The sequence below is a fragment of the Streptomyces sp. BBFR2 genome (genome assembly GCF_044497305.1).
Lineage (GTDB): Bacteria > Actinomycetota > Actinomycetes > Streptomycetales > Streptomycetaceae > Streptomyces.
The window spans coordinates 400,423-457,051 of sequence record NZ_CP172415.1; the positions used below are offsets into that span (position 1 = coordinate 400,423).

At 74.2% G+C, this 56,629-nt stretch carries 45 protein-coding genes (2 of these 45 running past the window's edge); 24 read left to right on the forward strand and 21 right to left on the reverse strand.

Going from position 1 to position 56,629, the window contains the following annotated elements:
- Positions 1–531: the 3' portion of a TetR/AcrR family transcriptional regulator gene (locus tag ACGH2B_RS01445; protein WP_399082747.1), read on the forward strand. The gene continues 105 nt to the left of window position 1, outside the view; the window shows 531 of its 636 coding nt (coding positions 106–636); its start codon lies beyond the left edge, outside the window; it ends in the stop codon at positions 529–531.
- 339 nt (positions 532–870) lie between these two features.
- Here the strand turns inward: ACGH2B_RS01445 and ACGH2B_RS01450 are convergent, their stop codons facing one another.
- From ACGH2B_RS01450 to ACGH2B_RS01460, 3 genes are all read right to left on the reverse strand, one after another.
- Positions 871–2,175, reverse strand: coding sequence for an MFS transporter (locus tag ACGH2B_RS01450; protein WP_399082750.1), 1,305 nt, complete (start codon positions 2,173–2,175; stop codon positions 871–873).
- Positions 2,176–2,342: 167 nt separating this feature from the next.
- On the reverse strand, positions 2,343–2,729 hold the full coding sequence (locus ACGH2B_RS01455; RefSeq protein ID WP_399082753.1) for a hypothetical protein: 387 nt from the start codon (positions 2,727–2,729) through the stop codon (positions 2,343–2,345).
- Positions 2,730–2,851: 122 nt separating this feature from the next.
- The gene (locus tag ACGH2B_RS01460; RefSeq protein WP_399082756.1) at positions 2,852–4,717 is read right to left on the reverse strand and encodes an ABC transporter ATP-binding protein; all 1,866 of its coding nucleotides are present in this window, start codon (positions 4,715–4,717) and stop codon (positions 2,852–2,854) included.
- 99 nt (positions 4,718–4,816) lie between these two features.
- Here ACGH2B_RS01460 and ACGH2B_RS01465 point away from each other — a divergent pair, with 99 nt between their 5' ends.
- A complete protein-coding gene (locus ACGH2B_RS01465; protein ID WP_399082759.1) occupies positions 4,817–5,311 on the forward strand; it encodes a MarR family winged helix-turn-helix transcriptional regulator in 495 nt (164 codons plus the stop codon).
- Positions 5,312–5,480: 169 nt separating this feature from the next.
- Positions 5,481–8,417, forward strand: a complete 2,937-nt coding sequence (locus tag ACGH2B_RS01470) for an FAD-binding and (Fe-S)-binding domain-containing protein (protein ID WP_399082762.1) — start codon at positions 5,481–5,483, stop codon at positions 8,415–8,417.
- Positions 8,418–8,460: 43 nt separating this feature from the next.
- On the opposite strand, the gene ACGH2B_RS01475 is transcribed toward ACGH2B_RS01470, so the two are convergent.
- Positions 8,461–9,861: an alpha-amylase family protein gene (locus ACGH2B_RS01475; protein ID WP_399082765.1), complete on the reverse strand. Its 1,401-nt coding sequence runs from the start codon at positions 9,859–9,861 to the stop codon at positions 8,461–8,463.
- 393 nt (positions 9,862–10,254) lie between these two features.
- On the opposite strand from ACGH2B_RS01475, the gene ACGH2B_RS01480 reads away from it, so the two are divergent.
- Positions 10,255–11,736 (forward strand): Gfo/Idh/MocA family protein, encoded by a 1,482-nt coding sequence (locus ACGH2B_RS01480; protein WP_399082768.1) that lies wholly within the window; start codon positions 10,255–10,257, stop codon positions 11,734–11,736.
- A gap of 234 nt (positions 11,737–11,970) precedes the next feature.
- On the opposite strand, the gene ACGH2B_RS01485 is transcribed toward ACGH2B_RS01480, so the two are convergent.
- A complete protein-coding gene (locus tag ACGH2B_RS01485; RefSeq protein WP_399082771.1) occupies positions 11,971–12,732 on the reverse strand; it encodes a L,D-transpeptidase family protein in 762 nt (253 codons plus the stop codon).
- A 502-nt stretch (positions 12,733–13,234) separates the two neighbouring features.
- On the opposite strand from ACGH2B_RS01485, the gene ACGH2B_RS01490 reads away from it, so the two are divergent.
- Positions 13,235–15,103 carry an ABC transporter transmembrane domain-containing protein gene (locus tag ACGH2B_RS01490; protein WP_399082774.1) on the forward strand — a complete coding sequence of 623 codons (1,869 nt, stop codon included), beginning with the start codon at positions 13,235–13,237 and terminating at the stop codon, positions 15,101–15,103.
- On the forward strand, positions 15,100–16,881 hold the full coding sequence (locus ACGH2B_RS01495) for an ABC transporter ATP-binding protein (RefSeq protein WP_399082777.1): 1,782 nt from the start codon (positions 15,100–15,102) through the stop codon (positions 16,879–16,881). Before ACGH2B_RS01490 ends, ACGH2B_RS01495 begins: the two co-directional genes overlap by 4 nt.
- A gap of 251 nt (positions 16,882–17,132) precedes the next feature.
- On the opposite strand, the gene ACGH2B_RS01500 is transcribed toward ACGH2B_RS01495, so the two are convergent.
- The gene (locus tag ACGH2B_RS01500) at positions 17,133–17,924 is read right to left on the reverse strand and encodes a metal-dependent hydrolase (RefSeq protein WP_399082780.1); all 792 of its coding nucleotides are present in this window, start codon (positions 17,922–17,924) and stop codon (positions 17,133–17,135) included.
- A 133-nt stretch (positions 17,925–18,057) separates the two neighbouring features.
- Here ACGH2B_RS01500 and ACGH2B_RS01505 point away from each other — a divergent pair, with 133 nt between their 5' ends.
- Both ACGH2B_RS01505 and ACGH2B_RS01510 read left to right on the forward strand, forming a co-directional pair.
- Positions 18,058–20,571 carry a DEAD/DEAH box helicase gene (locus ACGH2B_RS01505; protein ID WP_399082783.1) on the forward strand — a complete coding sequence of 838 codons (2,514 nt, stop codon included), beginning with the start codon at positions 18,058–18,060 and terminating at the stop codon, positions 20,569–20,571.
- Between the two features lie 37 nt (positions 20,572–20,608).
- Positions 20,609–21,469, forward strand: coding sequence for an acyl-CoA thioesterase (locus tag ACGH2B_RS01510; protein WP_399082785.1), 861 nt, complete (start codon positions 20,609–20,611; stop codon positions 21,467–21,469).
- On the opposite strand, the gene ACGH2B_RS01515 is transcribed toward ACGH2B_RS01510, so the two are convergent.
- Positions 21,406–22,341: a DUF6397 family protein gene (locus tag ACGH2B_RS01515; protein ID WP_399082788.1), complete on the reverse strand. Its 936-nt coding sequence runs from the start codon at positions 22,339–22,341 to the stop codon at positions 21,406–21,408. The genes ACGH2B_RS01510 and ACGH2B_RS01515 overlap by 64 nt on opposite strands.
- Before the next feature lie 67 nt (positions 22,342–22,408).
- Entirely contained in the window at positions 22,409–22,828 is a 420-nt protein-coding gene (locus tag ACGH2B_RS01520) for a roadblock/LC7 domain-containing protein (RefSeq protein WP_399082791.1), read from the reverse strand.
- A gap of 154 nt (positions 22,829–22,982) precedes the next feature.
- Between ACGH2B_RS01520 and ACGH2B_RS01525 the strand changes: the two genes are divergently transcribed.
- Both ACGH2B_RS01525 and ACGH2B_RS01530 read left to right on the forward strand, forming a co-directional pair.
- On the forward strand, positions 22,983–23,411 hold the full coding sequence (locus ACGH2B_RS01525) for a PPOX class F420-dependent oxidoreductase (RefSeq protein ID WP_399082794.1): 429 nt from the start codon (positions 22,983–22,985) through the stop codon (positions 23,409–23,411).
- A gap of 167 nt (positions 23,412–23,578) precedes the next feature.
- A complete protein-coding gene (locus tag ACGH2B_RS01530; protein WP_399082796.1) occupies positions 23,579–24,190 on the forward strand; it encodes a class I SAM-dependent methyltransferase in 612 nt (203 codons plus the stop codon).
- Positions 24,191–24,194: 4 nt separating this feature from the next.
- Here ACGH2B_RS01530 and ACGH2B_RS01535 read toward each other — a convergent pair whose 3' ends face one another.
- A complete protein-coding gene (locus tag ACGH2B_RS01535; protein ID WP_399082799.1) occupies positions 24,195–25,124 on the reverse strand; it encodes an oxygenase MpaB family protein in 930 nt (309 codons plus the stop codon).
- A 173-nt stretch (positions 25,125–25,297) separates the two neighbouring features.
- On the opposite strand from ACGH2B_RS01535, the gene ACGH2B_RS01540 reads away from it, so the two are divergent.
- Positions 25,298–26,110 (forward strand): hypothetical protein, encoded by an 813-nt coding sequence (locus ACGH2B_RS01540; protein ID WP_399082802.1) that lies wholly within the window; start codon positions 25,298–25,300, stop codon positions 26,108–26,110.
- 559 nt (positions 26,111–26,669) lie between these two features.
- Here the strand turns inward: ACGH2B_RS01540 and ACGH2B_RS01545 are convergent.
- Together ACGH2B_RS01545 and ACGH2B_RS01550 are read right to left on the reverse strand one after the other, a co-directional pair.
- Positions 26,670–26,798 carry a hypothetical protein gene (locus tag ACGH2B_RS01545; protein WP_399096615.1) on the reverse strand — a complete coding sequence of 43 codons (129 nt, stop codon included), beginning with the start codon at positions 26,796–26,798 and terminating at the stop codon, positions 26,670–26,672.
- 303 nt (positions 26,799–27,101) lie between these two features.
- Positions 27,102–27,284, reverse strand: coding sequence for a hypothetical protein (locus tag ACGH2B_RS01550; RefSeq protein WP_399082805.1), 183 nt, complete (start codon positions 27,282–27,284; stop codon positions 27,102–27,104).
- 756 nt (positions 27,285–28,040) lie between these two features.
- On the opposite strand from ACGH2B_RS01550, the gene ACGH2B_RS01555 reads away from it, so the two are divergent.
- From ACGH2B_RS01555 to mmuM, 4 genes are all read left to right on the forward strand, one after another.
- On the forward strand, positions 28,041–28,481 hold the full coding sequence (locus tag ACGH2B_RS01555; RefSeq protein ID WP_399082808.1) for a DUF3592 domain-containing protein: 441 nt from the start codon (positions 28,041–28,043) through the stop codon (positions 28,479–28,481).
- 299 nt (positions 28,482–28,780) lie between these two features.
- Complete coding sequence (locus ACGH2B_RS01560) at positions 28,781–31,756, forward strand: glycoside hydrolase family 2 TIM barrel-domain containing protein (protein ID WP_399082811.1); 2,976 nt, start codon at positions 28,781–28,783, stop codon at positions 31,754–31,756.
- A 12-nt stretch (positions 31,757–31,768) separates the two neighbouring features.
- Positions 31,769–31,999 carry a hypothetical protein gene (locus ACGH2B_RS01565; protein WP_399082814.1) on the forward strand — a complete coding sequence of 77 codons (231 nt, stop codon included), beginning with the start codon at positions 31,769–31,771 and terminating at the stop codon, positions 31,997–31,999.
- Positions 32,000–32,099: 100 nt separating this feature from the next.
- Positions 32,100–33,020 carry a homocysteine S-methyltransferase gene (gene mmuM / locus ACGH2B_RS01570; RefSeq protein WP_399082817.1) on the forward strand — a complete coding sequence of 307 codons (921 nt, stop codon included), beginning with the start codon at positions 32,100–32,102 and terminating at the stop codon, positions 33,018–33,020.
- 165 nt (positions 33,021–33,185) lie between these two features.
- On the opposite strand, the gene ACGH2B_RS01575 is transcribed toward mmuM, so the two are convergent.
- Positions 33,186–34,028, reverse strand: coding sequence for a hypothetical protein (locus ACGH2B_RS01575; protein WP_399082820.1), 843 nt, complete (start codon positions 34,026–34,028; stop codon positions 33,186–33,188).
- 533 nt (positions 34,029–34,561) lie between these two features.
- Between ACGH2B_RS01575 and xylB the strand changes: the two genes are divergently transcribed.
- The 3 genes from xylB to ACGH2B_RS01590 all read left to right on the forward strand — a co-directional run bounded on the left by xylB (position 34,562) and on the right by ACGH2B_RS01590 (position 38,211).
- Positions 34,562–35,989, forward strand: a complete 1,428-nt coding sequence (gene xylB, locus ACGH2B_RS01580) for a xylulokinase (RefSeq protein WP_399082822.1) — start codon at positions 34,562–34,564, stop codon at positions 35,987–35,989.
- Positions 35,990–36,258: 269 nt separating this feature from the next.
- Positions 36,259–36,876, forward strand: coding sequence for an N-acetylmuramoyl-L-alanine amidase (locus ACGH2B_RS01585; protein ID WP_399082824.1), 618 nt, complete (start codon positions 36,259–36,261; stop codon positions 36,874–36,876).
- A 111-nt stretch (positions 36,877–36,987) separates the two neighbouring features.
- Complete coding sequence (locus ACGH2B_RS01590; protein WP_399082827.1) at positions 36,988–38,211, forward strand: phosphodiester glycosidase family protein; 1,224 nt, start codon at positions 36,988–36,990, stop codon at positions 38,209–38,211.
- Between the two features lie 31 nt (positions 38,212–38,242).
- Here ACGH2B_RS01590 and ACGH2B_RS01595 read toward each other — a convergent pair whose 3' ends face one another.
- A complete protein-coding gene (locus ACGH2B_RS01595; protein ID WP_399082830.1) occupies positions 38,243–38,437 on the reverse strand; it encodes a hypothetical protein in 195 nt (64 codons plus the stop codon).
- 379 nt (positions 38,438–38,816) lie between these two features.
- On the opposite strand from ACGH2B_RS01595, the gene lysX reads away from it, so the two are divergent.
- The 3 genes from lysX to ACGH2B_RS01610 all read left to right on the forward strand — a co-directional run bounded on the left by lysX (position 38,817) and on the right by ACGH2B_RS01610 (position 43,887).
- Positions 38,817–42,131, forward strand: coding sequence for a bifunctional lysylphosphatidylglycerol synthetase/lysine--tRNA ligase LysX (lysX, locus tag ACGH2B_RS01600; protein WP_399082833.1), 3,315 nt, complete (start codon positions 38,817–38,819; stop codon positions 42,129–42,131).
- A 108-nt stretch (positions 42,132–42,239) separates the two neighbouring features.
- Positions 42,240–43,040: an aminotransferase class IV gene (locus ACGH2B_RS01605; protein WP_399082836.1), complete on the forward strand. Its 801-nt coding sequence runs from the start codon at positions 42,240–42,242 to the stop codon at positions 43,038–43,040.
- A gap of 142 nt (positions 43,041–43,182) precedes the next feature.
- A complete protein-coding gene (locus tag ACGH2B_RS01610) occupies positions 43,183–43,887 on the forward strand; it encodes an alpha/beta fold hydrolase (RefSeq protein WP_399082839.1) in 705 nt (234 codons plus the stop codon).
- 219 nt (positions 43,888–44,106) lie between these two features.
- Here the strand turns inward: ACGH2B_RS01610 and ACGH2B_RS01615 are convergent, their stop codons facing one another.
- The 5 genes from ACGH2B_RS01615 to ACGH2B_RS01635 all read right to left on the reverse strand — a co-directional run bounded on the left by ACGH2B_RS01615 (position 44,107) and on the right by ACGH2B_RS01635 (position 49,437).
- Positions 44,107–44,802 carry an ABC transporter ATP-binding protein gene (locus tag ACGH2B_RS01615; protein WP_399082842.1) on the reverse strand — a complete coding sequence of 232 codons (696 nt, stop codon included), beginning with the start codon at positions 44,800–44,802 and terminating at the stop codon, positions 44,107–44,109.
- Complete coding sequence (locus ACGH2B_RS01620; protein WP_399096618.1) at positions 44,786–45,847, reverse strand: oligopeptide/dipeptide ABC transporter ATP-binding protein; 1,062 nt, start codon at positions 45,845–45,847, stop codon at positions 44,786–44,788. The genes ACGH2B_RS01615 and ACGH2B_RS01620 overlap by 17 nt, the downstream gene beginning before the upstream one ends.
- A 68-nt stretch (positions 45,848–45,915) precedes the next feature.
- Positions 45,916–46,854 (reverse strand): ABC transporter permease, encoded by a 939-nt coding sequence (locus ACGH2B_RS01625; protein WP_399082845.1) that lies wholly within the window; start codon positions 46,852–46,854, stop codon positions 45,916–45,918.
- Positions 46,847–47,812 (reverse strand): ABC transporter permease, encoded by a 966-nt coding sequence (locus ACGH2B_RS01630; protein WP_399096621.1) that lies wholly within the window; start codon positions 47,810–47,812, stop codon positions 46,847–46,849. The genes ACGH2B_RS01625 and ACGH2B_RS01630 overlap by 8 nt, the downstream gene beginning before the upstream one ends.
- 29 nt (positions 47,813–47,841) lie before the next feature.
- Positions 47,842–49,437, reverse strand: a complete 1,596-nt coding sequence (locus ACGH2B_RS01635) for an ABC transporter substrate-binding protein (RefSeq protein ID WP_399082848.1) — start codon at positions 49,435–49,437, stop codon at positions 47,842–47,844.
- A gap of 497 nt (positions 49,438–49,934) precedes the next feature.
- Here ACGH2B_RS01635 and ACGH2B_RS01640 point away from each other — a divergent pair, with 497 nt between their 5' ends.
- The gene (locus ACGH2B_RS01640; RefSeq protein WP_399082851.1) at positions 49,935–51,200 is read left to right on the forward strand and encodes a hypothetical protein; all 1,266 of its coding nucleotides are present in this window, start codon (positions 49,935–49,937) and stop codon (positions 51,198–51,200) included.
- A gap of 202 nt (positions 51,201–51,402) precedes the next feature.
- Positions 51,403–51,849, forward strand: a complete 447-nt coding sequence (locus tag ACGH2B_RS01645; RefSeq protein WP_399082854.1) for a hypothetical protein — start codon at positions 51,403–51,405, stop codon at positions 51,847–51,849.
- Between the two features lie 66 nt (positions 51,850–51,915).
- Here ACGH2B_RS01645 and ACGH2B_RS01650 read toward each other — a convergent pair whose 3' ends face one another.
- Positions 51,916–53,136, reverse strand: coding sequence for a S1 family peptidase (locus ACGH2B_RS01650; protein ID WP_399082856.1), 1,221 nt, complete (start codon positions 53,134–53,136; stop codon positions 51,916–51,918).
- Positions 53,137–53,230: 94 nt separating this feature from the next.
- Here ACGH2B_RS01650 and ACGH2B_RS01655 point away from each other — a divergent pair, with 94 nt between their 5' ends.
- The gene (locus ACGH2B_RS01655; RefSeq protein WP_399082859.1) at positions 53,231–53,776 is read left to right on the forward strand and encodes a cell wall hydrolase; all 546 of its coding nucleotides are present in this window, start codon (positions 53,231–53,233) and stop codon (positions 53,774–53,776) included.
- 278 nt (positions 53,777–54,054) lie between these two features.
- Here the strand turns inward: ACGH2B_RS01655 and ACGH2B_RS01660 are convergent, their stop codons facing one another.
- Complete coding sequence (locus tag ACGH2B_RS01660; RefSeq protein WP_399082862.1) at positions 54,055–55,404, reverse strand: hypothetical protein; 1,350 nt, start codon at positions 55,402–55,404, stop codon at positions 54,055–54,057.
- Between the two features lie 148 nt (positions 55,405–55,552).
- A protein-coding gene (locus tag ACGH2B_RS01665) for an acyl-CoA dehydrogenase family protein (protein ID WP_399082865.1) crosses the window boundary here: on the reverse strand, positions 55,553–56,629 show its 3' portion. Its footprint extends 69 nt past the window's final position; only the last 1,077 of its 1,146 coding nucleotides appear in the window; its start codon lies beyond the right edge, outside the window; the stop codon is at positions 55,553–55,555.

Genomic DNA, 56,629 nt, shown 5'->3' on the forward strand with positions numbered 1-56,629 from the left:
CGGGACGCCTTCGCGACGACGCCGGACCACGTCCGCCTCGACGCGATCGCCCGCGCCGCCGGTGTCGGGATCGGCACGCTCTACCGGCACTTCCCGACCCGGGAGGCGCTCGTGGAGGCGCTCTACGCCGCGGAGCTCGACGAAGTCGTCGCCGACTCGCCGAAGTTGCTCGACGAACTGGAGCCCGCGGCGGCCCTGCGCGCGTGGATGACCCGGTACGCGGCGTTCTTCAGGATCAAGCGCGGCATGTCGCAGACGCTGCGCGCCGGCTGGGCGTCGGGCACCATCGCCACGCCCGCGACGCGGGAACGCATCACGGAGACCCTCGCCCTGATGCTGCGCAGCGGCGCCGAGACCGGCTCGCTGCGCGCTGACGTCGCCCCCGAGGACGTCACGGTGATGCTTCTGGGCGTGTTCCTGTCGACGACGGCGACGGAGACCACGCAGCACGTCGACCGACTCCTCGACCTGCTCGTCGACGCGCTGCGCCCTACGGCCCCGCCGGACCGCCGCACGCGCCCACAGCGGTGAACTCCCGTGCCGGGCCCGTCTCGTGGAGCCGGGCGAAGGGTGTGTACGGAATGCCGTACTCCTGGGCTGCTTCAGCTTCCGCGACCGGGCCGCTGCGGCCGGTCTCCCTCAGACCTCACCTGACCAGCACTTTCCTCGGACCGTTAGGGGCAGCGACAGCAGACTCGCCGCCGCGCGGCGGAACGGATCACCGGAGCGCGGCGATCGGCGCACCCCCGTCGGGCCCGCCCGGGGGGCTCCCCGGAGACCGTGACAGTGTCCGGGTCGACACCGAAGGCCGCGATGCGCTCGCGCACCCGGCGGAAAGCGCCGCCCGGGCCGGTCGGGTGTCCCGCCTCCTCACCGGTCCAGCGGGCGGTGGGCCGTCTCGGGCAGCCGGAGGTAGACGACGGAGGAGACCAGGCACAGCGCGGCCACGTACACGGGGAAGAGGCCGGCCTGCCCCAGGTCCTTGAACAGGGTGCCGACGTAGGGCGCCGTACCGCCGAAGAGGGCGACGGTGAGGGAGTAGGGGAAGCCGATGCCCGCGGCGCGCACCCGTGCCGGGAACGTCTCCGCGTTCACGGCCGCCGAAATGGCCGTGAAGCCGCTCAGCAGGATCATGCCCGCGCACTGCACGAGCAGCAGCGTGACGAAGGAGCCGTCGAGCGCGCGCAGCAGCGGCACGCACAGCGCGGCGAAGCCGATCCCGAACATCAGCAGCAACGGCTTGCGCCCGAAGCGGTCGGACACCATGCCCGCGACGGGCTGGAGCACGGCGAAGAACATCAGCGAAAGGGTGCCCGCCAGCAGCGCGTCCGCCTTCGTCACCCCGGCGTTGAGTTCGGCGTACGTCGGCAGGTACGACGTCCACGTGTAGTACGCGAGCGTGCCGCCCGCCGTGATCCCGCAGATCAGCAGGGACTCCCGCGGGTGGCGGCGCAGCGCCTCGAAGAGGCCGGGGCGGGGCGCCTTCGCCTGTTCCTCGCTGCGCGTCTCGTGCGAGCCGCGCCGGACCCAGAAGCCCACGAGGCTCAGGAGCGCGCCCACCACGAACGGGACCCGCCAGCCCCAACTGCCCATGGTGGCGGGCGCGAGGTTCGCGACGAGGAGCGCCGCGACGCCGGACGCGACGAGTTGCCCGAGGGTCGTCGACACGTACTGGAAGCTGGAGAAGAGCCCTCGCCGGCCGGGCCCGGCGGACTCCACGAGGAACGTGGTCGACGCGGCGAACTCACCGCCCACCGAGAGCCCTTGCAGCAGCCGGGCCAGGACGAGGACGACCGGCGCGAGAACCCCGGCGGCGTCGTACGTCGGCGTCAGCCCCACCAGCAGGCTGCTCCCGCCCATCAGAAGAATGGTCACCGTCAGCGCCGCGCGGCGCCCCCGCCGGTCGGCGACCGCGCCCATCAGCAGCCCGCCGACGGGCCGCATGAAGAACCCCACCGCGAAGACCGCGAACGTCGAGAGCAGCGGCACCAGCGAATTCGCCGCGTCCTTGGGGAAAATCTGCGCGGCGATGTAGGTGGCGAGGAAGGAATATGTGTACCAGTCGTACCACTCGACGGCGTTGCCGACGGAGGCGGCGGCCAGTTGGCGCACCGGTGACGGGCGTCGGCCGGTCGTCCCCTTCGTCAGGGGTTCGGGGTGTTCCGCGCTCGGCATGGTCCTCCGCTCGGTCCTGCGTCCGTTCCGTGGTGGTGGCCTGCCGCCGCTCGCGGTGCGGGCCGGTCCGTCCCGCGATCATGTACCGGCCGGGCGGCCGTCCGCCAGAGTCTGCGGAGGCCGAAAGGAAACGGCAATGAACGCGGGGGCGGCGGGCCCGGTGGCGGTCACCTGCCGGAAGGTGCTCCGGCCTTCCGGGCGGTGTGCAGGGCCAGGCCGATGAGCGGGAGTTGGGCGGGGACGCGGCCGTAGGCGAGGGCCCTCAGCGGGGCCGGGCGGTGTCGCCAGTCGCGGGCCATCTTGACGTTGGCGGGCAGGACGGCGACGAAGAGGCCGGCGGCGGCCAGGGCGCCGGCGCGGCGGGTGCGGGGCAGCGCCACGGCCGCGGCGACGGCGAGTTCGGCGGCGCCGGAGGCGTACGTCCAGGTGCGGGCGGAGCCGGGCAGCCGGCGCGGTACGAGGGCGTCGAACGGGCGGGGCAGCGCGAAGTGGGCGGCGCCCGCACCGGCGAGGAGGCCGGCCAGCAGACGGGTGGAGGAGACGGTGACGGCCACGGGTGCTCCCTGGGAGGCGGGCCGGGGCCGGCGGAGCCCTGCCGGGCGCACCGGACGGGCGCGTGCCGGGTGGGGGTGCGGCGGCCGCCCCGACCGTTGAACCGGCCGCCGCGCGCCTGACCCTACCCGCGGGTCACTTCCTGCGGCACCGGGTGACCGGTGAGGCGTGGATCACCCGGGGCGCCGTCGGGTGCGGGGCGGGTGTCGCGGCGCAGCAGCGCGGCGTAGCGGCCGTCGGCGGCGAGGAGTCCGTCGTGGGTGCCGCGTTCGGCGATCTCACCGCGGTCGAGGACGACGATCTGGTCCGCGTCGCGGACGGTGGAGAGCCGGTGGGCGATGGTGACCGTGGTGCGGCCCGCGCTGAGGGCGTCGATGGCCTGCTGGACGGCGTGTTCGGTGCGGGTGTCGAGGGCGCTGGTCGCCTCGTCGAGGACGAGGACCGGTGGGTCGCGCAGGATGGTGCGGGCCAGCGCCAGCCGCTGCTTCTCGCCGCCGGAGAAGCGGTAGCCGCGTTCGCCGACGAGGGTGTCGTAGCCGTCGGGCAGGGCGGCTATGTGGTCGTGGATCTGGGCGGCGCGGGCGGCGCGTTCGATCTCCTCGTCGCTCGCGTCGGGCTTGGCGAACCGCAGGTTCTCGGCGACCGAGGCGTGGAAGAGGTAGGTCTCCTGGGAGACGACGCCGACCGCGCGGGCGAGGGTGTCGAAGTCCAGGTCGCGGACGTCGGTGCCGTCGAGGGTGACCCGGCCCGCGCTCACGTCGTACAGCCGCGGGACGAGGTAGCTCAGGGTGCTCTTGCCGCTGCCGGTGGCGCCGACGACGGCGAGGCTGCTGCCCGCCGGGACGGTCAGGTCGATACCTCTCAAGGTGGGCGCGGCGGCGGTGTCGTAGGCGAAGGAGACGTTCTCGAAGCGGAGGTCGCCGCGGGGGCGGGCGAGGCGGACGGGGCGCTCCGGTTCGGCCAGCGGGACGGGCAGGTCGAGGTATTCGAAGATCCGCTGGAAGAGCGCGAGGGAGGTCTGCATCTGCACGCCGGTGGAGAGCAGCGAGACGGTGGGGCGCAGCAGGCCCTGCTGGAGGGTGACGAAGGCGACGAGGGTGCCCAGCGAGAAGGCGGGGCCGCCGAGTTGCAGGACGAGTCCGGCGGACCAGTAGATCAGTGCGGGCATGGCGGCCATGACGATGCCGATGGTGGCCATCCGCCAGCGTCCGGCCATGCTGGAGCGGACCTCCAGGTCGACCAGGCGCTCGGATTCGTCGGCGAAGTCGCGGGTGAGGGCGTCGGCGCGGCCCATGGTGCGGCCGAGCAGGATGCCGCTGACCGAGAGGGATTCGGTGACCATCGCGGACATCGCGGCCATCTGCTTCTGGCGCTGCGAGGTGATCCGTTTACGTTCGTTGCCGACCCGGCGGCTGATCCAGACGAAGAGCGGGAGGAGCAGCAGGGAGACGCAGGTCAGCCGCCAGTCGAGGGCGAGCATCGCGACGACGGTGGCGACCACCGAGGTGAGGTTGGAGACCAGCGAGGTGGCGGTGGAGGTGACGGTGGCCTGCATACCGCCGATGTCGTTGGCGATCCGGGACTGCACCTCGCCGGTGCGGGTGCGGGTGAAGAACGCCAGCGGCATCCGCTGGAGCTTGGCATAGACCGAGGTGCGCAGATCGTGCATGACGCGCTGGCCGACGGTGGTGGACAGCAGGGTCTGCAGGACGCCGAAGACGCTGTTGGTCACGGCGGTGAGGATCATGCCGAGGGCGAGCAGGGTGAGCAGGCCGGTGCGGCGGCCGGGGATGGCCACGTCGAGGATCTCGCGCAGCAGGAACGGTCCGGCGACCGAGACCAGGGAGGAGGCGGCGACCAGCAGGCCGACGGTGGTCAGCCGGGCGCGGTAGGGGCGGAAGAGGGCGAGGATCCGCCGGATCTGGACCGGCTGGTCCGGGGTGTCCGGATCCTTCGGCGGCGGGGTCCACTCGGGTTCGTCGCGGCGCATGGGCTCCTTCGGAGAGATCGGATGCGGTCGTGGATTTCACGGAGCCTAGCTCATTGTTACCTAAGCTCACAATGAACTCCCTCCTGATAGCCTCTGGGCATGCCCTCTCCCGACCCGACCCCCGAGCCGGAACCGGCCCCGGCGCACGATCCGGCACCCGGCGGCGCCAACGTCGCCGAGCAACTGGTCCGGCTGACCCGCCGGATGCACCGCGCCCAGACGCGCCGCATGGCCCAGCTCGACCTCGCCTTCACCCCCGCCCAGTCGCGGCTGCTGCGGGTCGTGGCCCACTACGGCGACACCCCGCCGCGGATGGCCGACCTCGCCGCCCGCCTGGAGGTGGTGCCCCGCGCGGTGACGACGCTGGTCGACGCCCTGGAGGCGCAGGGTGCGGTCCGCCGGGTGCCCGATCCGGCCAACCGCCGGGTGATCCGCGTCGAACTGACCGCCACCGGGCGCGCCACCCTCGACGCGCTGCGCAGCGCGCGCCGCAGCGCCGCGGAGGACATCCTGGCGCCGCTCAGCGCCGAGCAGCGCACCGTACTCGGCGGACTGCTGGCCACCTTGGTCGACAAGGAGGGGCCGCGCCGCTAGCGGGACGCGCGGCGTCCGGTGTCTGACCCCGCCAGGCGGCGGTTTGCCCTGATACTGGGCGTATCGGGGTGATCCCGACGATGCCACGAGGGTACGTACCGGGCGTCGCGTGCCGGGCGGGACGTCGCGGCCGCGCCCCGGGCGGGCACGAGCCGACCGGAGGAGTCCCATGCCCCTGCTGGAGCCGAGACCGGAGGCCCTGCGGCCCGAACCGACCGGCGGCGCCGCCCCGGACCGGGTCCCCCCGGAGCGCGCGGGCGGCACCCCCGAACCGCTGCGCGGCGACCTGATCGCGCTCCTGGGCGCGGGCAAGGTGCTGCACACCGTCTCCGACCTCGTCCGCTACGCCTCCGATGCCAGCCCCTACCGCTTCGTCCCGCAGGTCGTCGTCCTCGCCGAGGACATCGACGACATCTCCGCCGTCTTCTCCTACGCCCACGGCAAAGGCCGCCACGTCGTCCTCCGGGCGGCCGGGACCTCGCTCAACGGGCAGGCGCAGGGCGAGGACATCCTCGTCGACGTGCGGCGGCACTGGCGGGGCGTGGAGGTGCTGGACGGCGGGGCCCGCGCCCGGATCCGGCCCGGGACGACGGTGCTGCGGGCCAACGCGGCGCTCGCCCGCCACGGCCGGGTGCTGGGGCCCGACCCGGCCAGCGCCGTCGCCTGCACACTCGGCGGGGTGGTCGCCAACAACGCGTCGGGGATGACCGCCGGGACCACCCGCAACTCCTACCGGACGCTCGCGTCGGTGACGCTCGTCCTGCCGTCCGGCACGCTCGTCGACACCGGTGAGGCGGACGCCGACGAGCGGCTGGCGCACGCCGAGCCCGAGCTGTGCGCCGGGCTGCTGCGGATCAAGGCGACGATCGAGGCGGACGCGGAGCTGGTGGCCCGCATCCGCGCCAAGTACACGCTGAAGAACACCAACGGCTACCGCCTCGACGCGTTCCTGGACGGCGCGACGCCCGCCGGGATCCTGCGGGGGCTGGCCGTCGGCTCCGAGGGCACGCTCGCCTTCGTCGCGGAGACCGTCTTCGACACGCTGCCGCTGGAGCCGTACCCGGTGACCGCGCTGCTGTTCTTCCCCACACTGCGCGCCGCGGCCGCCGCCGTGCCCGGCTTCAACGACGCGGGCGCGCGGGCGGTGGAGCTGATGGACGGCAACACGCTGCGGGCGTCGGTGAGCGTGGCCGGGGTGCCGGCCGACTGGGCGCGGCTGCCGAAGGAGACCACCGCGCTGCTGGTGGAGTTCCGGGAGTGCGACGAGGACGCGGCCGCGGCGCGGCTGGAGGCGGCCGGGCGCCTGCTGGACGGCCTGGAACTGGTCGCGCCGGTCGCCTCCGTCACCAACGCCTTCACCCGCGACCTCGCGGAGATCGGCGGCTACTGGAAGGCCCGTAAGGCATTCGTGACGGCGGTCGGCGGCTCCCGGCCGTCCGGCACCACGCTGATCACCGAGGACTTCGCGGTGCCGCCGCAGCGGCTCGCCGACGCCTGCACCGCGCTGCTGGAACTCCAGGCCCGGCACGGCTTCGACGCGGCGGTCGCCGGGCACGCCGCCCACGGCAACCTCCACTTCCTGCTCGCCTTCGACGCGGCCCGCCCCGACGACGTGGCCCGCTACGCGGCCTTCATGGAGGATTTCTGCACGCTGGTCACCGACCGGTTCGACGGCTCCCTGAAGGCCGAGCACGCCACCGGACGGAACATCGCGCCGTTCCTGGAACGCGAATGGGGGCCGCGCGCCACGGAGTTGATGTGGCGGATCAAACGCACCCTCGACCCGCACGGCATCCTCGCCCCGCGCGTCCTCCTCGACCGCGACCCCAAGGCCCATCTGCGCGGCCTCAAGACCATCCCCACCGTCGAGGCGATCGCCGACCCCTGCATCGAGTGCGGCTTCTGCGAACCGACCTGCCCCAGCGAGGACCTGACGACCACGCCCCGGCAACGCATCGTGCTCCGGCGCGAGATGCTGCGGCAGCCGCCCGCCGCCCGCGTCACCGACGCGCTGCTCGACGCGTACGGCTACGACGCCGTCGACACCTGCGCGGGCGACTCGACCTGCAAACTGGCCTGCCCGGTGGGGATCGACACCGGCGCGCTGATGAAGGACTTCCGCCACCGGCGGCACTCGCCGCGCGAGGAGCGGGTGGCGGCGCTCGTGGCCCGGCACTTCGGGCGCGTCGAGCGGGCCGCGCGGCTGGCCGTCGCCGCCGCCGGCCACCTCGACGACCGGCTGCTGGAACGCGTCACCGGCGCCGCCCGCAAGGCCGTCCGGCCCGATCTCGTACCGGGCTGGCTGCCGCAGATCCCCGGCGCCGCCGCCCGGGAACTGCCCGCCACCGAGCGGACGGCGGCGAAGGCGGTCTACTACCCGGCGTGCGTCAACCGCATCTTCGGCGGACCGGCGGGCGATACGGGGCCGTCGCTGCCGGAGGCGGTGGTCACGCTCGCGCGGCGGGCCGGTACGCCGGTGTGGATCCCGCCGGGTGTGACCGGTACGTGCTGCGCCACGATCTGGCACTCCAAGGGCTACGACCGGGGCAACGTCGTGATGGCCAACCGCATCGTCGAGGCGGCCTGGGGCTGGACGGCCGGCGGACGGCTGCCGCTGATCGTCGACGCGTCGTCCTGCACGCTCGGCATCGCCCGGGAGGTCGTGCCGTATCTGACGCCCGCCAACCGCGCGCTGCACGCGGAGCTGACCGTCACCGACTCGGTGGTGTGGGCCGCCCGCGAGCTGCTGCCGCGCCTGGAGGTCCACCGCCGCACCGGCTCCGCGGTGCTCCACCCGACCTGCTCCATGCAGCACCTGGGCGACGAGGCGGAGCTGCGGCGGGTGGCCGAGGCGTGCGCCGAGGAGGTGGTGGTCCCGGACGACGCGGGGTGCTGCGCGTTCGCCGGGGACCGCGGGATGCTGCACCGGGAGCTGACGGAGTCGGCGACCGCACCGGAAGCCGCCGAGGTCGCCGCCCGGGAGTGGGACGCGTATCTGTCCGCGAACCGGATGTGCGAGGTCGGCATGGACCACGCGCTCGGTACGCCGCGCTACCGCTCGGTGCTGACGGAGCTGGAGCGGGCGACGCGGCCGGACGGCGGCTGAGACGGGGGACGCGCCCGATGGGGCGGCGCGTCCCCCGCGCGGATCAGCCCTTGGCGCCGGTGTGCAGCGCCACCGCGCTCCGCGCCGGAAGGGTCAGCTCCGCGGTGCCGTCGTCGCCGACGGTGACGGTGTGGCCCGCGCAGTCCCCGGGTTCGGCCGCGGCCACGTTGCAGTACGTACCGGCGGGCAGTCCGGTGGTGAAGGTGCGGGAGAGGTCACCGTCGCCGTCGTTGAGGGCCACGAAGCCGGAGTCGCCGCGGCTGAAGGAGAGCGCGCTGCCGCCGTTGTCCCACCAGTTGGCGAGTTCCGCCGAGCCGACGGTGTTGCGGAAGCCGACCATCCCGGTGACGGCGGTGGCGGCGTGCTCGTTCGTCCAGCCGTCGCCGCCGGAGGGCGGGCCCGCGTCCTTGTCGTCCCAGGTGTAGCCGGAGTAGACGTTCGGCGAACCGTACGGCGAGGCGAGCAGGAAGACGTTGGCGAGTGTGTAGCGGTCGCCGTCCTTGTAGGTGAGCGTGGAGCCGTTGCGCTCGGTGTCCCAGTTGTCGACGAAGGTACGGGCCTTGTCACCGGGGAGCTTGCCGTCCGCGACGGACTTCAACTGCGCGATGTCTCCCCCCTGGAAGGCGCTCTTGAGGTGGGTGCCGTAGCGGAACTCGTCGACGTCCCCGATGCCGGTGTACTCCTCGGGCTTGACGGCCTCGCCGCCACCGGCGATGACCTCGCTGACCCAGTACCCGGGGTCCTGGCTCATCTTCCCCTTGACGGCGGCGATGTCGTCGGCGGCCATGTGCTTGGCGGCGTCGATCCGGAAGCCGTCGGCGCCCAGGGTCCGCAGATCGTCGAGGTACGCGGCGATCTTGCCGCGGACCACGTCGCTGCCGGTGTCGAGGTCGGCGAGGCCCACCAGTTCGCAGTTCTGCACGTCGTCGCGGTTGCCGTAGTCGGAGATGTTCTTGCGGCAGCCGTGGAAGTCCTGGTCCTGGTAGGCGCCCGGGTAGGCGTACTTGGTGTACTGCGTGCCGCCGGTGCCGGTGCCGGAGCCGGAGGACATGTGGTTGATGACGGCGTCCGCGATGACCTTGACGCCGGCCGCGTGGCACGCCTTCGTCATCGCCGCGAAGGCGTCGCGGTCACCGAGCCGCCCGGCGATCTTGTAGCTGACGGGCTGGTAGGAGGTCCACCACTGGTCGCCCTTGATGTGCTCGGAGGCGGGTGAGACCTCGACGTAGCCGTAGCCCGCCGGGCCGAGTTGGTCGGTGCACGCCTTGGCGACCTCCGCGAACGGGCGCTCGAAGAGGGTGGCGGTGACCGTCTTCTCCCCGGCCGCGGCCGGGTGCTGCTGGGCCGGGGTGGCCTGGGACGGCCAGGGCATGAACGCGGTGAGGCCGGCGGCGGCCAGCACACCGGCCAGCGTTCCGCCCAGCACGCGGGAACGTTGCTGCATCTTGCGGCTCCTTCGTCGAACGGGCGCGGACGTGCCGCGCCCGGGAACAAGCAGCCACGCGCCAGGCCGCCATGGGGGGATTCCGCGTCGGAGCCTGCCGCCCTTCCGTGGACACGTCAAGGTTCACCGCAAGTTTTTTCAGATGTTTACGCAAGAGATTGCGGGGCGGGCGGGACGTGTGAGAGGGGGCGCCGGGCGGAGCGCGTGCCGGCCCGCCGCCCGGACGGTCCACCCCGGGCCGGGCCCCGTACCGCCGCCCGTGGGCACCGACGAGAAGTCCAAGTACCCGAACACTCCGTCCAACCGGCCCCCTTGTGCCGCCGGCCGCCCAACCGCCAGGGTCCTGGGCGAGGTTCACGTAGGTACCCCGCCATCCGCTCTCCTGGAGGACCGATGAACGAGGCCCACTCGCAGAACCAGGCGTCACCCTCCGGCGGCAGCCCCGCCGCGGACTCCCCCGCCGACGACTCCCGCCCCAGCCGCCGTTCGGTCCTGTGGACCGCGGGCGCCGCGGGCGCCGGACTCGGTCTCGGCGGGCTCACGGCGGGCCGGGCGACGGCCGCGTCCCCCGCCGGCAGCCCCGCCGCGGCACCCGCCGCGGCACCCGGCGCGGCAGCCCCGGCGGCCAAGGGCAGGACCATGATCGGGGTGCCGTTCGCACCGCGCCGCACCGTCCGCGTCGGCATCATCGGGCTCGGCAACCGCGGCGGCAGCATGATCGACCTCTTCCTGGCGGTCCCCGGCGTCCGCGTCGTCGCCCTCTGCGACCCGGTCAAGGAGAAGACCGCCCGCGCCGCCAAGAAGGTCACCGACGCCGGGCAGCCCGCGCCCGCCGTCTACGTCAACGGCGAGGAGGACTTCGTCCACCTCTGCGCCCGCAGCGACATCGACTTCGTCTACGCGGCCACCCCGTGGGACCGCCACTTCGACATGGCCGCGACCGCACTGCGCCACGGCAAACACGTCGGCGTGGAGTGCCCGCTCGCCCTCCGCATCGACCAGTTGTGGGAACTGGTCGACCTCTCCGAACGCACCCGCAGACACTGCTTCCAGATGGAGAACTGCTGTTACGGCAGGAACGAGCTGCGGGTGCTGCGCATGGCGCACGCCGGACTCTTCGGCGATCTGCTGCACGGCGCCGGCGCCTACAACCACGATCTGCGCGGCCTGATGTTCGACCCGGAGTACTACGAGGGGCCCTGGCGCCGCCTGTGGCACACCCGGCTCCGCGGCGACCTCTACCCCAACCACGGCTTCGGCCCCGTCGCCAACTACATGGACGTCAACCGCGGTGACCGCGCGGTCCGCATCGCCAGCTTCGGCACACCCGCACTGGGTCTGGCCGCGTACCGCAAGGAGCACATGCCGCCCGGCGACCCGAGCTGGAAGGAGTCGTACATCGAGAGCGACCGGACGATCAGCCTCGTACAGACCGCCAAGGGCCGCGTCATCCGCCTCGAACACGACGTCTCCACCCCGCACCCCTACAGCCGGATCAACAGCCTCGGCGGCACCAAGGGCGTCTTCGAGGACTACCCGGAACGCATCTACATCGAGCCCGACCACAGCAACGACGAGTGGGGCGACTTCGGGAAGTACGCGGAGTGGGACCACTGGCTCTGGAAGGAGCACGCCAACCCGCCCGGCGGCCACGGCGGTATGGACTACATGCTGGTCTTCCGCCTGATGCAGTGCATGCGTCTCGGCCTCGTACCCGACTTCGACGTCTACGACGCGGCGACCTGGACCGCACCCGTCCCGCTGAGCGACGCCTCCATCAGGGCGGGCGGCGCACCTCAGGAGATCCCCGACTTCACCCGCGGCCACTGGAAGAAGGCACGGCCCGGGATGGACTCGGAGAAGCCCGCGGAGTAGCGCAAAGCCGGGCGGCCTTCACGGTCTTCGCGGGCCGGGCCGTGGCGTCCGCTGCCCTCCATCGCGGGGCGGAACCCCCTGCCCGCCGGGCCGGGTGCCGGTGGAGGAAGCGACACCACCGCGCGCGCCGACCGGACGCCACGGCCCCGCGAGGACCGGGAGGACGGGAGGACCGCGGGGGCACTCCCTGACGGTCGGCGGCGGGACCTGACCGTCGCCGACCGGGCCCGCACCTCACCCCGCGAGGTGGGCCCGGTCGCCCATCACCACGACCGGGCGGCGGGCCGGGTCGAGGGCGCGGAGCAGCGCGGCCATGCCCTCCTTGGTGATGCTGACGCACCCCGAGGTGCCGCTGCCGTGGTCGAGATGCAGCCATATCCCGCCGCCCTTGGCCTGCCCCTCGGGCCGCTCCGGGTCCAGCGGCGACCGGCCCGGGACGCGGTTGTAGTTCACGGCGACGACGTAGTCGAAGTCGTGCCGGGTGTTCTTCGACCAGTACGCGGGCGGGGTGAACGCCGCCGTGTGCGTGTACGGCAGCCGGGCCCCGGGGTCGGCGAGCACCCCGCCCGCGTCGGTCAGCGTGAACACCCCGACCGGGCTGCGCCTGTCGCCCTCGTGATGGCCCGTCGTCCAGCCGCGCCGCCCGTTGTGCGCCGCCCAGCTCCCCTTCTTCTCCCAGCCCTCGGCGCCCTTGTCGTAGAGCACGAGCGTGGCGTCGGGGGAATCCGCGCCACGGCCGTAGACGGCGACGACCTGCCGCGAGGCGGCGGGGATACGGGCGCGCAGCTCCGGACCGACACCGGGGACGCGGGTGAGCGGGGCGGCGCGGGCGGCGTCCGCGCCGCCGCTGCCGGCGCCGTGCCTGCCGGGGGCCCGGCCACCGGCGTGGTCGTCACCACGGCCGGTGCCCTGACCGGCAAAGCCGCAGCCCACCAGCAGCACCAGCCCTGCCGCGGCCGACGCCACGGCCCGCATCACACCACCCGCAAGTCGCATGTCCCCATGCTCCCACCCACCACCGACAACGCCTCAGCCGCGGTCCGGCCGCGCCCCCGTCACGGACCGTCGCCCGGCGCGGAGCTGTCCTGGATCGCCCGCGCCGCGGAAAAACCGTTTGAAATCGGCCGGGCGCCACGCCAGCCTGCCTGAGCGTGTCCGCGACGCCGCGTCATCCGCCCGCCCGGCGGGAGCCGCGGCGTCCGGCGCGCGCACTCGCCCGGTGACGGCCCGGCCGGCACCGGACGGGACCGCCCGGCGGCGAGCGCGGGCACCCGGCACCGGGCACCACGGGCGCACCGCACCCGCGCCGCTCCCCGCTCCCGCCGCCGACCGCCACGGACCCCCGACCGCGCCCGCCCCACCGCCGGGGCCGTATCCGCCTCCGACTCCGACCGTACGAAGAGCGGGTACCGCTCCGTCCCCGCCCGACAGGGCCGTATCCGGCCCGCCGCCGCCCGCGCGCCGTACCCGGCGCCCCGCCTCAACGCCTCTGGACACCATGCAGATTCGCGACCTTCCCTACGCCGACCCCGGCGAACCCGACGCCCGCAGCGGCGGCGCACTCCTCCGCTGGCTCTACCGCACCCAACTGGGCGGCCAGCTCAAGGCCCTCTTCTGGGGGCTGGTGCACACCGGTGCGCAGGCCACCTTCCCGGTGCCCGTCGGCCTCGCCGTCCAGGCGGTCATCGACCGCTCCGGCTCCCGACTCGCCCTGGCCGGCGGGCTGCTGGCCGTGCTGGGTGTGCTCGTCGCCCTCGGCGACACGATGCTGCACCGGGCGGCGGTGACCAACTGGATCACCGCGGTCGCCCGGATGCAGCAACTCCTCGCCCGCAGGGCCACCGCCATGGGCGCCGTCCTCACCCGCCGGGTCGCCTCCGGCGAGATCACGGCCGTGGGTACGGGTGACCTGGAAAAAATTGGCTGGCTCGTCGAGGGCGTCTCCCGGTTCGGCGCCGCCGCCGTCACCTCGGTCGGCGTCTGCGTGGCCCTGGTGTTCTACCAGCCGGCCCTCGGCACCGTCGTCGCCGTCGGCGCCCCCGTCATCGCGCTGGCGGTACTGCCGCTGCTGCCGCCCGCCACCCGGCGCGCCGACGCCCAGCGCGACAAGGCCGGACGCGCCACCGAACTCGCCTCCGACACCGTCGCCGGGCTGCGCGTCCTGCGCGGTATCGGCGGCGAGGACCTCTTCCTCGACCGCTACCGCGCCGCCTCCCAGGAACAGCGCCGGGCCGCGGTCCGCAGCGCCCGCATGTGGTCGCTGATCTCCGCCGTCCAGGTCGCCCTCCCGGGACTGCTGCTCGTCGCGGTGGTCTGGTACGGCGTCCACCTCGCCCTCCAGGGACGGATCGCGGTCGGCGAACTGGTCACCGTCTACAGCGCCGTCACCTTCCTCCTCTTCCCGCTGCGCCACTTCGAGGAGACGGCCATGGCGTACTCCTTCGCCCGCCCCTCCGCCGACCGCGCCGCCCGGGTGCTGGCCCTGACCCGCCCCACCGGAGGACGCATCGCCCCTGACGCCCCGCTCACCGGAGATCTGCACGACCCGGTGACCGGACTGACCGCCATCGCGGGCCGGTTGACCGCCGTGGTCTGCGGCGACCCCGACGCCGCCGGGCGCCTCGCCGACCGTCTCGGCGGCCACGCACCCGACGACGAAACCCCGGACGGCGGCTCCGGCGGAACCGGCACCGCTCCCCCGGCACCCGGCGATGCCCGACCCTCCGTCCTCCTGGGCGGCATCCCGCTCGATGACGTCCCGCGCGATACGGCGCGCGCCGCCGTACTCGTCCAGGACAAGGACCCCACACTCCTCTCGGGCACCCTCGGCGACCTTCTCGACGTCCCCGCCTCGGGCCGTGTCGAGGCGGCCGAGGCGCTCCACGCGGCCCAATGCGGCGATGTGCTGGCCGCGTTGGCCCAGGCGTCGGCGGACGCCTCCGGCGACCCGGAAACGACCCGTATCACCGAACGCGGCCGGTCCCTCTCCGGCGGCCAGCGCCAGCGTCTGGCCCTCGCCAGGTCCCTCGTCGCCGACCCCGAGGTCCTGGTCCTGGACGAGCCGACCAGCGCCGTCGACGCGCACACCGAGGCACGTATCGCCGACGGGCTGCGTGCCCTGCGCACCGGCCGCACCACCGTCGTCCTCACCTCCAGCCCGCTGCTCCTGGACCGGGCGGACCAGGTGGTCCTCCTCCGCGGCGACTCGCTCGTCGCCGCCGCCCCGCACCGCGAACTGCTCCGCACCTGCCCCGCGTACCGCGCCGTCGTCACCCGTGACACCGCGCCGCCCGGCCTCCCGGACGACGGCCGGCCCCGGCCCGCGGACACCACCGCCCGTACCGCACCGATCGAGGAGACCGCATGATCGGCCTGGCCCCGCCGGAGCACGATCCCAACGCCCCGCAGACCGCCCCGACCCTGCCGGTCGGATCCCCGGCGACGGTGCGGTCCTACGTCGCCGGGCTGCTGCGGCGGCACCGCGGCGCGTTCGCCCTGCTCATCGGCGTGAACACCGCGGCGGTCGTCGCGTCGATGACCGGCCCCTACCTCCTCGGCGGACTCGTCGAGGACCTCGCCCGCGGCGCCACCTCGATCCCGCTGGGCGTCACCGTCGCGCTCTTCCTCACCGCGCTGCTGGCGCAGACGGTCTTCGTCCGCATCGTCCGGCTGCGCGGGGCCGTACTCGGCGAAGAGATGCTGGCGGACCTGCGGGAGGACTTCCTCGTACGGTCGGTGGCGCTGCCGCCGGGTGTCCTGGAGAAGGCGGGCACCGGCGACCTGCTGTCCCGTATCACCACGGACATCGACCGGCTCTCCGAGGCCATGCGGGAAGCCGTGCCCCAACTCGCCATCGGGGTGGTCTGGATCGCCCTGCTGCTGGGCGGGCTGGTCGTCACCGCGCCGCCGCTCGCCGTGTCCGTCGTCCTCGCGCTCCCGCTGCTGATCATCGGCTGCCGCTGGTACTACGCCCGGGCGCCCCGCGCCTACCGGTCCGAGGCCGCCGGATACGCGGCGGTGGCCGCCGCGCTCACCGAGACCGTCGACGCGGGCCGCACCGTCGAGGCACACCGCCTGGGCCGGCGGCGGGTGGCTTTCTCCGACCGGCGGGTGCGCGAGTGGACCCGCTGGGAGCGGTACACGCTCTACCTCCGGTCGGTCTTCTTCCCGGTCATCAACGTGACGTACGTGCTGCTCCACGGGACGGTGCTGATCCTCGGCGGCGTCTTCGTCCTCCAGGGCTGGATCACCCCCGGGCAGCTCACGACCGGCGCGCTCCTCGCGCAGATGATGACCGAGCCGGTCGACATGATCCTGCGCTGGTACGACGAACTCCAGGTGGCCCAGGTGTCCATCGCCCGGCTCGTCGGAGTACGGGAGATCGCGCCGGACGCCACCGACCCGGCGCTCACCCCCGACGGGCGGGACGTCCACGCCGACGAGGTGCGCTTCGGCTACCGGCCGGGCGTGGACGTGCTGCACGAGGTGTCGCTGCGGGTACGGCCCGGCAGCAGGCTCGCGCTGGTGGGCCCGTCCGGGGCCGGGAAATCGACGCTCGGCCGTCTGCTGGCCGGGATCTACGGACCGCGCACCGGCTCGGTGACGCTCGGCGGCGCGGAGCTGTCCGCGATGCCCGCCGAACGGGTCCGCTCCCATGTGGCGCTGGTCAACCAGGAGCATCACGTCTTCGTGGGGTCGCTCCGTGACAATCTGCTGCTGGCCCGCACCGGTGCCGCCGAGGACGAGCTGTGGGCGTCGCTGACGGCGGTCGACGCCGACGGCTGGGCGCGGGCGCTGCCCGGCGGGCTGGACACCGAGGTCGGCTCGGGCGGGCACACGCTCACGCCCGCGCAGGCGCAGCAGATCGCGCTGGCCCGGCTGGTGCTCGCCGATCCGCACACGCTCGTCCTCGACGAGGCGACGTCGCTGCTGGACCCACGCGCGGCCCGGGCCCTGGAACGGTCGCTGGGGCAGGTGCTGGACGGCCGGACGGTGATCGCCATCGCCCACCGGCTGCACACCGCCCATGACGCGGATCTGATCGCGGTGGTCGAGGGCGGCCGGATCAGTGAACTCGGCAGCCACCAGGAGCTGGTCGCCGCCGACGGCGCGTACGCGGCGCTGTGGCGTTCCTGGCACGGCTGAGGCACGGACCGGCCATCCGCCGGGCGGAGCGGGATGACCGCCGATCCGCCCGGCGCGTGCGGCGGCCGGACGGCGTCGGGCCGGACGATCCACCGGAGCGGGGAGCGGGCCCGGCCGGTACCGGCGCGAGCGCCGGGTGACACGCTCGCGACGGGCATCGGCCGGGCGGGACCCGGCGGACGGCGGGACCGGCGCGCCCCCGGTGGAACCGGATCGTGCCGCCGGGAGCCGCGCCGTCCGCCCGCGGCGGGTCAGACGTAGCCGAGCGCCCCGAGCGCGCCGATGCCGCCGAGGAGCATGAACGCGGGCATGAGGATCTTCAGCTCGACCCAGCTTCCGGCGCGGAACCGCATGGCCTGCGGCGGGCCGATCGGGTACCAGCGCTTGCGGCCTATCGGGATGGGCCACAGGACCGGGCAGCCCGAGACCGTCAGGGCGTCGCCGATGTCGTGCACCAGCGCGCCGAGGACGATCGGCAGGCCCAGCCAGAGGTACTCCTGCCCGGGCTCGGTGAACAGCCACCCGGCGCCGTTGCCCGGCTGGTCGAGGATGCCCGCCAGGATCCACGCCATGGTGGCACCCAGCAGCCACACCAGGATGTCGCTGGAGACCCGGGCGGCGCGCCACAGCAGCCCCTCGATGGCCAGCACCATGTGGACGAAGAGGATGCCCAGCACCGCCCACCGGCCGCCCTGGACGGCGAGGAGCGACATCCCGCCGCCGACGAGAACGGCCCAGAGCCAGGTGTGGGTGAGCGTGCGGTGACCGCCCGCCCGATGGGAGTCGCCGCGCATCTTCGTCGCCTTGTAGACGGCGTGCGAGAGCTTGTCGACCACGTCGCAGACCATCCGCGACAGCGGCCCGAAGGCGCGCGAGATGGTGGCGGACTTGTGGTCCAGGTCGGGGGCGAGCGCCGCACCGGCGCAGATCAGGGTGCCGCAGACGAGCACGGGCCAGGGCATCGGATACCCGGCGGCTCCGGCAGCGGCTCCCACCCCCAGCCAGGCCGCGGCCCCGGACAGCGAATGCGCCGGTCCCATCATGGTCGTTCCCCACCCCTTGAATTACGGTGTCCGGTCTCTGTGACGCCTGGTCGGCGACACAGCGTAGCGTCAGATGATCTCCATATGAGCGGCCGGTTCCCGGATACCGGCCGGGGCCAGGCAGTATGGGGGCGTGACCCTCATCGATCATTTGCCGAAAGACGCCGACCCCGATGCCCTTTTCGAAGCCTTTTCGAGCTGGGCGGAGCAGCAGGGCATCACGCTCTACCCTGCCCAGGAGGAGGCGCTGATCGAAGTGGTCTCGGGCGCGAACCTCATTCTGTCGACCCCGACCGGCTCCGGTAAGAGCCTGGTGGCGGCCGGCGCCCACTTCACCGCGCTCGCCCACGACCAGGTCACCTTCTACACGGCGCCGATCAAGGCGCTGGTGTCGGAGAAGTTCTTCGATCTGTGCAAGCTGTTCGGCACGGAGAACGTCGGCATGCTCACGGGCGACGCGTCCGTGAATGCGGACGCCCCGGTGATCTGCTGCACCGCCGAGGTGCTCGCCTCCATCGCCCTGCGGGACGGCAAGGACGCCGACATCGGCCAGGTCGTGATGGACGAGTTCCACTTCTACGCGGAGCCGGACCGCGGCTGGGCCTGGCAGATTCCGTTGCTGGAGCTGCCGCAGGCACAGTTCATCCTGATGTCCGCGACGCTCGGCGACATGTCGCGGTTCGAGGAGGACCTGACCCGGCGCACCGGCAAGCCGACGTCGGTGGTGCGGTCGGCGACCCGGCCCGTTCCGCTGTCGTACGAGTACCGGGCGACGCCGATGACGGAGACGCTGACCGAACTGCTGGAGACCCACCAGTCGCCGGTCTACATCGTGCACTTCACGCAGGCGGCGGCCGTGGAGCGGGCGCAGGCGCTGATGAGCATCAACATGTGCACCCGTGCCGAGAAGGACGAGATCGCCAAGCTCATCGGGAACTTCCGCTTCACCACGAAGTTCGGGCGGAACCTGTCGCGTTACGTCCGGCATGGCATCGGCGTGCACCATGCGGGGATGCTGCCCAAGTACCGGCGGCTCGTCGAGAAGCTGGCGCAGGCCGGTCTGCTGAAGGTGATCTGCGGGACGGACACGCTGGGCGTGGGCGTCAACGTGCCCATCCGTACGGTGCTGTTCACCGCGCTGACCAAGTACGACGGCACCCGGGTGCGGACGCTGCGGGCCCGGGAGTTCCACCAGATCGCGGGGCGGGCCGGCCGGGCCGGTTTCGACACCGCGGGATTCGTCGTGGCGCAGGCCCCCGATCACGTCGTCGAGAACGAGAAGGCGCTGGCGAAGGCGGGCGACGATCCGAAGAAGCGCCGCAAGGTCGTGCGGAAGAAGGCGCCCGAGGGATTCGTCAACTGGGGTGAGAACACCTTCGAGAAGCTGATCGCCTCCGATCCCGAGCCGCTGACCTCGCGTTTCCGGGTGACGCACACGATGCTGCTGTCCGTGATCGCCCGGCCGGGCAACGCGTTCGAGGCGATGCGTCGGCTGCTGGAGGACAACCACGAGCCGCGCCGCAATCAGCTCCGGCACATCCGGCGGGCCATCGCGATCTACCGGTCGTTGCTGGACGGCGGCATCGTCGAGCGGCTGGCCGAGCCGGACGCGGAGGGCCGCATCGTCCGGCTGACCGTCGACCTCCAGCAGGACTTCGCGCTGAACCAGCCGCTGTCGACGTTCGCGCTCGCGGCGTTCGATCTGCTGGACCCGGAGTCGCCGTCGTACGCGCTGGACATGGTGTCGGTCGTGGAGTCCACGCTGGACGATCCGCGGCAGATCCTCGCGGCCCAGCAGAACAAGGCGCGCGGCGAGGCGGTCGCGCAGATGAAGGCCGACGGCGTCGAGTACGAGGACCGCATGGAGCGGCTCATGGACGTCGAGTACCCCAAGCCCCTGGCGGATCTGCTCTTCCACGCGTACGGGCTCTACCGCCACAGCCACCCATGGGTCGGCGACCATCCGCTGTCGCCCAAGTCGGTCATCCGCGACATGTACGAACGCGCCATGACCTTCACGGAGTTCACGTCCTTCTACGAGCTGGCGCGTACCGAGGGCATCGTGCTGCGGTACCTGGCGAGTGCGTACAAGGCGCTGGATCACACCGTCCCCGACGATCTCAAGTCCGAGGACTTCGAAGACATCATCGCCTGGCTGGGCGAGATGGTGCGGCAGGTCGACTCCAGCCTGCTGGACGAGTGGGAGCAACTGGCCAATCCGGAGACGGAGACGGCGGAGGAGGCCGCGGAGCGCGCCGATCAGGTCCGGCCAGTCACGGCGAACGCGCGGGCGTTCCGTGTGCTGGTCCGCAACGCGATGTTCCGGCGGGTGGAGCTCGCGGCGCTGGACAAGGTCGAGGAGCTGGGTGAGCTGGACGCGGACTCCGGCTGGGACGCCGATGCCTGGGGCGAGGCGATGGACGCCTACTGGGACGAGTACGAGGAGCTGGGCACCGGCCCGGACGCGCGCGGCCCGAAGTTGCTGCGGATCGAGGAGGACGCGGAGCACGGCATGTGGCGGGTGCGGCAGACCTTCGCCGACCCGAACGGCGATCATGACTGGGGTATCTCCGCAGAGGTCGATCTCGCCGCCTCCGACGAGGAGGGACGCGCGGTGGTGCGGGTCACGGAGGTGGGTCAACTGTGAGCGGGGTGCGGCGGGCCGTCGAGGAGGGCCGAAGATCATGACGAATCCGGCGGAGAGGCTGGTCGATCTGCTCGACCTGGAGCAGATCGAGGTGAACATCTTCCGCGGCCGGAGCCCGCAGGAGTCCCTCCAGCGGGTCTTCGGCGGGCAGGTCGCGGGACAGGCGCTGGTGGCGGCCGGACGGACCACGGAGGGGGACCGGCCGGTCCACTCCCTCCATGCGTACTTTCTGCGCCCGGGCCGCCCCGGGGTGCCGATCGTGTACCAGGTCGAGCGAGTGCGTGACGGGCGTTCCTTCACCACGCGCCGGGTCGTCGCCGTCCAGCAGGGACGCACGATCTTCAATCTGACCGCCTCCTTCCACAAGCCGGAACCCGGCTTCACCCATCAGTTGCCGCTCCGTCAGGCGCCCGGGCCGGAGGACCTCCCGACGATCGCGGAGGAGGCCCGCGCGCATCTGGGCACGGTGCCCGAGGCCCTGGAGCGCATGGCCCGGCGGCAGCCCTTCGACATCCGGTACGTCGACCGGCTGCGGTGGACACCGCAGGAGGTCGAGGGGGCCGAGCCGCGCAGCGCGGTGTGGATGCGCGCGGTCGGGCCGCTCGGTGACGATCCGCTGGTGCACACCTGCGCGCTGACCTACGCCAGCGATATGACGCTGCTGGACGCGGTCCGCCTCCCCGTCGAGCCGCTCTGGGGACCGCGCGGTTTCGACATGGCCTCCCTCGATCACGCCATGTGGTTCCACCGGCCGTTCCGCGCCGACGAGTGGTTCCTGTACGACCAGGAATCCCCCATCGCGACGGGTGGCCGGGGTCTGGCCCGCGGCTCGATCTACGACCGGGAGGGCAGGCTGCTGGTCTCCGTCGTCCAGGAGGGCCTCTTCCGCCCGGTGTGAGGGGCGGACGGCCGGCGCCGTTCAGGGCCGGCCGGCGCCGTGGGCCGTCGTCGGCGGGGCATGGCGCCCGGCCCGCCGGTGACGCTCCGTGTGCGGTGCGGTGCCGCGGTGCGGGCCCGTGCGACGGCGCGGGAGAGATTGACGCGGTACCACAGCACCTCGTCGAACTCCTCGGCGGTGAGCACGCTTTCGAAGGATTCACGGGCGGCCGCGGTCGCTGTGATCACGGAGGCGAAGTGGGGTTTGAGGCCGCGGAGCACGGCGCGCTCCGCCGGGTCGGGGACGACGGAGGCGAACTCCTCCGGAGGCAGCACCGCGGCGATGACGGCGGCCTCCTCCCAGGCGTCGGCCGCCTGCCCCATGAGCTGGGCGACGCGTCGGCCACGCCACTGGCGGGCCCGCCAGTCCTGCCCCGCGTCCAGCATCGTCCGTACCGCCGCCGGGGTGTTGGCGTGCAGCGCCTCGGGCTCGCGGCGGGTGAAGAGGGCGACCTCGGAGGCGAGGTAGAGCCAGACGAGGGCGCCGTAGCGGTTGACGTAGAACCTGACGGGGGCGAAGCAGCCCGATTTGGTCAGGCGCAGGAAGCGGCCGGGGCCGATGCCCATCAGGGCGGCGGCTTCGGTGGTGCCGACGGTGCGGATCCGCTCCCGGAAGGCGTCCGGGTAGTCCGGCTCGGACCGCAGCCGGTCGATCTCTCCGGCGGGGACGCGGCGCCGGTGGTGCGCCGGGCCGGGCCGCGCGGTGTTCCCCGCCGGGACCGTGCGTACCGCACCGAGTTGGATGGCCAGCTCCAACTCCCCTGTCCTCAGCTCCAGTTCGCGGGCGGCCTGGCCCATCGTGAACGTCTGCTGTCCGTCGTGCATGACTGTCATGGCGATTCCCCCGCAGTCCGGTTGGTCACTGACAGTCACGACTGTAGCGGGGGCGTATGACAGTCGGTCAACCTTGCTCTCGGGCCTGTGGATAACTCTGCGGTTTGCGTGCCGCGACGCCGAGGTGTTCGCCGACGCGGTTGACGAGAAGCGTCATCTCGTAGGCGATCTGGCCCATATCTGCGTTGTTGCCCGCCAGTACGCACAGGCAGCTACCGTCGCCCGCGGCGGTCACGAAGAGGACCACATCGTCGAACTCGACCATCGTCTGCCGCACCCGTCCGGCGCGGAAGTGGTGCCCGGAGCCCTTCGCGAGGCTGTGCAGGCCCGAGGCGACGGCGGCCAGATGCTCCGCGTCCTGTCGTGCGAGGCCCTGGCTCACGCCGGTGACCAGGCCGTCGTTGGAGAGAACCAGCGCGTGCCGCACCTTCTCCACACGCTGTGTCAGATCGTCCAGCAGCCAGTCGAGCCCGCTGGTCAGTGCCATGCCGCTTCCTCCCCGTGTCTCCGTCCCCACCCTGGCGCGGACGGCAGCCGGTACATGACTGCTGTGCCAGCGTGGCCCACCTCCGGCTTCTCGGCAAGCGGCCCTGCGGCGTGCCCTGTGCGGCACGATCGCTGCGGATGGGGAGTATGTGTGCATGGCGCGAAAAATGATGAAAGACGAGTGGCTGAAGTTCCTCTCCGAAGGAACCAGAACCGGAAAATTGTCGACCGTCCGGGCCGACGGCCGGCCCCATGTGGCTCCGGTCTGGTTCGTGATGGACGGCGACGAGCTGGTGTTCAACACCGGCAAGGAGACCGTCAAGGGCCGCAACCTGCTGCGCGACGGCGAGGTGGCGCTGTGTGTGGACGACGAACGGCCGCCGTTCTCGTTCGTCGTCGTCCAGGGCACCGCCGAGGTCGGTGAGGATCTGGCGGACGTACGCCACTGGGCGACCCGCATCGCGGCCCGCTACATGGGCGAGGAGCGGGCCGAGGAGTTCGGCGCGCGCAACGGTGTCCCCGGTGAGCTGGTGGTCCGGGTCCGGATCGGCAAGGTGGTCGCCATGGCCGATCTCGCGGCGTGACCCCGGGCGGCGCGGTGTCCGGTGACGGCCCGCGCCGCCCTTGAGGCGCCGCTCGCGGCACACTGGGGCGGAGAGCACCGGCACGGTGGCGGCCCGTCCGTCCACCGTCCCCTTCCGTCACGGCGGCGCCCTCCCGGCGGGCGCCGCCCCACCGTTGAGGAGCCCCCATGTCCTACGGAGACACCCGGGAGCCACGGGACGTACGGGCCTTCTTCGGGCCGCGCGCGGCCTGCTGGGACGCGCGTTTCCCGGACGACGGCCCCGCTTACGCGGCCGGGGTCGCCGCGCTGGACCTGCGCCCCGGGGAACGCGTTCTGGACGCGGGCTGCGGTACGGGCCGGGCGCTGCCCGCGCTACGGGCCGCGGTGGGGGCGCGCGGGCTCGTACTGGGCGCCGACCTCACCCCCGAGATGCTGGACGCCGCCGTGCGGGCCGGGCGGGACGGGTCGGCATTCCTGCTGCTGGCGGACGCGTCCCGCCTTCCCGTCGGTGACGCGGCGCTCGACGCCGTCTTCGCCGCGGGGTTGCTCTCCCACGTTCCGGACCCGGCGGGAACCCTCGGCGAATGGGCCAGGTCCGTTCGCCCCGGGGGACGGCTGGCGCTGTTCCACCCGGTGGGGCGGGCCGCGCTCGCCGCCCGTAAGGGGCGGGCGCTCACCCCGGACGACCTGCGGGCCGAGCCGAACCTGCGGCCTCTGCTGGCGGGCGCGGGGTGGGAATTGGTGCGGTACGAGGACGAGGACGACCGGTACCTGGCAGTGGCCGTGCGCAGGGGCTGAGCGCTCAGGCGGAGCTCTCGGTACCGGCTCCCCCGGTGGCCGTCGACGGGCCCCGCCCCTCCGGGTGCGGTACCGGGCAGGTGCCCGTCCGCCTTCCGGGGAAGGTGCCCAGTTCGGTGATGCGGAAGCCGTTGGGGTAGCCCTTGATCTCGGGGTTCTGCCGGGCGTAGTGGGGAGTGCGGCGCGGGGGCATCAGCCGCACCGCCCGGGAGCGCAGCCGCAGGGCGGTGCGCACCACGGTGCGGACGACCGGGCGGGGCGGGCGGTACCGGAAGGCGGCGATCAGGGAGTCGTCCAGGAGCGCCATGCTCGCGCCGCGCACCACCGGGGCGAGCGGGCCGTACCAGCCGGCCATGAGATCCAAGGTGGCGTCGGACACCCGTCGGGCGCCCTCGTCCCAGCCGAAGTGGGCCTCCTCGTAGCTGTCGAGGCAGTGCGCGAACTCCTCGTAGGTACGCGGGATATCGGTGATGCCCATGTGGCGGCCGAGGGTGGCGTAGTACGTGGCCATGGCGTGGGTCTCGTGGTCGCTCAGCCGCCGCCAGCCGTACCGGTCGATCCAGCGTTTCGGCACCACGACGAAGGTGCACAGGACGTAGCGCATGTCGTCGTCGCTGATGTCGTAACTGCGGTGCATCTGGTTGATACGGCGGATCGCGGCGCGGCCCTTGGTGCCGTCGAAGCCGTGCTCGACGACGGCGTCCAAGAGGAGCGCGGTGTCGTCGTAGCGCTTCTGGGTCCGGTCGGTGAGCTCGGCGGTCTCGGCCAGCAGCCGGCCGATGCTGGGCACCGCGTAGGTGCGGTAGAGGGCCAGTTCCAGGGCCCGGGCCATGTCCCAGGGGAATTCGAGGGTCGCGGTGATGCGGTAGATCCGCAGGTGGTCGCGTTCCGGATCGAGTCGCCGGATTTCCTTCAGCCAGTCGTAGCGCCGCACCTGATATGCCCCGTCCGTTCGGTTGGAAGGCTTCGACCTTAAGACTCCGGGTGGCGTCCCCCGTAGGTGTGCCGGGCAGCGTGGCCGGAAGACGCCGTGGTGCCCGCCGCCCCCGGGAGCCGCCCTCCTTCCGGTGACAAGGCCGTACCGGGCCCTTTAAGGTGCGCCGACACATGTCGGACGGACCGGATGGGGTGGCTCGCGTGGCGACGGGCGAGAGCGCTGACGATGACGAGCTGTTCGTGCTGACGGCGGTGCTGTTGACGCCCGCGCAGTTCCCGAGCGTGCTCGGCGACGACTACCCCGAGGTGTGCGCGCGGCTCGGTCTCGCACCGTATGCCGAGGGCTACGGGCTGGTCCTCGGGCAGGACGGCCGGGGTGCCCGGTGGACCGTGGTCACCGAGGACGTCCCGCTGGTGGCCTGCGCCGTCGCCGCCTGGGACTGCGGTATGGCGTACGACCTCTCCCCCGGGGAGGACGGTGTCGTCGCCGCGCTGCCCGGGTGGCCGCTGGCGCTGGCGGTGGCCGTGCCCGGGGTGCCGGAGCCGCACGACCCGGCCCCCGAGGAGGGCGACCGGCCGCCGCTGAGCCCGCCGGACGCCTCCGTGTGGGGGCCCGCGCAGCGGCGGTTGGGGGCCGACGAGATCGCGCTGCAGTGGGCCGCCTGGCGCGAACAGGCCGAGGGTGCGGTGACGTTCGTGGCGCCCGGCGCGCAGCCGCACGACGGTGTCCGGCGGGCCATGGCCGAGGCGCGCGGCTATGTGGCACAGCCTCCGCCTCCGGGACGGGTCCGGTCGTCGTTCGCCGCGGGCGGGGCGCGCACGCTTCGGGTGGACGGCCCGGGGTGGAGCATGGTGGCCCGCACCGACGACATCGCCTTCGTGCTGCTGGACGAGGAGCCGGGCGAGGTGCACCCGGTGGGCCGGGGGCCGGAACTGCCCGCGCTGCTGGAGTCGTTGGACGCGCTCGCGGCCCGCCCCGTCTGAGGGCGGCCGGGCGTCGCCGCGTGCGTCGGCGTCGATTGTCAGACCCTCGTGATGGACTTGTCCTGCATCGGTCGACGAGACCCACGGGGAGGCATTGATGCAGGTGATGAGTGGTGCGCGCATCCAGGTGACGGTGACGGGGAAGTACCGCGCACGGGCCTTGGCGACGGCGGGGCGGACAGACGGCGCGGCAGTCGCGGGGGCGGCTTTCGCGGAGGAGATGACGGCTCGGGGGAAGCGTCACGGCTGCGGCCCGGGGGCGTCCCGCGACGGCGCGCGGCGGGGTGGCCGCGCCGTCGGAGCCCGCAGGCGCCCTTCCGACAACCACCGGCCGGTGGCGCCCCGCCCCGCGTACCGGAGCGCGGGCACCGGCGCGGAGGGCCGTACGAGGGTGAGCGCAGGGTGAACGGCACGGCATGCCGACCGGCGTGACACGGGCAGGAGAGGAGAGGGAAAGCCGCCCGGCCCGGTCCTTGCGGGTGGGCGGCTTCATCCGGGCAAGGCTGCTGGCCCGGAGTTCGTCAGAAGGTGGCCTCGCGGGAGGCCGTCAGGGGCTCGGTCAGTCGCGTGCGGAGAGGGGGATGCGGTAGCCGTCCGGGTCCTCGGCGGTGACGCCCCATGAGTTCCAGCAGGGGTCCGGTGAGCCGGCACGCCGGGCGCCGTACGTGACGAGGAGCCGGGACGCCAGTTCCGGGGAAGAGTCCTGGGCGGCTCCGGGGCGTTCCGGGGAAGAGTCCTGGGCGGCTCCGGGGCGTTCCGGCGTTCGCCGGGGAGGCGGGCCCGTGGGTGACTGCTCGCGGTGCGGATCGGGATCGGTCCCGTCCGTACGGGGGCTCGGGCCTCGCGCCGCACCGCGGCACGGAACCCGCCGGGCTCAGGAATCGAGCGGCCCCCGGCAGCCGCGAGCGGCCCGGGGCATGCGGGGGGGCGCCCCCGTCGGCCGGCGGTGTTCGCCTTCCGCCGATGGTGGGCGCCCCGGTACCCGCCTGACTCAGCGGCCCAACTGCTTGCGGCTCACGCGCCGCAGACGGCGGCGCTGGGAGGGGTCCAGCGTCAGATAGGCGATGGCCGGCACCCCGACCATCACCAGGAGGGCCGCCCAGAGCGGCAGCAGCCACAGCAGGATCACTCCCACCGCGACGCCACCCACTGCAACCTTCGCCCGTGTGGACATGGATTCACTCCCCTTCCGCGGCACGTACCGCGCTCTGTCACTTCTTGAACGCCATGCGGGCCTCGCAGGTTCCATGAACAGCTTGCGCGCCCGGTGGCCTCCGGCGCCACACCGGGCGGCGGTCGGCCCTGAGGAGTCCGTTCCGCCGTGTCCCGTGTGCACCTGTCGCCCCGCCCCTCCACCGGGCCTGCCGCGCCCCGCCCGGCCGCGTCGCCGTCCGATCGGCGAGCCCGCAGCACGCGGGACAGGCAGCCTTACGGGCTCACGGGCGGTGTGCTCCGGGCCCGCTCCTGACACGGTGGGTGCCTGGCCCGTCACGGTGCCCGAGGGTGCTTCCGGGCAGGCCGTACCGCCCTCGCCGAGCCCCGAGCCCCGGGCACCCTGCGAGAGCGGGTCAGCCGCCCTGGGCGGCCCGCCGAGGCCCGCCGTACCCGGCGGCGGGCTGGAGACCGCCCCGGGCGGGTGCCCACCACAAGTCCGACGAGCGCGGCAGCCGGCTCGCCGACGGGCCCGGCCACCGCCGTCGGACCAGGTTCAGGCCAACCTCCGGAAGGCCGGGGCACGCTCGCGCGGCAGGTCTCCCGGCGGGGCGGGACAGCCCCACCAGCGCTACCAGGGCGGCGGAGAGGACCGGGCCGTGGTGGGAGGATTTCCGCCTTTGGTGACGGCGTCCCGGGGCCAGGCGCCGGAGGGGCGGCTTTGCGCCCTCGGCGCGATCGCCGGAACTCCGGTGCGGGAATGCGCGTGTCTTCCGGCATGGAAGACTCCAGTGGGTACAGCGCACCATTCGCCTTCGTCTTCGTGCTGATTCTCGGCGCGGCCTTTCTGGCCGTCGGAATACGGAACATCCGCAAGACCAGAAAGATGCGGCGGGCCGGAGCCAGGGCATACGGGGAGGTTGTCCGCCATGGCCACAGAAACGGCGACGGGCAGAGGCTCTACTCCCCCGTCGTGGCCTGGCAGACCCCTGACGGCGGCCGGCACGAGTACTGCCCCAGCATGTACAAGAGCGGAAAGGGACGGTTCAAGGTGGGCACCCGTGTGGTCGTCTACTACGACCCGGCCGACCCCGACCGCGCCGCGCTCCAGGGCTACGACGGAGGCTCCGCCTATTGGTTTTTCACCGCAATAGGCGTCGTGGCCACCGGATTCGGGCTGTATCTCCTCGTGGAAATGCCTTTCGGGGGCACTTTCTAGGGGCTCGGTAGCGTCCCGTTCCTTTCCGCGGGGCCCGGTGGCGACGCCCCCGGGCGCGTACCGCTGTCCGGGTGGCCGGTCCGTGGCGCCGGTCCGTCGCGTCCTCCTGCGGGCGGGTGGCGGGACGTGCTTCGCTGAACCGGAGCTCGGAGCTTCGTCACAGGCTCCGGCGCACCGGGTCCTGTCGCACCGATCGCACCGCACCGTTCGCCACCGCACCGATCGCCGCATCGGTTCCCGTCGCGCCCCCGCGCGCCGCTGCCCGTCACCGGGCCGGCGCCCCGCAGCGAGGAGGAAGCATGTCCGGTACGCCGCCGGTCCCCGGCCGGGACACCATGCCGTATCACGAGGACCGGACACCGGGCGCCGGGGCGCTGCCGCCCCGCTCCTGGTACGCCGGGTCCGACGCCGCCCGGCTGTCGCTGGACGGCCGCTGGCGGTTCCGGCTGTCGCCGGCGGCCACCGCCCGGGACGCCGCGTTCGCCGAGCCGGATTTCGACGACGGCCGGTGGGACGAGCTGCGGGTGCCGGGTCACTGGGTGCTCCAGGGGCACGGTGCGCCCGCGTACACCAACACCGCGTACCCGTTCCCGGTCGATCCGCCGCGGGTGCCGGACGAGAACCCTACCGGCGACCACCGGTACCGCTTCGACCTGCCCGCCGACTGGCCGGACGGCCCGGCGGTGCTGCACTTCGGCGGGGTGGAGTCCTGTGCCCGGGTGTGGCTCAACGGCACGGAGCTGGGGCATTTCAAGGGCAGCCGGCTGGCGCACGAGTTCGCGGTGGGCCCGCTGCTGCGGCGGCGCGGCAACGTGCTGGCGGTCCGGGTGCACCAGTGGTCGTCGGGCAGCTATCTGGAGGACCAGGACCAGTGGTGGCTGCCCGGTATCTTCCGCGAGGTGACGCTGCACAGCCGTCCCGAGGGGTCGGTCGGCGACCACTTCGTGCACGCCGGGTACGACCACACCACGGGCCTCGGCACGCTTCGTGTCAGCTCCGATCCACCGGGCCGGGTGACCGTACCGGCGCTCGGTCTGGATCTGGCGACGGGTGAGAGCGCGACCGTCGCCGTCCGTCCGTGGACGGCGGAGACGCCGGTGCTGTACGACGGTGAGCTGGTCACGCCGGGCGAGCGGGTCCCGCTGCGGATCGGCTTCCGTACCGTCCGGGTGGCGGACGGGCTGCTGCAGGTCAACGGCGTCCGCATCCTGCTGCGCGGCGTCAATCGCCACGAGTTCGACCCGGTCCGGGGCCGCGCCCTGGACATCGCGACGATGCGGCGCGATCTGCTGCTGATGAAGCGGCACAACCTCAACGCGGTGCGCACCAGCCACTATCCGCCCCATCCGGCGTTCCTCGGACTCTGTGACGAACTGGGGATGTGGGTCGTCGAGGAGTGCGATCTGGAGACCCACGGCTTCCGTGCCCTGGGCTGGCGGAACAATCCGGTCGACGATCCGCGCTGGGAGCCCGCGCTGCTCGACCGGGCCCGCCGCATGGTCGAGCGGGACAAGAACCACCCCAGCGTCATCATGTGGTCGCTGGGCAACGAATGCGGCACCGGCCGGGGGCTGTCCGCGATGGCCGCCTGGATGCGGCGGCGTGATCCGTCCCGTCCCCTGCACTACGAGGGCGACCCGGACTGCGCCGATACGGACGTGTACTCCCGGATGTACGCCGACCACGCCGAGGTGGAGCGGATCGGGCGGCGGGCGGAGGAGCCGCCGGCCGACGCCGCCCTCGCCGCGCACCGGCGTGAGCTGCCGTTCGTGCTCTGCGAGTACGCGCACGCGATGGGCAACGGTCCCGGCGGGCTGAGCGAGTACCAGCGGCTGTTCGAGACATACCCGCGCTGCCAGGGCGGTTTCGTCTGGGAGTGGCTGGACCACGGGCTGCGCCGCGCCACCCCGGAGGGCGCGGAATTCCACGCCTACGGCGGCGACTTCGGCGAGGAGCTGCACGACGCGAACTTCGTCTGCGACGGGCTGGTCCTCCCGGACCGCACGCCGTCCCCGGGGCTGACGGAGCTGAAGAAGGTCGTCGAGCCGGTACGGATCACGGCGGGCGGTGACGGCTCGGACGGGCCGCCCCCTACGGTCGTGATCCGCAATCTCCATGACGTCGCGGACCTGTCGGGGCTGGCGTTCCGCTGGGCGTACGAGGTGGACGGCGCGGTGTGGGGCTCGGGCACTCTGGAGGTCCCGGACACGGCGGCGGGTGCGGCGGCGGAGGTGGCGCTGCCGCCGGTGCCGTCGCCGCCCGGTGGGGCGCCCGGTGGGAGCGGGGCCGACGGGGCCGGCCCGGAGGCGTGGTGGACGGTCCGGGCGGTGCTGGCGGAGGAGACCGCGTGGGCACCGGCAGGGCACGAGGTCGCCTGGGGTCAACTGCCCGCTCGGGCGCCGGGGCACCGCTCCGGCCCGCCCACCCGGGCGTGGGTGGCGCCGCGTCGGTCGGAGGCCGCCATCGCGCTGGGCCCCGGTGTCTTCGACCCGGCGACGGGCCTGCTCACCGCCGTGGCGGGCGAGCCGGTGCGCGGTCCGCGGCTCGATGTCTGGCGGGCGCCGACCGACAACGACGAGGCGGCTCCCGGCAAGCCGGACCCGGGCCCGGCCGCCGCCTGGCGCCGTGCCGGTCTGCACCGTATGCACCACCGCACGGACGCCGTGACCGTCTCGCCGGAGGGGCTGACGGTGCGCACGCGGGTCGCGGCCGCCGGGACGGACGCGGCGCTGCGCGTGGTGCACCGCTGGTCGGCCACGGCGGAGCTGCTGCGGCTGGAGGTGGACGTCGCACCCGAGGGGGAATGGGCCGTTCCGCTGCCGCGGCTGGGGCTGCGGATGGCGGTGCCCGGCGGGCTCGGCCATGCGCGCTGGTTCGGCGGCGGGCCCGGTGAGGGCTACCCCGACAGCCGGGCGGCCGCGCGCCTGGGGCGCTGGGAGTCATCCGTCGACGCGCTGCAGACGCCGTACGTCCGCCCGCAGGAGAACGGTGCCCGGCCCGGCGTGCGGTGGGCGGAGCTGACCCGGCCCGACGGCACGGGGCTGCGGATCGACGGCGTACCGGAGTTCTTCCTCACGGCCCGCCGCTGGACCACCGAGGAACTGGACGCCGCCCGGCACACCACCGATCTGACCCCCGGCGACCAGGTGTGGCTCCACCTCGACCACGCCCAGCACGGCCTCGGCAGCCGCTCCTGCGGCCCCGGCGTCCTCCCCCGCCACCGGCTGACGGCCGGGCCCGCGCGGTTCGCGTTCACCTTCTCCGGGGTGCGGTGAGGCGGCCGGGACGTGAGCACGGGGGCGCCTCAGCTCAGGGCGAAGCGCTCGCACGGCGCCCCGGAGGCGGCCGCGGCCGAGGCGGGCCTGTGGGCCCGGGAGCTGTCCGAGCCGCCGCTGCGTGGCCGGGTCGCGTTGGCCTGGCGGGCGGACGGTTCCCCGGGACCGGCCGTCCGGATCCTGCTGGAGCGGCTGCAGACCGCGCTGACCAGGGTCGCACCGGATCCGCCGCACTCCCCGTGACCGCTCGCCGCCACCGGGCGGGCGTTACGATCCGGACAGACGGAGCCCGGGCGATATCCGGAGCCCGTCCCCGTTCCGCCGTCCCCCGGAGAGGTCCCCCATGGTCCGCACGTCCCCGCAGTTCGCCGCCGCTCTCGCCGCGGGGCCGGTGATCCTCGACGGCGGGCTGTCCAACCAGTTGGAGGCCGCGGGGCACGATCTCGGCGACGCGCTCTGGTCGGCACGGCTGCTCGCCGAGGAGCCCGAGGCGGTCATCGAGGCACACCGCGCGTACTACGCGGCGGGTGCGCAGGTCGCCATCACGGCCAGCTATCAGGCGACGTTCGAGGGGTTCGCGCGGCGCGGTATCGACGCCGCCGGGGCCGCGGAGTTGCTCGGCCGCTCCGTGGCGCTGGCCCGGGAGGCGGCCGACCGGGCGCGGGCGGACGGTGCCGGCGGTCCGCTGTACGTCGCCGCGTCCGCCGGGCCGTACGGCGCGATGCTGGCGGACGGTTCGGAGTACCGGGGCCGGTACGGGCTGACCGTGGCCGAGCTGGAGCGTTTCCACCGGCCGCGGCTGGAGGTCCTGGCGGCCGCCGGCCCCGACGTGCTGGCGCTGGAGACGGTGCCGGACGCCGACGAGGCGCGGGCCCTGGTGCGTGCGGTGCGCGGGCTGGACACCCCGGCGTGGCTCTCGTACAGCGTGGCGGGGGCGGCCACCCGGGCGGGGCAGCCGCTGGAGGAGGCGTTCGCGGTGGTGGCGGAGGCGCCGGAGATCGTCGCGGTGGGCGTCAACTGCTGTGCGCCCGGTGACGTGGACCGTGCCGTCGAGGTGGCGGCGCGGGTGACCGGCAAGCCGGTCGTGGTCTATCCGAACAGCGGGGAGAGCTGGGACGCCGGGGCCCGCGCGTGGTCGGGGACGCCGGAGTTCGGCGCGGGGAGCGTGGCCGGCTGGGCGGCGGCCGGGGCGCGGCTGATCGGGGGCTGCTGCCGGGTGGGACCCGAGCAGATCCGCGCGCTGGCGGCGCAGTTGCGGGGCTGACGGGCGCGAGCCGCCGGGCGCCGGGCGCGTCGGGCGGGTGGCGCCTCGGACGGAACGTGTCGTACCGGGGGGCCTGCCCGAAGGCCCGGCGGCCGTTCCCCGGGGCCGTTCGCGCGGCGGCGTACGGCCCCGGGTGCGCCGCCCCGGTCCGGGGCGGCGCGGCGGTCAGGACAGCGGTGCGTGCAGCTTCTTGGTGCCGGTGCGGTTGCCCATCAGGCTGCAACTGACGCTCTTGATGCCGAGGTCGTAGCCCTTGAGGTTGGGGAACTGCACGTAGGTGCCCTCGGCGGTGCCGGCGGGCTGGCGGGCGGCCTTGCTCTCCAGGTCGCTCTTGCAGATCCGGGCGGCCTCCTCCTTGATGTCGGAGCTGGAGGTGAAGCCGGAGCGCAGTTGGTGGACGGAGACGACCTCGGCGTCGTGCGAACCGTCGCAGGAGGCCGCCTCGTTGTTGCCGCTGCCGTCCGCCGGGAGGTCGTAGCAGTCGCCGACCTTCAGCTTGTAGAACGGGATGGTGTCGTCCGTCGCCGTCGGTGTCGGGGAGGCGTCGTCGGTCGGGTAGCCCGTGGGGCTTGCGGAACCGTCGGGGGTGGCGCTCGGCGAGGCGTCGGTGCTCGCGGTCGGGGTGGCGCGGTTCTTCTTGTCGTCGTCGCTGTCACCGTTCATCGCGATGACGCCGAAGACCACGGCGAGCACCAGCACACCGCCGCCGATGATCGCCGCGATGATCTTGCCGTTGTTGCCGCCACCGGGCGGCGGCGGGGGCGGCGGCTGCCAGCCCCCGGGAGCGCCGGGGCCACCGGGGCCCGCCGGGCCGTAGCCGGGAGCGGCCGGGCCGAAACCGCCGGGCGGCGGGCCGGCCGGCGCTCCTCCGGGCGGCGGGAACCCGCCCTGGCCGTACCCGCCCTGTGCCGGACCCCCGGCACCGTAGCCGCCAGGAGGCGGGCCGAAGCCGCCCTGACCGTCGTTCGGGGGCTGGTTCGGGGGCGGCGGAGGCGGCGGAAAGCTCATGGCAGAGATAATCGCTTCTTTACGGGGGCTTGGGGAACCCGGTTATCGAGCTGATACGGACGGCGGCTGAAATGTCCGGCGGCCGGCCACGGATCGGACCACGGCCACCCGCTCCACCCTACGGCCCGGAGGTTTGACGTGTTCATCGCCCTGCCCCTGGGCGGACCGCGCCGCCACCGCCCGCCGCCGCCCGAACCGCCGGGCTCCGGCGCCTTGTGACGGCAGGTGCGGCAGGCGGACCGCGGCCACGCCCTCGACGCGCGGTTCGCCGGGGCCGGTTCGGGCCGCCCTCCTGAATGGGTACGGCGTGGGGTGCGCCGGATCCGTGGCCGGTTCCTCGTACCGCGGGGCGGCGGGCATCAGCGGCCGGAGCGGCTCCGGTCCGTCCGTGGGCGTGCGGCCGAGCCGCAGGTCCCGGGCCGTCGGGGTCCGGGGCGCGCCGCCCGCACTACGATGCGGCACCGCACCGGGGAGCGCCCCGGGCGCGGTGGCCGAACGGCCCGGTCCGCGGCCGGGCGGAGGGAGAGTGCGCGATGGGGGCACAGGCAGCGGGACCGCTCGTCGTCGGTGTGGACAGCTCGACGCAGTCCACCAAGGCGCTGGTGGTGGACGCGGCATCCGGCACGGTCGTCGCCCGCGGCCGGGCCCCGCACGCCGGTGGCGGCGCGGGCAAGGAGAGCGACCCGGGGAGCTGGTGGGCGTCGCTCGCCGAGGCGTTGGGGCAGTGCGGGGACGGGGCGCGGCGGGCGGGCGCGGTGTCGGTGGCCGGGCAGCAGCACGGGCTGGTCACGCTGGACGCGGCGGGTGCGCCGGTGCGGCCCGCGCTGCTGTGGAACGACGTACGGTCCGCGCCGCAGGCGGAGCGGCTGGTGGCGGAGCGGGGCGGGCCCGCCGCGTGGGCCGAGCGGATCGGCAGTGTGCCGGGCGCGGCGTTCACCGTCACCAAGTGGGCCTGGCTGCGCGAGCGGGAACCGGCAGCGGCCGCCGCCACCGCCGCGGTCCGGCTGCCGCACGACTACCTCACCGAACGGCTGACCGGCGAGGCGGTCACCGACCGGGGCGACGCCTCCGGCACCGGCTGGTGGTCCTCGGCCACCGGGGCGTACGACCCCGCGGTCCTCGACCACATCGGGCTGGACCCGGCGGCGCTGCCCCGCGTCGCCGCCCCCGGCGAGGCGGCGGGCACCGTACGCACCGATGAACTTCCGCTCCCCCAGGGCGCGTTGGTCGCGGCGGGCACGGGGGACAACATGGCGGCGGCGCTGGGCCTCGGGCTGCGGCCCGGCCGGCCGGTGCTGAGCCTGGGCACGTCCGGCACGGTCTACGCGGTCTCCCGGCGGCGGCCGGCCGATCCGTCCGGTACGGTCGCCGGTTTCGCGGACGCACGCGGCGACTGGCTGCCGCTGGCCTGCACCCTCAACTGCACGCTGGCCGTCGACCGGATCGCCGCGCTGCTGGGCCGCGACCGGGAGGCGGTGGAGGCGGGCGGCGAGGTGGTGGTGCTGCCGTTCCTCGACGGGGAGCGCACCCCCAACCTGCCGGGCGCGTCGGGCCTGCTGCACGGGCTGCGGCACGACACGACGCCCGGTCAGGTCCTCCAGGCGGCCTACGACGGTGCGGTGTTCGCGCTGCTCAAGGCGGTGGGCCAGGTACTGGACGCCGATTCCGCGGCCGACGCCCCGCTGCTGCTGATCGGCGGCGGCGCGCGGGGCCGGGCCTGGCGGGAGACGGTGCGGCGGCTGTCGGGGCGCCCGGTGGAGGTGCCCGAGGCCCGCGAACTGGTCGCCCTGGGCGCGGCGGCACAGGCCGCGGGGCTGCTCCTGGACGAGGACCCGGCGGCCGTGGCCCGGCGCTGGGGCACCGCACGCGGCACCACGTACGCCCCGTACGAACGGGACACCGCCACATGGGAGCGCCTGACCGCCACCCTGGCCGACGGGGACGCGCTGCTGCGGCGGTGAGGGGCGGGATCACGGGGGCGGCCCGGCGGGCCGGGAGCCGTGTCGGCGGACGGGCCGGCACGGCACGCCCGGGCGCCACCGGGATCGTTACGGCATCCGGGTGACGGCGTGTCACCACCAAGTCCCTTGCCTCACCTGCGAGTTCCATCTTTGGTCGGGCCATTGGCACCACTCGAAGGGCCTTGGCAGCCGGGGGACGGCTGCGCATCATGAACACACCGGCCACATGTGTCATGTACGCGCCCCCCTCGGCCTCGTCAGGAGTACGCATGGAGTCCTACCGCACCTCCCTGCCCCGCCGCCGCCTGCTCACCGGCGCCGCCGCGCTCGCCGCGGCCGCCGCGCTGACCTCGTCCGGCAGCGCCGCCGCCCTCCCCCGCGGCGCCCGGCCCCGGGCGGCCGGTTATCCGCCCGTGCACTGGTCCGCCGCCGACCCCGCCAACTTCACGGAGGCCGACCGCCCGAAGGAGTATCCGGTCGAGCTGGTCGTCATCCACGTGACGCAGGAGACGTTCGCCGACACCCTCAAGCTCTTCAAGGACCCCAACCACAAGGCGGCCGCGCACTACGTCGTCCGTTCCTCCGACGGCTACCTCTCCCAGTGCGTCAGCGAGAAGAACGTCGCCTGGCACGCGGGCAACTGGGACTACAACACCCGCAGCATCGGTATCGAGCACGAGGGCTGGATCGACGACCCGAAGTGGTTCACCGACGCGCTGTACCGGCAGTCCGCCGCGCTGACCGCCGCGATCTGCGACCGGTACGGCATCCCCAAGGACCGTGAGCACATCATCGGGCACGTCGAGGTGCCCGGGACCGACCACACCGACCCGGGCCAGTACTGGGACTGGGCCCGCTACATGGAGCTGGTCAAGGGCCGCGCCTGACAGCCCGCCACCCCGGCGCGGCCGTTCCCGAGATGTCCGCCGCACCGACACCCGCCCGCCACGGCGACGACGCCGGGCGCCGCGAGGGTCGGTGCGACCTCGGGAGGGACCGTGCGACGTCGACGGGGCACGCTGCGTGTGGCACTGACCGCGCTGGCCGCCTGGAGCATCCTGGCCGTGGCCGGCGGCCCCCGGGCCGGCGCCGCCACCACCTTGACCACCGCACCGGCCGTCCGGCAGGCGCCGGGCGTCACCTACACGACGTTCCGGGTGGCCCTGGCGCGCGGCACGGCCCACGGCCATCTGCTGACGGTGGACCTGCGGACGCCGCGGGTCTCGGTGGACCTGCTGTACCCGGGGACGGTCGCCGCGCGGGCCCCGGTCTCCGCGCTGGCCGCGGCGCGCGGCGCGCTTGCCGCGGTCAACGGCGACTTCTTCCACTTCGTCGAGGTCCAGCACCCCGGCGTCCCGGCGACCGGCGCCCCGGTCGGCCCGGCCGTCGCCGCCGGGCACGCCCTGAAGGCCGCGGTCCCCGCCGGTCAGCGGTTCGGCCCCGCGCCGCCGCCCGGCACCGGCGCCGGGGACGTCCTCGGCATCGGCTACGACCGGCGGGCGCGGCTGGACCGGCTCACCCTGCGCGGCGCCGCGGTGACCGGCCGCGGCACCCTGCCGCTCACCGGGCTGAACCAGTACGCGCTGCCGGTGGACGGCATCGGCGCGTACACCTCCCGCTGGGGCTCCGCCGCGCGGGCGCGCGCCGTGTGCGGCACCGACACGGACCGGGCGGCGCCGTGCACCGCGCGGGTGCGGGAGGTGACCGTGCGCCACGGCCGGGTCACGGCGGTCGCCGACCGGCCCGGCGGCGCGGTGCCGCCCGGCGGTCAGGTGCTGCTCGGCCGGGAGGCGGGCGCGCGGCGGCTGGCGGCCCTGCGGCCGGGCGACCCGGTACGTATCGGGCACCGGCTGACGGCCCGCGGCGGCGTACCGCTGCGCTGTGCGGTCGGCGGATTCGCGGTGCTGCGAGGCGGGCTGACCGTGCCGGGCACCGACACCGTCACTCCGGCGGTACGGACCGGCGCCGGGATCGGGAACGGCGGCCGCACCCTGTACCTGCTGGCCCTGGACGGCACCCCGGGCGAGCCGGGGCTCACCCTCGCCGAGCTCGCCGCCGTCCTGCGCGGACTGGGCGCACGGGACGGCGTGGACCTGGACGGCGGCGGCTCCTCGACGCTGGTGACCGCCCGGCGCGGCGGACCGGTCGTGGTGCGCAACCATCCGTCGGGCGGCGCGGAGCGCCCGGTGGCGAACGCGCTCGGGGTCTTCGCGCGCGGCTGACACCGCGCCCGGGCGGCGGGCGGTCCGCCGGTTACGGGCGGACGCTGCCGATCACGTCGGCGGCGCCCGAGAGGCTGTGCCGCAGGTCCGGGGCGATGCTGCTGCCGGCCAGGTAGAAGCCGAGCAGTGTGCAGACGATGGCGTGCGAGAGCTTCAGCTTTCCGCTGCGCAGGAAGATCGCTGCCAGAATGAGCAGCAACAGGACGACCGAGATCGTCAGAGCCATGGGTGCACCTCCGCGACGGCCGCCCGATCGGACGGCTAGGAGTGGCAATTTTGGCGCATTTCCGGCAAAATCCCGGCCGCGATCCGGTACCCCATCCGGGTGATCACTGCGGGTCACACCCCTTCCCGCCCCGGAGTTCCCGGCGTTCGTGTGTCGCGGATCACTTTTTCCGCGGGCAACGGGGCCCCGCCCACAGCCGTCTTAGTGACGGATACGCCCGGCGCCTTCCGCGCCGGCGCACACCCCCGGCCGACGGAAGTACCGCCATGACCCGACAGCGCGCCCCACGACGATCCGTGGGGCATACGGCCCGCCGTGCGCGGCCACCGTGCGCTCTCGCGTCGGCCGAATATCCCTTTTCCAAGCTTAATGTGACGGAATGAGCACCGTGCAGGACCAGGATCAACTCACGGGGTGGCGGCGGTTCAGACACCGCGTCCCCAACGGCTTCGCCATCGCCTTCGGTGTGCTGGGGCTCTTCTGCGCCGTGACGGCGCTCTTCGGACCGCTGCGGCGCGGGCTCCACCCGGCGATCTACTGGCTGGACACCCTCACCATCCCGGTGACGCCGAACTTCGCCTACGCCGCCTTCCTGTTCCTGCTCGGCGCGGCGATGGCCGCCCGCAAACGGGTGGCGCTGTGGTTCGTCGTCGCCTACATGCTGCTGGTCGCCCTCGCGGACGCGCTGTTCCTCGCCGCCGGGTACTGGGAGTTCGCGGTCTCGCTGGCGGTGTGCACCGCCATCCTCGTCCTGCTCGTCGTCTCGCACCGCGAGTTCTACGCCATCACCCGGCGCGGCGCCTTCGTCCGCGCCGCGGGCGTGCTGGCGGCCGGACTGGTCGCCGCCGTACTGCTCGGCTGGGGGCTGGTGACGCTGTTCCCCGGCTCGCTGGAGCACGGCGCCGGCAACCGGCTGCTGTGGGCGGCCAACCGGGTCTGCGGCGGACTGGTCGGCGGCCGGCTCGTCGAGGGACACCCGCCGCACTGGATCATCACCCTGCTCGGCCTCTTCGGCGCGCTCGCGCTGCTCAACGCCGCGGCCACGCTCTTCCGCTCCCAGCGCATGGAAGCGGCGCTGCACGGCGACGAGGAGGCCCGTATCCGGGCGTTGCTCGCCCGCTACGGCGGCGACGACTCGCTGGGCTACTTCGCCACCCGCCGCGACAAGGCCGTCGTCTTCTCCCCCAGCGGCAAGGCGGCCGTCACCTACCGCGTGGAGGCGGGCGTCTGCCTGGCCAGCGGTGACCCGGTCGGCGACCGCGAGGCGTGGACCCAGGCCATCGAGGCGTGGCTGGAGGTCGCCGGGCGCTACGGCTGGCAGCCCGCGGTGATGGGCGCGAGCGAGGAGGGCGCGAAGGCGTTCGCCCGCTGCGGTCTGGGCGCCCTGCAACTCGGCGACGAGGCGATCCTGCACGTCAAGGACTTCGAGCTGGACGGCCGCGACATGCGGGTCACCCGGCAGGCCGTCAACCGTGTGCAGCGCACCGGCGCCACCTGCCGGATAAGGCGTCACTCGGCGCTCAGCGACGCCGAGATGCGGGAGGTCATCGACCGCGCCGACGCCTGGCGCGACACCGAGACCGAGCGCGGCTTCTCCATGGCGCTGGACCGCCTCGGCGACCCCGAGGACGGCGACTGTCTGCTGGCCGAGGCGTTCGACGGCGACGGCCGGATGATCGCGCTGCTGTCGTTCGTGCCCTGGGGCGACGACGGCATCTCGCTGGACGTGATGCGGCGCGACCGCAGCGCGCCCAACGGCGTCATGGAGTTCATGGTCGCGCAGTTGTGCGCGCAGGCCGGGCAGTTCGGGGTGCACCGCATCTCGCTGAACTTCGCGGTGTTCCGCTCCGCCTTCGAGGAGGGCGCGCGGATCGGCGCGGGCCCGGTGCTGAAGTTCTGGCGCCGGCTGCTGCTGTTCTTCTCCAAGTGGTGGCAGTTGGAGGCGCTCTACCGCTCCAACGCGAAGTACGCGCCCGAGTGGTACCCGCGGTTCCTGTGCTACGCGGACACCGGTGCGCTGGCCCGGATCGGCCTCGCCTCCGGCATCGCCGAGGGCTTCGTCGCCGTACCGAGCCTGGGCAAGCTGTGGGGCAAGGGCCACAAGAAGAAGCTGCTGGCTCCGGCGAGCACCGCCGGACTGCCCTCCCTGGAGGAGCTGGGCCTGGTCAGCGAGGCGCCGACCGCCGAGGAGCAGCGGGAGCGGGAGCTGGCCGCACTGCCCGAGCAGGTGCGCACCCGCCATCTGAAGCTGGAGCGGCTGCGCGCCGAGGGCACCGACCCGTACCCGGTCGGGGTGGAGCGCACACACACGCTCGGCGAGGTCCGTGACGCGCATCCGGGGCTGGAAGCCGGCGCGCACACCGGGGAGACGGTACGGATCGCCGGGCGGGTGCTGCTCACCCGCGACCACGGCGGCGTGCTCTTCGCCGTACTGCGGGACTGGTCCGGTGACCTCCAGATCGCGCTGACCCGCGATACCACCGGCAAGGAGCTGCTGGAGCGCTTCGGCTCCGACATCGACCTCGGTGACCACATCGAGGCCCGGGGCGAGGTCGGCGCCAGCGACCGCGGTGAGCTGACCGTCTTCGTCACCGACTGGCGGCTGACGGCGAAGTGCCTGCGCCCGCTGCCCGACAAGCGGCGCGGTCTGACCGACCCGGAGGCGAAGGTCCGCCACCGCTACGTCGATCTCGTGGTCTCGCCGGACGCCCGGGAGACCGTACGGGCCCGCAGCACGGCGGTGCAGGCGCTGCGGCAGGGGCTGATCGACCGGGGTTACCTGGAGGTCGAGACGCCGATGCTCCAGCAGATCCACGGCGGCGCCAACGCCCGGCCGTTCCACACCCACATCAACGCCTACAACCTCGACCTGTACCTGCGGATCGCGCCCGAGCTGTATCTCAAGCGGCTCTGCGTGGGCGGTATGGAGAAGGTCTTCGAGATGGGGCGGACCTTCCGCAACGAGGGCATCTCGTACAAGCACAACCCCGAGTTCACGATGTTGGAGGCGTACCAGGCGTTCGCCGACTACGACGTGATGCTCGACCTGACCCGGGAGCTGATCCAGGGGGCCGCGGTCGCCGCGTTCGGCACCGCGACCGCCCGTAAGGCGGACGCGAACGGCCGGCTGGTCGAGCACGACATCTCCGGGCAGTGGCCGGTCAAGACCGTCTACGGCGCGATCTCCGAGGCGCTGGGCGAGGAGGTCGGCGCGGACACCGACGCGCGGACGCTGCGGCGGCTGTGCGACACCGCGTCGGTGCCGGTGAAGCCGGAGATGGGCCGCGGCGACATCGTGCTGGAGATGTACGAGCGGCTGGTGGAGGAGCGCACGACGCTGCCGACGTTCTACAAGGACTTCCCGACGGACGTCTCACCGCTGACCCGCCAGCACCGCAAGGACCCGCGGCTCGCCGAACGCTGGGACCTCGTCGCGTTCGGCACGGAGCTGGGCACCGCCTACTCCGAGCTGACCGACCCCGTCGAGCAGCGTCGGCGGCTGACCGCCCAGTCGCTGCTGGCGGCGGGCGGCGACGTGGAGGCGATGGAGCTGGACGAGGACTTCCTCCAGGCGCTGGAGTACGCGATGCCGCCCACCGGTGGCCTGGGCATCGGCGTGGACCGGCTGGTCATGTTCCTCACCGGTCTGTCGATCCGCGAGACGCTGCCGTTCCCGCTGGTCCGGCGCCGCTGAGCGGTCCGCACCCCCTGGCGCCGCGCGCCTCTCCTCCGGGAGGGGCGCGCGGCGCTTTCGCGTCCGTCGGTACGGGAACACGGCCCCGGGACGGTGCGTTGGCCGCACATGACGACTTATGTGGTGCACCGCAACGGCCGGGACGCGACCGCCGGGGAGCTGGCGGCGGTCGCCTTCGGCAGCCCCGCCCACTTCACCGCCATGCAGGTACGCGGCGGCCTGATCCGGGGGTTCGATCTCCATCTGGCGCGGCTGCGGGCCGCCTCGCTGGAGCTGTTCGGGCGGGCGACGCCGGACGACGAGGTCCGCGCCCATGTGCGGGCGGCGCTGGCGGCGAGCCCCGCCGATGTGTCGCTGCGGGTGCTGGTCCACGCGCCGGGCGATCCGTTCGCGGCGGAGGCGGGCGAGCCCGAGGTGCTGGTGCGGACGGCGTCCGCCGGGCTCCCGCCGTCGGGTCCGCTGGCACTGGCGGCGGTGGCGCACGAGCGGTTCCAGCCGGCCGTCAAGCACGTCGGGGAGCCCGCGAAGCGGTTCTTCCTGCGGCAGGCGGTGGCGGAGGGGTTCGACGACGCCGCGTTCGTCGACCGGGAGGGGCGGCTCAGCGAGGCCACGGTCTGGAACCTCGCGTTCTGGGACGGTACGGCGGTGGTGTGGCCGGTCGCCGGGATGCTGGACGGCATCATGCAGTCCCTCGTCAAACGGCAGTTGGCGGCGCTGGGCGTACCGCAGCGCGAGGCCGAGGTGCGGGCCGGCGGCCTCGCCGGGTGGGCCCGCGGGGCGGTGGTGCTCAACTCCCGGACGCCGGCCGTCGCCGTCCACCGCATCGGCGCGGAAGTCCTGCCCGACGCACCGGATTTCGTGGCGCTGCTGCACCGCGCGCATGAGCGGGAGACGCCGGTGGCACCGTGAGGTGCACCGGCGCTGAGCTGGGGAGATACCCGAAGGCGGGTCGGATCCGGACGGGCGCGTCCGACCCGGCCGGGGCCCTCGCCGGACGGTTTCGGGCCTTCGGCGGAGGGGCGTTGTCAGACCCTTCGGTTACGTTGCCCGCATGACGGAATTCGTGATGGTGGCAGGGGCCTGGCTCGGGGCCTGGGTGTGGGACGACGTGGCGCGGCTGCTGCGCGCGGCAGGGCACGGCGCCCATCCGCTGACGTTGAGCGGCCTCGCGGAGAAGCGAGGTGTCCCGGCCGGGCAGCAGACCCATGTGCGGGACATCGTCGACGAGATCACCCGGCGGGATCTGCGCGAGGTGGTCCTGGTCGGGCACAGCTACTCGGGCATACCGGTGGGTCAGGCGGCCGAGCGGATCGGCGGGCGGCTGTCCCGGGTGGTCTTCGTCGACTCCGAAGTGCCCGTCGACGGCGAGTCGTTCGTCTCCGGCTGGTGGGAGGGGCCCGAGCGGCTGGCCGAGGCGCTCGCCGCGAACGACGGCTGGTGGGCGCCGCCGACCGCCGCGGATCTCGCCGGTCAGGGGCTCTCCGACGGGCAGATCGCCCGTCTGGTGGCGGGTGCCACGCCGCATCCGGGCGCCTCGCTGTCCGAGCCCGCGACGCTGACCGGCCCGCTCGGCGCGCTGCCCGCCACCTACGTCAAGTGCCTGCTCGACGGCCCGGAGCCGAACGCCACGGTGGCCGAGCTGCTGGCACATGGCGCCTGGCGCCGCGCCGATCTCGGCACGGGGCACTGGCCGATGGTGTCGCAGCCGGAGGAGCTGGCCCGCGTACTGATCGATGCGGCGGAGGGGCGGGGGTAGCGGAGCGGGTCCGGCGGTCTCACGGGGCGGGGCACCGCGCGATTCCAGGTCCCCGCACCGTGCCTGCGTGCGGTGCGCCAGGTCGGCGGGCGGCCGGCCGCCCGGCTCCGCGGGCCCGGCCGCCGCACGGGGTGGCGGCGGAGGGGCGGCGCCGCACAGCCGTCCGGTGTGCGGCACCAGGCAGGCGCGGGCCCGGATGTCCGGGCCCGCGGCCCCGTCTCACGCCGCCTCGGGCCCCTCTTCCGGAGCCGTGGCCGACCGCGCCGCCAGATCGGACCACCGCACCGTCCGGTCGCACCAGCGCTCCAGGAGCGTGCGGTCGTGGCCGACGGCGAGGAGACCGGCGCCGGTGCGGGCGCGGTACTCCTCGACGACGGTGACCAGCGCGGCGGTGGTGGAGGCGTCGAGCATCGCGGTCATCTCGTCGCAGATCAGCCAGCGGGGCTCCAGCACCAGCGCGCGGGCCAGGCAGGCGCGTTGCAGTTGGCCGTCGCTGACCTCGTGCGGGCGGCGGGTCAGCAGATCGGCGGTGAGGCCGACGGCGGGGGCCAGTTCCGCGACGGCGGCGGGCGCCTGCGCGCGGCGGCCGGTGGCGCGCAGCGGTTCGGCGATGAGGTCGGCGAGCCGCAACCGGGGGTCGGCGGAGAGGCGGGGCTGCTGGAAGACCACACCGAAGGAGGTACGCAGGGCGCGGGGGGCGCGGTGGCGCCAGCCCGGGGCCGTCACGCCGGCGAGGGTGACCGTCCCGGCCTCCGGCCGGTGCAGCAGCGCCGCGACACGGGCCAGGGTCGACTTTCCGCAGCCGCTCGGGCCGAGCAGCCCGACCGACTCGCCGGGCCCGACGGTGAGGGAGACACCGGTGACGACCGGGCGCCGCCGTTCGTATCCGGCGGTGATGTCACGCAGTTCGAGCACGGCGGTCGTCCTTCTCCCCGGACGTCCCGGGGGCCTCGGCCGGCTGCTGGCCGGGGTGCGGATGGTGGCAGGCGACGCCGTCCGACGGTTCCGGGCGCACGGCGCACCGGGTGTCCGCGCGGGCGCAGCGGGCGGCGAAGGCGCAGCCCTCCGGCAGGGCGCCCAGTTCGGGCGGGAGTCCCGGGATCGGGGTGAAGGCGCGGCCGGGCAGCGCGTCGAGCAGTCCGCGGGCGTACGGGTGGCGGGGCCCGGGGGCGCCGAAGAAGGCGGCGGCGTCGGCGTGTTCGACGATCCGTCCCGCGTACATGACGGCGACGTGGTCGGCGATCCGCTCGGCGGCGGCCAGATCGTGGGTGATCATCAGCAGTGCCCGCCCGTCGTCGGCGTGGGCCCGGAGCGCGTCGACGGTGTGGTCGACGAGGTCCCGGTCGAGGCCGGTGGTGGGTTCGTCGGCGAGCAGCAGGCGGGCGTCGCCGACCAGTGCGAGGGCGCTCGCCGCGCGTTGGGCGAGACCGCCGGAGAGCTGGTGGGGGTAGCGGTCCAGGTGGTCGAGGGGGAAGGCGGCGCGGGTCGCGGCCCGCTCCGCCGCCGCGCGCAGCGCCGCCCGCGCCGCGCGCCGCCCGGTGCGCCGCCCGGTGGGCCCGCCGGTGATCGCGCCGTTCGCCGCACCGGCCGCCGCGCCGGCCTTCGCTCCGGTTTCCCAGGCCCCCAACTCCCGTACGGTTTCCTCCAGTTGGGCGCGGATGGTGCGGACGGGCGTGAGGTGGGCGGCGGGGCTCTGCGGGACGAGGCCGATGCGGCGGCCGCGGACGGTGCGGGCCAGGTCACGTTCGCCGGCGGTGAGCAGTTCCACGGCGGGCGCGCCGTCGGCGGCGGTCAGGTGGGCCGCGCCGGACGTCTCGGCGTTGCCCGGCAGCAGGCCGAGCAGCGCGGAGGCGAGGACCGACTTGCCGCAGCCGCTCTCCCCCACCAGGGCGAGGCAGCTACCCGGCGCCAGGTCGAAGGAGGCGCCGGAGACCGCGTGGACGTGGTGGCCGCCGCGCATCCGGAAGCGGACGGACAGCTCCCGCACCGACAGGACGGGGGCCGGCGGCGCGGTGGTGCGGGGCGCGGTCACAGCATCAGCTCCGATCGGCGGCGGGGGTTGATCCGCTCCCGCCAGGCACCGGCCAGACCGGCGAGGGCGAGGGTCGGCACGATGAGGAAGAGACCGGGGAAGAGCGTCGGCCACCAGGCGCCGGCCAGCAGCGATCCGCGGGCGGCGTTGACCATGATCCCCAGGCTCGCCTCGTGGGCCGGAAGTCCCAGACCCAGGAAGGAGAGCGCGGACTCGTGCCAGATGGCGTGCGGCACCATCAGCACGGCGGCGAGCCCCGCCTGCGGGAGCACACCGGGCAGCAGATGCCGTACGACCACCCGCCACCGGGAGGCGCCGCCGGAGACCGCCGCGTCGATGTGCGGGCGGGAGCGGAGCGACAGCACCTCGGCGCGGACGATGCGCGCCGTGGACAGCCAGTGGGTCAGCGCCACGGAGAGGATCACCGGCCAGACGCCGGGCCGGAACATCGCGACGATGAAAATACCCAGCAGCAGGTGCGGGACGGACGAGAAGAGGTCGACGAGCCGCATCACGGCGCGGTCGGCCCAGCCGCCGAGCGCTCCGGCGAGCGCGCCGACGGCGGTGCCGAGCCCGACGGCGACGAGGGCGGCGACCACCCCGACCAGCAGGGAGACCCGCAGCCCGTAGACGCAGCGCAGCAGCAGGTCGCGGCCGACCTCGTCGGTGCCGAAGGGATGGGCCCAGGACGGTGCGTGGAGTTTCCGCGCCAGGTCGACGGACTGGCTGTCCAGCGGGCACAGCAGCGGGACGACGAGGACGGCGAGGACGACCGCGGCGACGAGGACGGCGCTGACCCGGACCCGCACGGTGCGGGTCCGCCGCTGCCGGCCCGCGCCGGGGCGGCGGTGCCAGACCACCGCGTTCGCGGCGGCGTCCGGTCCGGGGAGCGTCGCGGTGGTGTCCCGCCCGGTGGTGGTGTGTGTGTCAGCCATCGAAGCCCACCCTCGGATCGGCGAGACCGTACAGCAGGTCGGAGAGGAGGTTGCCGACGAGGACGGCGGCGGTGGCGAGGACGGTCAGGGCGGCGAGCAGCGGGAAGTCGACGGCGGTGGCCGCCTCGACGGTGGCGGCGGCGATGCCCGGCCAGCTGAAGACCGTCTCGACGAGCAGGGCGCCGGTGATCAGTTCCGGTACCCGGGAGCCGATGAGGGTGAGGACCGGCAGCAGTCCCGAGCGGAGCGCGTGGTGCAGCAGCACGGTGCGTTCGCGCAGGCCACGGGCGCGGGCGCCGCGTACCGGGTCCTCCTCCAGCGCGTCACCGACGCCCTGGCGTACGTAGAGCACGAACCACGGGAGCTGGGAGACGGCGAGGACGACGGCGGGCAGGGCGATGTGGCGGGCGATCTGGCCGGGGGTGGCGAGGTCGGTGCCGGTGTCGGTGAGGCCGCCGGCCGGCAGGACGCCCAGTTTCAGGGCGAACAGCCAGACGGCGAGGAGGCCGAGCCAGAACGGCGGGGCCGCCTCCAGGGTGTAGGCGAGGGAGGTCACGGTGCGGTCGAGGAGTCCGCCGCGGCGGCGGGCGGCCGCCACGCCGAGGGCGGTGCCGACGGCGACGGCGAGGACGAAGGCGAGCGCGCAGAGCAGCACGGACCAGCCGAGGCGTTCGCCGATGACCTGCGTGACGGGGGCGCGGAGCGTGGCGGAGTCGCCGAGGTCGCCGGTGAGCGCGGCGGTGAGCCAGTGCCACCAGCGGCCGATCAGCGGCTGGTCGACGCCGAGGTTGTGGCGCAGTTGGTCGAGGTTGGCCTGCGAGGCGGTGAGCCCGGCGTCGCCCGCGTAGGCCCGTACCGGGTCGAAGGGCGAGGCCGCGGCGACGGCGAAGACCCCGAAGGTGACGGCGAGGAGGACCGGCACGGCGAGCAGCGCCCGCCGGCCGGTCATCCGTGCCATCGCCGCCCAGGGCGGGGAGGTGCGGGTGATCACGCGGCGGGCTGCCAGTCCTCGACGTTCCACCAGGGACCGGAGGCCAGACCGTGGTCGTGCGGCTCGGTCTGGGTGGTGAGGCCCTTCCAGCGGTCGGCGACCACGTAGACGTGATCGACATGGGTGAGGAAGGTGTAGGCGGGGTTGTCGGCGAGGCGGCGCTGGACGGCGTCGTAGGCGGCCTTGCGGACGTCCTTGTCGTCGGTGCGGCGGGCCTCGGTGAGCTTGGCGTCGACGGTCTTGTCGGCGTAGCGCGACATGTTGTTGAAGCCGTCACCGGCCAGCGAGGAGTGGAGCAGCAGGTACTGGTCGAAGTCGGGGTCGGCGGGGCTGCCGCCGCCGGCGAGGACCGCGTCCTTGGCCATCCGCGGCTCGATGACCTCCCAGGTGCCGGACTCGACCTTGGCCTCGATCCCGGCCTTCTTGACGTCGGAGGCGAAGGCGAGGGCGTGTTCCTGGCGGAGCTTGTCGCCGGAGAGGTACCAGAGGGTGAAGGAGGCGCGCTGGTGGCCCTTGACCCGGATGCCGTCCGGGCCCTTCTTCCATCCGGCGTCGTCCAGGATGCGCTCGGCCTTCTTCAGGTCGTACGGGCGCTCGGTGCCCTTCGCGAACCAGGGGCTGTCGGTGGGCACCGGTCCGTAGGCGGGCTTTCCGGCGCCGTTGAGGATGCCCTTGACCATGGCCTGGCGGTCCACGGCGAGGTCGAGGGCGCGGCGGACGGCCTTGGCGCCGGTGACCGGGTTGCCGGTGGGGAGGGTGACGTTGCGGTAGTCGAAGGTCTTGGCGGTGACGGTGGTGCGGTCCTTGTCGCCCTTGAAGGTGGCGGCGAGTTCCGGCGGCAGGATGGCGCCGTCGAGGTCGCCGGAGCGCAGCCGGGTGGCGCGGATGTCGTCGTCCTTGATGATCGCCATGGTGAAGTTCTTCACCTTCGGCGCGCCGCCCCAGTAGTGCGGGTTGGCCTTGAAGGTGAGCTTCTCGCCCTTGGACCAGTGGGTGAGGACGTACGGGCCGGTGCCTATCGGCTTGGTGGTGAACGCGCCGTGGTTGATGTCCTGCTTGCCCGCGATGTGCTGCGGGGCGATGGGCAGGACGGTGCGCTCGGCGAACGGCGCGTAGGGGTACTTGAGGTGGAAGACGACGGTGTGGTCGTCCTTCTTCTCGACGTTCTTGAGGGCGTCCAGCTCCGCCTTGGAGGCGTTGTTGGTCTTGCTGTCGAGGATGGTGGAGTAGGTGAAGACGACGTCGTCGGCGGTGAAGGGCTTGCCGTCGCTGAAGGTCACGCCCCGGCGGAGGCCGAAGGTGTAGGTCCGGCCGCCGTCGGTGACCTTCGGCAGCGCCGTGGCGAGCGCGGGCTTGAGGCGCATCGCGGCGTCGTGCGTGAGCAGCCCGTCGAAGATCTTGGAGTTGCCGTCCTTGCCGTAGCCGAGGAGCGGGCTGAGCGTCTCCGGTTCGTACGCGATGCCGACCACCGCGGAGTCCGGGCTTCCGCCGGCGCTCTTGCCGCCGCCCGGTGTGGAACAGGCCGCCGCACCGAGCGCGAGACCGGCCGCCAGCGTCACCGCCGCGGCTCCCCGTAGGGCCCGGACCGTCATCCTCATCTCCTCTGCACAGGAAGCGCTACTGCATAGTCAGTGCAATTAAATCGTATGTAAAGGTGCCGCCATGAGGGGGGCCGGTTCTGGTAATGGCTCCGTGATCATGGCGAGGGCGGGCGCCGGAAGTGCGGGCCCCGCCCGCCGTAGCCGTTCCGGCGGAAGGGCCCGGGTGGCGCACTGTGCCGTCGGACGGGGACGGGGCGTCATGAGCGGTGATCACGGGGACGGAACGGACCGGGAGCGGGCATCCGGCACCTCCAGGTGGATCTCGCCGCCCGGATCCGGTGGCGGTGCGACCGCGGGCAGCGGAAACCGGAGGAGTGCGGCGGCGTGTTCCGCGCCCGGCCGCGGGTGCCGCCGTCACGCTCCCGCCCGTCTCGCGCCGCCGCGCGTGCCCGCCGGGCCGGACCGCGTCCCGACGGCGACCCCGGATCCCGAACGCCCCTAGGGTGCGGGGGAGATCACGCACCCCAGGGGCGAGGAGAGTGACGGACGTGGCGTACGGCCGGGATGAGGCACCGACGCGCAGGCGGATCCTGCTGGGCATGTCCGCGGCCGGGGCGCTGCTGGCCGCCGGCTGCTCGGCGGAGGCGGAGGGGGAGAAGAAGGACGGCAAGGGCGGCGCCTCCGCGTCGCCGGACACGGGGCGCGCGCCCAGCGGGGTCCTCGCCGCGAACTTCAACGAGGATCCGCGCGGCACCACCCTCGACCGACTGAAGGGTGTACAGGCCGGCTGGGTCCGCGGTTTCGTCCCGATGCCGGAGGTCGAGGACGGGGCGGCCGGGCGGCAGCGGGCCGTCGCCATGCTGCTGACGGCGCACCGCGCCGGTTACGGCACCGTCCTGTCGCTGAAGTTCCCCTCCGCCCACCGCCCGCTGCCCGCCCCCGGCAGCGCCGCCATGGACGCCGAACTGCGCCGCCTCGACCAGGTCCTCGACGCCACACTCGGCAGCGTCGACATCCTCGGCATCGGCAACGAGCCGTTCCTCGAAACCCGCGCCGAGGATCAGCGCCGCGGCCGGCTCAACGCCTTCTACGAGGCGGTCGCCCGGCACATCGCCGAACGCCGCCGCACACGCTTCCCCGACGGCTGCCGCACCCGCCTCTACATGGGCGCCCTCAACCGTCTGGAGGACCCGGCCACCCACGACGCCGCGCACGACCGCTGGATGTCGTTCGTCCGTGCCACCCGTGAGATCGAGGGCGTCGACATCCACCCCCATGTCGCCGCGATCGGGGACACCGAGGCGTATCTGCGGTACGTGCTGCCCCGGATGCGTCCCGAACAGCGCTTCCTGGCCACCGAGTTCTCCCTCGTACGGCTGTGGCGGAAGCATCTGCGCGACCCCGTCCCGGCCGCGTTCGCGCGCCGTCGCGGTATCGCGGCCGGGACGCCCGTCTGGCAGGCGCTGCGGGACGCCGCCGCGCGTCCGCTGCCGGCGGCGGACTGGAAGGAACTGCTGCTCGGCAGCGGCTGGTTCGGCGCGCACCGGTCGTTCCTGACGAACCAGATGCGGCGGTTCCGGGCGACCGGCCGCCTCACGGTCGCCGCGTACGGCATCGCCCAGGGCCCCGCCATGGTCCGTGACATCGGCCCGGACACCGTGCCCTGGCTGCTGAACAGCGTCTACTCCAACCTCACCGCGCAGCCCGCCGACGACGGCACACCGGCCCCGAATCCGGCCTGGTACGACGCGTTCCGGTCCCTGCAGCGCGCCGAGGACCGGCTGCCGGTGCGGACCGGGACCGTCCCGGTCTGACCGCGGACCGCGCCGCCCGCCGCGGCGAAAGGTCATGAATCGGTAATGCCGCCCGCATCGGGCGCAACCCGTGGTGTGCCCCGCCCCTCTGGAGGGGTGCGGGAGGCAGGCGCACGGGGGCCGCTTCCCGGCCGTCACCAGGAGTGCACGACGCGACGCCGGTGGATGCCGCTTCAGGGGAGCTCCACGGGAAGGGAAGTCCATGACCAGGACGGATATGACCGGAACGACGAGAGCCGCAACGCACGCGCCGAGTCTGCGGCGGGCGGCCGTGACCGGTGCGCTGGGGCTGGCCACGGTGGCGCTCGCCGCCGTACCCGCCCATGCCAAGGGCAGTACGGAGGTGACGGCGCCGCACACCGCGGCCGTCGGCAAGACCTTCACCGTCACCGCGCGCGGCGACGATGACGCCGCCTCCTACCTGCGGATATGCCTCCAGGAGCGCGGCGGCGGGCGGGCGTGGCACCAGGTGGCCTGCGGCGCCGTCGCCGAGCGGGGCGGCCCGGAGGCGCGGGCCACGGCGCACCCGCGGAGCGCGCGCCGCGGGCCGGTGGAGTTCCGCGCGGTGCTGTACGCGCTGACCGGGCCGCACGACCGGCACCCCCGGACGTCGCGGACCTCCGCGGTGGCGACGGTGCGGGTGCGCTGAACGGGCCGGGGTCCGGGTCCGCCGCGCGCGGGCCCGGACCCCGGTGACCAGGGCCGGCGGTACCGGTCAGGCGCCGGCCGTCACCAGCGTGAGCTGCCATTTCGTCAGCGCCTCGGTGACCGGCTGGAAGACCGTCATGGTGTCACCGCCGCTGCTGCACGTCGCGGTGCCGCCGCCGGAATGGATACCGACCGCCTTCGGGTCGCCGGGCTGGGTGACGTACGAGCCGCCGGAGTCGCCCGCGGTGGAGCAGGCGTCGGTGAAGGACATGCCGTCGACCACCGCGGTGCCGTAGTCCACGGTCTGGTCGACGGCGGTGATCTCCCCACAGTGCCAGCCGCTGGCCTCCCCGGAGCGGCACACGGAGGTGCCGACCACACCGTCCTGCGCGCCGGTGACCGCGACCGGGGCGCCGCCCTCGCCCGCCACGTCGGCGCTCAGCTTCCAGTCCGCCTGGTCCACGTCGACCAGCCCGAAGTCGCCCTCGCGGTCGTCGACGCTGTGGGTGCCGCCGCGGTTGGAGGTGCCGACCCGGCTGCCGTCCTTGCCGTACGCCGCCTGGTCCGGGGTCTCGGTGCAGTGACCGGCCGTCAGGAAGCCGCGGCGGCCACCGCCGGTCACCGAGAAGCCGATGGAGCAGATGCCCTCGTCGCCCGGCATCCACTTCTCGCCGCCGACGACGGTGCCGCCCTGCTGGCGCGGCGCGTCGGCGGTGCGGACGGCGCGGACCGCGATGCCGGTGGGGGCGCCGAGCTGCTGGGCCTCCTCGACGAAGGAGTCGGTGGCGGCGGTCCGGGTGCGGGTGTCGACCCGCACCGTGAGCGCGTTGGCGCGCTGGTCGACGCCCCAACCGGTCACCCCCGGCACGCCCTTGCCCGCCTTGGCGTCGATCTGCTCCAGCAGTGCGCGGAGCTCGGCGCGGCTGTGGGTGACGCGCTGCGCGACGGCACCGGCTTCCGTCACCAGCCGGGCGTCGGCGTCCTGGGTGACCGCGACGACGAGCTTGCCGCTCTTCTTGTCGAACCACATACCGGCGGCGCGGTCGGCCAGCGCCCGGCGCACCGCCTTCGCCGCGCGCTCCGCCTCCGCCTCCTGCGCGAGCCGGGCCCGCGCCTGATCCGGCGTCAGGCCGAGGTCCCGCTGCATCGCGTCGAGCATGCCGCGCTGGGCGGGCGGGCTCGGGTCGGGGGACGGCGCGGCGTGCGCCGTGGCGAGCGGGACGACGGCGGCCAGGACGACGGCGGCGGCCGCGCCCCGGACGGCGGCCTTGCGGTGGCGACGGTGCATGAAGCTCTCCTCGCGGGTCGGATACCTCGGCCCGACGAGCCTCCCCGTCCCCGCCACCGTCGGCGCGGGCACGATCGGACGGGATGATGGTCCGATGACATCCGACACGCGGTACTCCGGCCCCGGGCCGTGCGGCCCCGACCCGTTCGGCGGGCTGCCCGCGGCCCTGCGCGACATCGCCTACTCGGCGGCCCGCCATCCGGGAACGGTGTCACCTGATGGGCCGTCACCGGACAGCGGTGGCGGCCCCGATCTGTCGGCGGGCGCCAACTGCCAGCTCTACGCGTACGCGGTGCTGCGCCACCACGGACTGCTCGCGCCGCCGCTGCGCTCCTCGGACCTGTGGGCGGACACCGCCGCCACCCGCCGCGTCGCGGTCGCCCGCCCGCTGGACCTGGTGCTCTTCGACGGCGGGCCGGTCCCCGGCCGCCCGGCGGCGTACGGCGCGCACGTCGGGGTGCACCTGGGCCCGGACCGGGTGCTGCACCTGTGCAAGGAGGCCGGGCGCCCCGCCGTATGGCGCTACGCGGACTTCGCGGCGCGCCCGCGGTACGCGCGGCTGGTGGGGATCAAGCGGGTGGTACGGAGGGTGGCGGAGGGGGAACGGGAGCCGCGGGCCGGAGACGGGCCGGCGAGCTGAGGCGGGGCGGGGCGGCGGGCCGGGGCGGAGGCGGCGGGGCTGACGCGGGGCCGCCGGACGGTCCGCCTGGTTCGAGGGGGCGTCCGGCGGTTCCTCCGAGCGCGTCCGGCCGCACCGCTCCGGAAGGACGACGGGCGGCACGCCGGAACTGCCGACGGCACCGGGCTCCCCCGCCGAACGGACCGGACCGAGGTGTCCGTCCGGCGGCGCCCGGCGCTCCGGTGCCGGTGGCACGTACCCCGTGGGGCGGCACCGGGCTCCCCGTGAGCGTGCCGCTCTCAGAAGCCCCCGCCGAAGCCGTCCCCGCCGCCTCCGCCACCGCCGCCGAAGCCGCCGCCGTCCCCGAAGCCGCCGCCGAAGTCGTCCGGGTCGAAGTCGGAGCCGGAGAAGTCGCCGCCGTCGGTGCCGCCGAGGTCCGCGCCGTAGGCGTGCGGGGCCGTCATCACGTTGCCGAGCACGGTGCCCACCAGCAGGGCGGGGAGCACTCCGCCGCCGAAGTAGCCGCCCGCCCAGGGTGCGTAGGCGGGGCCGGCGTCCCAGTAGGGGCGGTCGCCGTCGGCGGTGCGGACGGTGCGGGCCAGCGGTTCGCGGCCGTCGTCGAGGCGCGCCTTGTCGGCGGCGCAGACCGGGACGGTGCGCGCCGCGCCGCCCTCCGGGGCCCACGCCACGTCGACCACGGACGGTCCGTGCCGCGGGTCGAAGAAGCACGGCAGGCGCCGCTCGGGCAGCGGGGCGCCGGTGCGGCGGGCCGCCAGCGTCGCGAGCGCGAACCGGCCCTCCTCCAGCGCCTCGGTCACCGCCCGCACATCGCCCGGCTGCCCGGCCGCCGCCATCGCCGACTTGGCGCTCTCGTACGCGTCGAGCGCGCGGCCGTAGTCGGCGCGCATCGCGTCGTCGGCGCCGGGCTCGCCGGGCCGGAAGTCCAGCCGGTCCAGCTCCTCGCCGAACGCGGTGATGTCCTCGTCGACGACGACCCGCAGATCCTCCAGGGCGGCGCGCTCCTGTTCCGCGCGGCGCCGCCGGTTGCGGCGGGTGACGGCGTACGCGCCACCGGCGCCGACGACGGCCAGCACGCCCAGCCCGACGAGGATGCCGGTGCCCGGTCCCCCGCCGCCACCGCCCTCCCAGGCGGCCGGGGCGTGACCGTTCGCCTGCTGGACGGCGGTGTCGACGAAGCTGTTCAGCCGCTCGTCGACGGACGGGTACGAGGAGCGCTTGACCGCGCCGACGAGGTTCTGCACCGCGCCGCGGGACATCACCCGGGGATCGGCCCCGGCGTTGAAGCCGTCGCCCAGCTCCACGGCGTAGACGCCGCTGATGCCGGTCTTGGTGCGCAGATCGCGCAGCAGGGTGTCGGGGCGGTACTCGGCGGCGCGGGGCAGCACCGCGACGAAGACCGGCTTGCCGGAGTTCTCGATCTTCTCGGCGAGGGCGTCGGCCTTGGCGCGGGGCAGCAGCGAGGCGGCGCGCGGATCGACGTAGACCGGGCCCTTGCGCAGGGCCGCGGCGGCCTCGTCGAGCCCGCCCGCCGCACGGGCCCAGGGCGCCGGTGCCGCGACGGGCACCAGCAGCGCGGCCAGCAGGACCAGGAGAGGCAGGAGCAGCACACGGCGGCTGACGGTCTTCATGCTCACGACGCTACCCGAGCGGTGTATTCAAGACATCAGCCGCGACGGAGGGAAGCGGTGCCAGGCGTCCGGGCGCCGCTCCGGACGCCGGTCCCGAGGGCCGGGGCGGGCGGTGGGCGCGGTGTGTTCCGCCGCCCGCCCCGGGCGGTCACGGCGCGGGCAGCTCGACCAGCTCCGCCAGGGCCGCGCGGTGGCGGCCCGGGGCCCCGAGCGCGCTCTCGTCGCTCTTGGCCCGCTTGAGGAAGAGGTGCACCGGATGCTCCCAGGTCATCCCGGTGCCGCCGTGCAGTTGGAGGCACTCCTCGGCGGCCCGTACCGCGACCGGCGCGCAGTACGCCTGGGCCACCGCGACCGCGACCGGGGTGTCCGGGCTGCCGGTGGCCAGCGCGTCGGCGGCGTTGCGGGCGGCGGCCCGCGCGGCGGCGATATCGAGCCAGAGCGCGGCCATCCGGTGTTTGAGCGCCTGGAAGGAGCCGACGGGGCGCCCGAACTGGGTGCGGGTCCCGGTGTACGCGACGGCCGTGGTCAGGCACCATTCGGCGATCCCGAGCTGCTCGGACGCGAGGAGTCCGGCGCCCGCGGTGAGCGCGCCGCGGACCGCCGCGACGGCGCGTTCCCCGGTGGCCAGCGGCGTTCCGGCGGCGCCGTCCAGGGTGAGCGCGGCCAACGGACGGGTCAGGTCCAGCGGGGTGAGCGCGGTGGTGGCGACGCCCGCGGCGGACGCGTCGACGGCGTACAGCGCGGGGCCCCGCGGTCCGTCGGCGGGGACGAGCAGCACCTCGGCGCAGCGGGCGTCGGCGACGGTGGTGACCGTGCCGCGCAGGGCGCCGTCCGCACCGGCCAGGACCGTCGGCCGGGCGGCCGGGAACGCCTGGTAGGGGGCGGTGGGCAGCGGTACGGCGAGGACGCCGACGGCGCCGGCGGCCAGCCGGGTCAGCAGCCCGGCGACCGGCTCCCGGGCGGTGTCGCAGCCCAGCAGCGCGCTGACGGCGATGACGGCGCTGGTCAGATAGGGCACACGGGCGACGGAGCGGCCGGTCTCCTCCAGGACGACGGCGGCCTCCCGGGCGCTCGCGCCCGCCCCGCCGAACTCCTCGGGGACCAGCAGTCCGGCGGTGCCGATGCCGCCCGCCAGCGCCTCCCACAGTCCCGTGTCGCAGGGGCGGCCCGCTTCGAGGTCGGCGAGGACGGTGGCGGGGTCGCTGCGGGCGGCGAGCAGCGCGCG

What these genes read in the sequence shown, in the direction of transcription:
- ACGH2B_RS01450 (WP_399082750.1), bottom strand. Translation starts at nt 2,175, where the DNA reads ATGCCGAGCGCGGAACACCCCGAACCCCTGACGAAGGGGACGACCGGC.
- ACGH2B_RS01460 (WP_399082756.1), bottom strand. Translation starts at nt 4,717, where the DNA reads ATGCGCCGCGACGAACCCGAGTGGACCCCGCCGCCGAAGGATCCGGAC.
- ACGH2B_RS01465 (WP_399082759.1), top strand. Translation starts at nt 4,817, where the DNA reads ATGCCCTCTCCCGACCCGACCCCCGAGCCGGAACCGGCCCCGGCGCAC.
- ACGH2B_RS01470 (WP_399082762.1), top strand. Translation starts at nt 5,481, where the DNA reads ATGCCCCTGCTGGAGCCGAGACCGGAGGCCCTGCGGCCCGAACCGACC.
- ACGH2B_RS01475 (WP_399082765.1), bottom strand. Translation starts at nt 9,861, where the DNA reads ATGCAGCAACGTTCCCGCGTGCTGGGCGGAACGCTGGCCGGTGTGCTG.
- ACGH2B_RS01480 (WP_399082768.1), top strand. Translation starts at nt 10,255, where the DNA reads ATGAACGAGGCCCACTCGCAGAACCAGGCGTCACCCTCCGGCGGCAGC.
- ACGH2B_RS01485 (WP_399082771.1), bottom strand. Translation starts at nt 12,732, where the DNA reads ATGCGACTTGCGGGTGGTGTGATGCGGGCCGTGGCGTCGGCCGCGGCA.
- ACGH2B_RS01490 (WP_399082774.1), top strand. Translation starts at nt 13,235, where the DNA reads ATGCAGATTCGCGACCTTCCCTACGCCGACCCCGGCGAACCCGACGCC.
- ACGH2B_RS01495 (WP_399082777.1), top strand. Translation starts at nt 15,100, where the DNA reads ATGATCGGCCTGGCCCCGCCGGAGCACGATCCCAACGCCCCGCAGACC.
- ACGH2B_RS01500 (WP_399082780.1), bottom strand. Translation starts at nt 17,924, where the DNA reads ATGATGGGACCGGCGCATTCGCTGTCCGGGGCCGCGGCCTGGCTGGGG.
- ACGH2B_RS01510 (WP_399082785.1), top strand. Translation starts at nt 20,609, where the DNA reads ATGACGAATCCGGCGGAGAGGCTGGTCGATCTGCTCGACCTGGAGCAG.
- ACGH2B_RS01515 (WP_399082788.1), bottom strand. Translation starts at nt 22,341, where the DNA reads ATGACAGTCATGCACGACGGACAGCAGACGTTCACGATGGGCCAGGCC.
- ACGH2B_RS01520 (WP_399082791.1), bottom strand. Translation starts at nt 22,828, where the DNA reads ATGGCACTGACCAGCGGGCTCGACTGGCTGCTGGACGATCTGACACAG.
- ACGH2B_RS01525 (WP_399082794.1), top strand. Translation starts at nt 22,983, where the DNA reads ATGGCGCGAAAAATGATGAAAGACGAGTGGCTGAAGTTCCTCTCCGAA.
- ACGH2B_RS01530 (WP_399082796.1), top strand. Translation starts at nt 23,579, where the DNA reads ATGTCCTACGGAGACACCCGGGAGCCACGGGACGTACGGGCCTTCTTC.
- ACGH2B_RS01540 (WP_399082802.1), top strand. Translation starts at nt 25,298, where the DNA reads ATGTCGGACGGACCGGATGGGGTGGCTCGCGTGGCGACGGGCGAGAGC.
- ACGH2B_RS01550 (WP_399082805.1), bottom strand. Translation starts at nt 27,284, where the DNA reads ATGTCCACACGGGCGAAGGTTGCAGTGGGTGGCGTCGCGGTGGGAGTG.
- ACGH2B_RS01555 (WP_399082808.1), top strand. Translation starts at nt 28,041, where the DNA reads ATGGAAGACTCCAGTGGGTACAGCGCACCATTCGCCTTCGTCTTCGTG.
- ACGH2B_RS01560 (WP_399082811.1), top strand. Translation starts at nt 28,781, where the DNA reads ATGTCCGGTACGCCGCCGGTCCCCGGCCGGGACACCATGCCGTATCAC.
- mmuM (WP_399082817.1), top strand. Translation starts at nt 32,100, where the DNA reads ATGGTCCGCACGTCCCCGCAGTTCGCCGCCGCTCTCGCCGCGGGGCCG.
- ACGH2B_RS01575 (WP_399082820.1), bottom strand. Translation starts at nt 34,028, where the DNA reads ATGAGCTTTCCGCCGCCTCCGCCGCCCCCGAACCAGCCCCCGAACGAC.
- xylB (WP_399082822.1), top strand. Translation starts at nt 34,562, where the DNA reads ATGGGGGCACAGGCAGCGGGACCGCTCGTCGTCGGTGTGGACAGCTCG.
- ACGH2B_RS01585 (WP_399082824.1), top strand. Translation starts at nt 36,259, where the DNA reads ATGGAGTCCTACCGCACCTCCCTGCCCCGCCGCCGCCTGCTCACCGGC.
- ACGH2B_RS01595 (WP_399082830.1), bottom strand. Translation starts at nt 38,437, where the DNA reads ATGGCTCTGACGATCTCGGTCGTCCTGTTGCTGCTCATTCTGGCAGCG.
- lysX (WP_399082833.1), top strand. Translation starts at nt 38,817, where the DNA reads ATGAGCACCGTGCAGGACCAGGATCAACTCACGGGGTGGCGGCGGTTC.
- ACGH2B_RS01605 (WP_399082836.1), top strand. Translation starts at nt 42,240, where the DNA reads ATGACGACTTATGTGGTGCACCGCAACGGCCGGGACGCGACCGCCGGG.
- ACGH2B_RS01610 (WP_399082839.1), top strand. Translation starts at nt 43,183, where the DNA reads ATGACGGAATTCGTGATGGTGGCAGGGGCCTGGCTCGGGGCCTGGGTG.
- ACGH2B_RS01620 (WP_399096618.1), bottom strand. Translation starts at nt 45,847, where the DNA reads ATGCGCGGCGGCCACCACGTCCACGCGGTCTCCGGCGCCTCCTTCGAC.
- ACGH2B_RS01625 (WP_399082845.1), bottom strand. Translation starts at nt 46,854, where the DNA reads ATGGCTGACACACACACCACCACCGGGCGGGACACCACCGCGACGCTC.
- ACGH2B_RS01630 (WP_399096621.1), bottom strand. Translation starts at nt 47,812, where the DNA reads ATGGCACGGATGACCGGCCGGCGGGCGCTGCTCGCCGTGCCGGTCCTC.
- ACGH2B_RS01635 (WP_399082848.1), bottom strand. Translation starts at nt 49,437, where the DNA reads ATGACGGTCCGGGCCCTACGGGGAGCCGCGGCGGTGACGCTGGCGGCC.
- ACGH2B_RS01645 (WP_399082854.1), top strand. Translation starts at nt 51,403, where the DNA reads ATGACCAGGACGGATATGACCGGAACGACGAGAGCCGCAACGCACGCG.
- ACGH2B_RS01650 (WP_399082856.1), bottom strand. Translation starts at nt 53,136, where the DNA reads ATGCACCGTCGCCACCGCAAGGCCGCCGTCCGGGGCGCGGCCGCCGCC.
- ACGH2B_RS01655 (WP_399082859.1), top strand. Translation starts at nt 53,231, where the DNA reads ATGACATCCGACACGCGGTACTCCGGCCCCGGGCCGTGCGGCCCCGAC.
- ACGH2B_RS01660 (WP_399082862.1), bottom strand. Translation starts at nt 55,404, where the DNA reads ATGAAGACCGTCAGCCGCCGTGTGCTGCTCCTGCCTCTCCTGGTCCTG.